Genomic DNA, 57,445 nt, shown 5'->3' on the forward strand with positions numbered 1-57,445 from the left:
CCGTTTCAACGGGCACCGCGCGGCGCGGGTCGGCGTCCCAGGTGTCCCTGGACAGGCAGCCGTGACAGTGCAGCGTGCAGCCCTGCGTCCAGATGCCCGCGCGGGTCCCGGGGCCGAGTGTGGTCACCGGGTAGTGCGCCTTGGCGAGCAGCAGCGTCTCCCCGGTCACTGGAGGTCCAGATGGACGATGCTTCCCTCACGGCGGATGCCGGTGACGGTGACCTTCTCGTCCGAGACGAGCTCCCGGTCGAACAGCGCGCGCGCCAGCGGATTGACGAAATGCGACTCCAGCGCCATCCCGATGCCGCGTCCGCCCTTGTCCAGCTCCTCCGTGCACCACTCGCGCAGCGTCTCCAGCGCGTTCCCCTTCACGGCGAGGACGAGCCGGTGCTCCTCGGTGACCCGGCGGCAGATGTTCGCGAACTGCAGGTCGAATATCTTGTGCGCGGCCTCGGCGGAGATGAAGTCGAACACGACGATGTTGTCGCCGAACCGGTTGAGCAGCTCGGGCCGGTTCAGAACCTCGGTGAAATGGTCGGCGACCGCGCTCTTGATGCGCTGCTCGACCTCGTCGTACGACATTCCCGGTGTGATGTTCTGCACACGGTCGGGCGCCCCGTACGGGGACGCGTCACGAGTGGTCAGGTCGCGGCCCGGGACGTACATCCCGAGGTTCGAGGTGAAGATCAGGATCGCCTCGGAGAAGTGGACGGTGTTGCCGCGCCCGTCGGTGAGCCGGCCGTCCTCCAGGATCTGCAGGAACTTGTCCAGGATGCGCGGGTGCGCCTTCTCGATCTCGTCGAAGAGGATCACCCGGAAGGGGTCCTCGCGGACGGCGTTGGTCAGCTCCCCGCCCGCCTCGTGGCCCACGTACCCGGGCGGCGACCCGATCAGCCGGTCGCCGGACCCCTCGCCGGAGAACTCGCTCATGTCGAAGCGCAGGTAGGCGGACTCGTCCCCGAACACCAGCTCGGTGATCGCCTTCGCCAGCTCGGTCTTGCCGGTGCCGGTCGGGCCGGCGAAGAACAGCACGCCGCGCGGCCGGCTGCCGGACCGGGTCGCCTGCGCGCCCGACAGCCCGAGCACCGCCCGCTTGAGGATGTCGAGGGTCTTGGTGACGGCCTGCGGCTGCCCGATCACCCGCTCCGGGACGCGCTTCTCCCCGTCCAGCACCCGGCGCCGCAGATGACCGCGGCTCCACGGGTTGTCGAGCACGCCGAGCTTGTAGGTGCGGACGGCGTCGGGCAGGTCGGCGAGATCGACGCCCCGCTCCTTCGCCAGCCGGGTCACCTCGATCATCGACTGCAGGGTGAGCCCGTCGGCCTGCTCGGCGAACGCGTCGCACGCCGCCGCCGCGACCTCGTCGGTCTCGACGTCGGTGACCCCGAACGCGCGGGCCAGCAGCCGCGCCGTCTCCTGCCGGTCGCCCAGATGCGGCCGCGGGATCGTGATCTCGCGGACGTTCTCGTTGTCGGTGGTCAGCCACGGGGGCAGGTCGCCCGGCCGCTCCACCAGCCACAGGATCGGGTTGTAGAGCGGCTTCGGCCGCGGCCCCGTCACCCGGACGGGCCGGGCGGTGCGCGACAGCTTCGCGCAGAACCGGAAGAAGTCGCGCTCGGCCGGCTCCAGATCGGTCGGGGTGCGGGCGATCCGCGACGCCGAGTCGATCACGAACGCGGCGCGGATGTCCTCCTTCGGCCGGGCGACCGCGGCCAGGTGCCGGGTCAGCCCCTCCAGCGACGGCTTCTCCTCCGCCTTGATCTTGCCGAGCAGCCGCTCGGCCGCCCGCGTGGACTCCTCGTCCCCGGCGCCCCCGGAAATGATCTGCAGCCCGTCCACCGGGTCGTAGACGGCCATGAAGGACGCGCCGCTGGTGCGCAGCGTCTCCCAGAGCAGCGCGCGCAGCGGCAGCAGCCCCGCGGGCCCGCCGTCCGCCTGCGGGGTCAGGAAGCTGTCGTACAGGTTCCCCGACAGGACGTACTGGGAGTGCACCGAAAGGGTCGCGTCCAGCTCGCGGATGAACGGTGGCCACCCCTGCAGCCGTCCTCCGAGCGTCGGCGAATCAATGGTCATGTGGTGCGCTCCGCTCCGTTCACGTGTGCCCCCCGGCACCTCACTTATGACGCTCGCGGTGGCGCTCGCGTTGGCCGGTCCGTCCCCCAGTCTGCCGTGCCCGTGCCGAAACCGGCAGCTCACGCACCCCGGGCTCCAGCCGCCACGCCACGTCCGAGCGGATCCCGGCGTCCGCGAGCCTGGTCCGCGCGGCCTCGAACGCCTCGCACCACTCCCGCTCCCGCTCGACGTCCACCCGCCGGTCGTCCTCGCTCTCGGCGGGCCGCTCACGCACCATCGACGCCCGGACGTGCGCGTCCTCGACCCGCATCCGCACGCTGTGATCGGGCCAGGCGCCCTTCGTCAGCGTCACGGTGCCGTCCTCGGCGGTCAGCGTCTCGAATCCGGGCCGGACCTCGTACCCCATGTCCTCGAACGCGGCGGTGATCGAGTCGAGGACGTACCGGCGCTCGGCCTCCGCCTGCTCGGCTGCGTCGCGCTCGGCCGCCCGCCGCCGCTCAGCCGCCCGGCGCTCCTCGACGCCGCGGTTGGCGGCCTGGATCCGCAGCCGCACCTCCTGCAGGACGCCTTCGGCCTCCTCCGCGGTTCCGGTCTCGGCGAGCAGCCGTGCCGCCTCCGCCACGGCCCGGCGCTCCTCGTCGGCCGCGTCCGGCAGCAGCCGCGTCATGATCCGTTCCAGGTTCCGCTGGACGTCCTGGGCGGGCGGAGGCGCGCTCCCCGCGGTGCCGGCCTTCAGGCCCTCGGCGGGGACGGCGAAGATCTGCGTGCTGACCTGGGCGGCAAGGTGCTCGGACAGCCGCCGCTCGGCCTCGTCCAGCGCCCGGTCGGTGGCCGCGCACCAGGCGGTCAGCTCCCCGGGGGTCTGCTCGTCCGGCCGCAGCGGCCGTGGCAGCGCCACCTCGGCGCCGATCTTCGCGCGGGTCTCGGCGAGCGCGGCGATGCGCGCGTTGCGCTCCACGACCTCGCGCAGGGCCCGCTCGTGCGACTCGACCTCGGCGAGTGCCGCCGCCCGCGCCTCGGCCCGTCCGGCGGCGAGCGCGGCGAGGGCCTGCGCGCCGCGGCCCGCCACCCCGGCGCCGCGTCCGAGCATCCGGTTCATGCCCAGGGTGAGCACCACCGCCGCGTCCAGCGCGATGTCCGCGTCGATCCCGCTGCTCAAGAAGTGCCTCCGATCGTGCGTGCCTGCCGCCAGCGGTGCAGCCGCACACCCGCCGCGACGGCGTGCGCGGCGGAGGCGGCGATGAGGATGAGAACCCAGAGCAGGCTCGCGAGCGACGTCAGCGCCGCGAGCAGAAGCAGAAGCAGGAGCAGCGGGACGGTCGCGGCGAGGAGCAGGAGCCCGCAGCCGCCGCGGCCGGTCCGCCGAGCGGCGCCGGACATCGTCTGGGACGCCTTGGAAAGCCCGCGGCCACTCGCGCCCAGGGCGCCGGAGAGCATCGACCACGGCCCGTGAGGGAGATAGTCCGTGCCCTGGGTACGCGCCAGCAGCACTTCGCCGCCGCACTGCACCGCCCACGCGAGCACCGACACGACGGCCAGCACGCCGAAGGAGAGACCCGAGGAAGATCTGTGCAGGCCGACGGAGGCGGTCCCGCCATCACCGCCGCCGGACAGGGAGCCGACCACCCAGCTGCCTACGAGCCAGAAGAACAGCAGAGGCAACGTCCACAGGACGGCCTTGGCGGTGGCTGCGCCGCGTCCGGCGAGCCGCCGGCGCTCTTGCTCCGCCCACCGCGTGCGGAGCGCCTCGTCCCGCTGCTCGGCCGCGCGGCGGTCGCGGACCCGGGACTCGCTCTCCACGACGGCTTCGGGCGCGGCGCGCGTCACCGCGAGAAGGCGCAGCGGATCGTCGCCGGCCCCGTCGGCCAGCCAGGTGAACCACGGCACCGGCTCGGTGACCGACTCGCGTGCCCGCGCCGCCCCCTCCGCGATCAGCCGGTGCGTCTCGGCCGGACGCGCCGCCAGCGCGAGCAGCGTCAGCAGCACGGCGGGCGGTTCCTCCGCCTCGGCGCCCGGCAGCCGCCTGGCGGCGCCGGGCGGTGTGGCGTCCTGGGCGCGCAGCCAGCGGACGAGGTCGTCCCACGCCGTCACATGGGCGCGCCACTGGTCGTCGGTGCGGGCCAGGTCCTCGGCGCCGTCGAAACCGGCCAGCACCCGCAGCAGACGGTGCTCCCACAGTGCGCGGCCGATGAGGCGGGCGGTGCGGTGGTCGGGATGGCGGTGATCGGCGGCCAGCGCGGCGAGGCCGGGCAGGTCGCCGGCGGTGACCCGCCGGCCGAGGAAGTGCGGGGGCAGCGCCGGGTCGAGCCACCGGACCAGATGCAGCAGCTTCACGTCGGGGGGCAGCGCCGCCATGAGGTGGCCGTCGACGAGATCGATGCTGCTGTCGTCGGGCACGTCCGCGAGCCATTCGCGCAGGCTCCGCCATGCCTCGCCCGACTCACCACGTCCGAAGAAGTACTGCGCAGCGTGATCCCAGTTCTCGACAAGCGCGCGCGCCAGCTCGTCCCTCTTGGTGAAGCGGCGGCCCTTGAAGGGGAGGCCGCTACCCGCCTCGGCTTGGACGCTCTCCTCCGCGACGGGCGGCGAGCCTCCGTCCAGCCACTCCCGGACCTGCTCGCCCGTCCACCTCTGGCGCGGGTCACGGGTCAGCAGCCCCCGGCACAGCATCCGCAGCCTCGGATCGGAGACGTCGTCCGCGCTGACCGGACGCGTGGCCAGGTGGTCGACCACGACGGTCTCGCTCAACCCCTGGAACGGCGCACGTCCCGTGGCCAGCTCCCGGACGATCATGCCGAGCGACCACCAGTCGCGCGCCGGGGACACTTGCCCGGACAGCGACTCCGGAGCCGCGTACGCCAGCGTCCGCGATGACGACGCGAACACCACGCTCTGGTCGAGGACCTTGCTCAACCCGAAGTCGGCGATCACCAGGCTGACCGGATCGGTGCCCACCACCAGCACGTTCTCGGGCTTGAGATCCCGGTGGACGATGCCCGCCCGGTGCAGCGCCGTCAGCCCCGCCGCCAGCTGCGCCGCGACCTCACCGACAGCATCCGCGGGCAGCGGCATCAGCGCCCGCAGGTTGCCGGCCGGAAGGTACGGGGTGACCTCGTAATCGCGCCCGTCCGCGTGCCCGGTCTCCAGAATCCGCAGGACGTTCGGCGAGTCCAGCGCGGGCAGCTTCGCCCAGACGTCCCGGTCGGCGCGGTAGCCGCGGCGGAAGATCTTCACCACGTACTCGTCGCCGCCGGCGTCCCGCACCAGCAGCAGATCCGACTCGGCACCCTGCACGGGCAGCTCCGCGACCGTCGTGTACCGCTCGCCGAGCACCGCCGGCAGCCGCATCAGCGGATCGCCGGGCCCCTCCTCCCCGTCCCGCCTGGTCTCCGCCGCCGTCCGCGGCCCCGGCACCCGGGCGTCGTCGCGCCGCGTCGCCCCGGCGTCCCGGCGCGTGTCCCGGGACGGCGGCCCGTCGAACTCGCCCACCTAGACCTTGTCCTTGATGACCCGCAGATACTCAGCCTGCTTGAACCGGACCAGCACCGCCTCCATGAGGATCCGGACGAGCAGCATCTGAACCAGCCAGATCAGCGGTGTCGCGGCGATGAGGATGAAGCCCCCCAGCCAGAACCTTGTCGAGACGAGAACCCAGAGCCCAAAGAAAAGGACGACCAGGCACTCCAGGGAGATCAGTATCAGAGACAGGACATAGACCGTCTTCACCAGCTTCGGTGTCACCAGCGCGTTGAAGTCGGTGTCCAGCAGGGAACCGAGCAATCCCTTCTCGGCTTGTTCGGGTGGCGTCCACCCCTGCGGGGCCGGCCCGGGACCGTCCGGAGCGGGCGGGCGAGGTCCGGGGACGTTCGGCGGCGGCCCGTACGGGCCTCCCGCCGGACCGGGCGCCTGCGAGCGCGGTGGGTGACCGGGGTCCGAAGGATTCGTCATCGCCGCCGTCCTCAACGTGAAGCCGCCTACAGGAAGACTCTAGAGCCTGAGACCCACCCCGCACCCGAACCCGCCGCACCCCGACCGCCCCGGCTCCACCGACATCACCCTGCCGATACATGCCTTCGCGGCGCGGACCATGCGGAACGCGCCCCGTTATCGGTTCCCCGGCAATATCGAACTGTCCTGGTCTTCGGCCAAGTGGACGGTGCCCATACCGCTCCACGGTCAGCCGTTGCTGTCCGCCCGTCCATCCACGCCCGATGGCCAGAAGATGCCGTGGGCGCCCGCCCCCGCGCGGGCACGCAGCTCGTCCACCGTGCGGACGCCTACCTCGGGCTCGTCGCGGCCGTTGAAGACGACGAACCACCAGTGGCGTGCGACGGCCTCGATGATGCGGAACGCAAGCTGCTCGCTGCCCTTCGTGCGCGAGATCTCCAGTTCGATCACGGTCATGACCGGGCCGCCGAGCCGGGCCTGGTACACCGCGAGCTCGTCGGGCTCGTTCTCGGTCAGCCCGGTGAGATGGACCCAGACGTGCGCGTAGCCGTCGGAGAGCCGCGCCTCACCCCGCTCGCCCGGCCCCGTCACCCCGCCGAGCGACACCACGAGATCGACGAACCGCTCGCGATCGATCTCCTCGCCGAAAACGAGGAACACAGACTCGGCCATGGTCTCCTTCCATCAGGACACGGACTCGCCGAGGTCCCGCAGTGCCTTTGACCGTGTGCCGGGTCCGGCAGGTAGCCGACCGCGCTTCCTGCGCCTTCTTCTTATTCTCGGTATCGGGTTCCCGGCCGGGCGACCTCCTCGGCGGCCTTGCGCACCCTGGCGGTGTCGCCGCACCCGTCTTCGGTATGGCGGCCCCGCTGAGTGAGAAAGGCGACACGCTTTCCACGGTGCTGTACGTTGCGGAGAGCGCGGCCGGAGCGCCCGCGGGCTTGGCGGTGGCCGCCATCGCAGGCAGAGGCGAAGAGAACAGCGGGTACCGGTGGTGCCGGACTGGATGTTCGCTCTCCCATTCCTGGGGCCCTGGCCGTGTCCTCGTCCCACCCCTATCCTTCCGGCGGGACGTGTACGCGCCGGTACGGCCGTCCGGTCAGGGGGCCGGAAGCCGGAACGGGCGCCGGATCGGGGCGAGGTCGATGATCGCGTTGGTGCTGCTGCCCGTGGGGTTCGTCATCGGGCTGCTCCTGGCGCCGATGGCGGCACCCTACGTGGGCGAGGTTCCGCGCCATCGCCGCATCCTGGTGGGCCTGGTCACCGCGGCCCTCTACGGCGTGCTCGGCTGGTGCGTCGGACTTGAACCCGTCCTGCCGGCCCTGCTCTATCTCGCGGCGGTCGGCACCCTGCTCGGCTTCATCGACATCGGGGTCAAGCGGCTGCCCGACCGGTTCACACTGCCGTCATACGGCATGGCCGCGGCGCTGCTGGGCGCGGCCGCGCCGTTCACGGACGACGGCCCGCAGCGGTTCGTGCACGCGCTGATCGGCATGGCGGTGCTGTTCGTGCTGTATTTCGCGCAGGCGTTCGCCGCCCCGTCCGGGATCGGGATGGGCGATGTCAAGCTGTCCGGTGTCCTCGGCCTCTACCTGGGATGGTTCGGGCAGGACGCCTGGGTGCTGGGCCTCCTTGTGACCTACCTCCTCGGCGGCCTCGTGGCGGTCGGCATCATGGTCGTCCGCCGGTCGCGGAAGGGCGAGTTCCCGTTCGGCCCGTACATGCTCGCCGGGGCGCTCATCTCCGTCCTCGCCGTGGGCTGAGGGCATCACCTGCAGAGCTTCTGGCCTCCCTGCACCCCGCCGCCGATCTTGCTGATGGCGGGCGGTGCGAGCCGGACGCCGTTCGTGCCGATGATGAGCCGCACCCCGTCCTGCGGTGCGTTCGCGTCGGCGGTGAGCAGGGCGTCGGGGACGTCCCGCGCGAGCGCCGAGGCCTGCGGTTCCGCGGACGGAGCGTAGCCGAGGCGGCTCTCCGGTGCCTTGGCGCCCTTCTCCACCTTCTTCGCGACCTTGTATCCACGCTGCCTGAGCTGCCTGACGACACGCTCGATGAGCCTGTCCTTGCCGCCCGCGGCGACGACGGTGACGTGCACCTTGCCGGGGGCGGGCGGCGCAGGCTCCGCCTTGACGGGCTTCGCCGGCTCGGCGGGCAGCGCACTGTCGTGCCGGATCGCCTCGAACAGCGGTTTCGCGAGCTCCTGGTTCCACTGCACGCGGTTCGGGTCCGGCGCGTAACGCTCGACCGGGACGGTCACGAACCGCACCTGCCCCGCGCTCATGCCCTTCAGCCCGTCCGCGAGCTTCTTCATCCCCGCCAGATCGAGATCGTCGTCGGTCGTCATCGACTTGGTCGCGGCCTTGAGGAACTTGTACGTCTTGGCCGGGTCCGTGAGGACCGAACCGCTGGTGGCCTTGTCGGCGACCGAGGCCATGAACTTCTGCTGGCGCTCGATCCGCTCAAGGTCGGACCCGTTGCCGAGCGAGTAGCGGGCCCGCACATAGCCGAGGGCCTGCTCCCCCTTCACGGTCTGCTTTCCGGCCTTCAGGTACAGCTCGGCCCGCGGATCGTTCACGGGCTTGTCCAAGCAGATCTCGACACCTCCCAGGGCGTCGACCATCCGCTTGAACCCGGCGAAGTCGACCTGCACGAAATGGTCGATGTGGACACCGGTGAGCGACTCCAGCGTCTTCCACGTGCAGGTGGGGCCGGCATACGCGAACGCCGCGTTCAGCATCCCGAACTGCGCTGGAACGGTCCCGCCCCGCTCCTTCCGGCACGCGGGAATCTTCACCATCGAGTCGCGCGGGAAGCTGATCCCGACGGCCTGATCCCGGTTCGGCGACAGATGCAGCAGGATCGTGGTGTCCGACCGCGCCCCCGACATCCCGGCCGCCGCCCCGTACCGCGCGTTCTCACCCTCCCGGGTGTCCGACCCGATCACCAGGATGTTGAGCGACTTGTTCAGCTTCTTGGGCCGATCCGTCCCGAGCTTGTCCCTGACGTGCTTCTGCTCGATCCCTCCGACGAGATCGTGGTACAGCCAGGCGGCCCCGCCGCCCCCGAGCAGCAGGACGACGACCGCGCCGACCGCGATCCGCCGCAGGACCTTCCGCCGCCTGGACGGCCTCCCGCCGGCCCCCTTTTCGCCCACCACGATGCCTTCGCCCGGTTCGGACGTGCCCGAAACAGCGCTCTCCAGCCCGTCCCGCCCAGCCGCGCCGCGGTCTGCGTCCGATGCGGCGTCGCCGCCCTGGCCGGACGCGGCCGATGTGCTGCTTTCGGCCGCGTCACGCTCGTCGGGGGCGCGTTGCTCCTCGTCCGACGCGGCGTCCTCGCTCTGATCGGAGGGGGGCGGGGCGGCGGTACCGCGTGCCGTCCGTCCGTCGTCCTGTGCGGCCGGTGTCCGGGAGATGCCGGCGCGCTGCGCGTCCTCTTCGCCTGACGCGGGTCCGGCGGCGTGGGGTGGGCGGGGCTCGCGGCCCTCGGAGGCGGCGGGGGTGATGTGGGCGGCCTCGTCCCCCGCGAGGTCGTCGCGGCCGGGGTCTTTGTCGCTCATCGGTCCCGTTTCGGGCAGGCCCTGTCGGGGGGCGGGTGGTTCGGGCGGCTGATCATTCTATGGAGGCGCGGATCACGTGGGAGCGGGCGTCTCCACCTGTTGGATGCCTGAGATGCCCGTTCTGTTGACACAGGTGCGGAAATCCGGGCCGTTCGGGTGGGTGGTCTTCCGTACGATCGGTGCCGTGAACACGGGGTGGGTGATCGGCGGTCGGTTCACCATGCTCGACCGGATCGGGACCGGGGGGACGAGCCGTGTGCGGCGGGCCTACGACCATGCGGAGGGGCGTTACTGCGCGGCCAAGCTCGTCCGGCGGCAGGGGCCCACGTCGATGCTGCGGGTCGTCCGGGAACGGGCGTTGCGGCTGGCGCACCCGCATGTGCTGACGCCCTACGCGTCGTGCATGGCGGACGACGACGTTCTCCTCGCGATGGACCTGGTGAGCGGTGGTTCGCTGGAGACCCTTCTCGGAGATTACGGCAGGCTTCCGCCCGAGTACGCGGCGGAGGTGCTCGATCAGCTGCTGGCCGCTTTGAGTCACATCCACGGTGCCGGGGTCGTCCACCGGGACGTGAAGCCCGCCAACCTGCTCCTGGAGCCGAGCCCGGTCGGGGCGCCGCACACGCGGCTGGCCGATTTCGGGATCGCGCTGGGGGACGACGGGATGCGCTTCACCACGACCGGGTTCACCGTGGGCACCCCCGGATACCTGGCGCCGGAGGTGCTCGACTGGAACCGTCCGGGCCCGCGCCAGGACCTGTACGCGGCCGGGATGGTCGGCTGGCGGATGCTGACCGGCGCGGGGGACCCCGAGCCGCGCCAGCGGGTCGGGCCCCCGCCCGCCGGCGTGCCGGCCATGCTGTGGTCGGTGGTCGCCCGGCTGTGCGCGACCGACCCGGCGCAGCGTCCCGGCAGTGCCGCCGCGGCCCGCCGTGCACTGGCCGCATGCCGCCTGGAACTGCGCTTCCCCGCCCGGACCCTGGACGGCGAACCCCTCCAGATCTTCGACCACCTGGGCTCGCCGCCCCGCTGACCGCGCAAGGCTGCTCCGGCCCCGGGGCGGAAGGGGGCGGGGGTGCCGTGGGTGGCGCCGATCTGTTCCTCGACCTCGCGGGACGAAGTGCTCTTCGTCTCCGTCGTCCGCTACTTGATCTGGTAGGTGATCTCGACGCGGCGGTTCTTGGCGCGGCCCTCCGGGTCGTCCTTGCCGCCCTGTTCGTTGGGGGCCACGGGCTTCGTCTCGCCGTAGCCCCTGGCCTCGATGCGCACGCTCGACCCCTTGAGGACGTTCTGCAACTCGGCCCTGACCGCTTCGGCGCGTTTCTCCGACAGGTCCAGGTTGTAGCCGGGGTCGCCGACCGAGTCGGAGTGGCCGGATATCTGGACGGTGCCCTTCACGTCACGCAGGCGGGGGGCCAGATCGGAGATACGGCGGCGGGCGGCGCCGGTGAGCGTCGACTTGCCGAAGTCGAACAGGACGTCCGCCGAGATGCGGACGGTGACCTGCCCGCCGCTGGTGTGCTCGTCCTCCAGCGGGACGACCGCCTGGGACAGGTCGATCCCGTGCACGGCGGACCCGGCGTCGATGGACAGGAGGCTCTTGGCGAGGTTGTCGTCCGGCACGTTGGGCTCGGCTCCCGCGACCGCGGGGAGAGCCAGCGTCACGGCCAGGACGCCGATGACGACGGCCGGTCCGCGCATGCGGCTCACCGCTCGACCGGGACGTTGCGGAACGTGGGCCACGACCCGATCTGCACGTCGACGACCTTCACGTTCTCGGGAGGAGCGGCGAACGTGTAGGACAGATGGACGGGCTGATCGTTCGCAACGGTGGTGTAGATCTCGTCGGGCTGCAGTTCCGCGCCGCTGGAATCCTTCACCACGACGTACCGCTTGAGGTTCACCGGGTCGATCAGGGACGTCCCCAGGCGGAGGCCGCCGTTGAGGTTGAAGGGGGTGATGCTGCTGGAAGTGGACTCGGCGCCAGGGACGTGCGGAGTGAGCTGGATGTTGAGCGTGGCGAGCCTGCCGCGCGCCCGGAGCCCCAGGATGGCGATGTCGACCTTGGCGCCCGCGGCGATGGGCGTGTCGAAGGTGCCCTTCGCCACCGGCTTGGACGGGCTGTCGAAGCCCACCCCGCCCGCCGCGCTCACGGCCTCCCCGCCTCCGGACGACGATGCGGTGCCGGAGTCACCGCCGGACGGGGAGCAGCCGGCGAGCCCGCCGGTCAGGAGCAGTGCCGCGGTGATGGCGGCCACGCGTGGGGGGAGCCGCATGGTCGATCCTTCCTGCTATGTCGCATATGCAAACGTCGATGCACATGAAACTATGGCGGAAGACGCCGCCACATCATGTGCGTCCGTGAATCTAGTGTTTGCAAGTGCGAATCGTCAAGAGGAGTCGAAGGTGAGTGTCACCGAGGACACCGTCGCCCGGAACCGCGCGCTGCAGGTCGAGTGGTACGGCGAGCCGCTCGGCGACCGGGTCCGGCCGCTCCTCGACCGGCTCGGTCTGTCGCAGTCCGGCCTCGCCGGCGTGCTCGGGCTTTCCGCGCCGATGCTCTCCCAGTTGATGTCCGGCCAGCGGGCCAAGATCAGCAACCCGGCGGTCCTGCACCGGCTGATGGCGATCGAGGACCTCGTCGCCGACCCCGCCTTCGACGCGCTGACGGCCGCGGAGATCAAGGCGCGCCTGGCGGAGATCGGCGCCGGGCCGGCTGCCACCACGTCCGGGCTGCGCAGGGCCACGTCCGAGCGCATCCCCGCCGGGGAAGACCCCGACGACCACGGGACGCACGCCGGCTCCAGGGAGCCGGCGCGGCTCGTCCAGGCGCTCCTGCGCGAGGTCGCGTCCGCCGCCGAGATCGACGCCGCCGCCGACCTCATCGCCGAGCGCTTCCCCGATCTCGCGGAGGTCCTGCGCGTGTACGGGACGGGACGCACGAGCGAGGCCGAGGCCCACTACGCCCGCACGGTCCTCGGCCGGCTGCTGGGCGACCGCTCGGCCATGCCGTAGCGCACTCGTCTCGATTCCGCTGCGCCATAACGACTGGTTATGGAGCGCGGCCGGTGCGATACCCCCGTGACGGGGCTAAAGTCTGTGGTCAGGCTCACATAAAGGCCTGGCTGTTATGTATGTCACAGCTCCTGCCGGGTGGCGTAGGGTCGCTTCGCTGGAAGCGCACACGAGGCGTCACCGCCCGCATGCGGCACGGCCTCCGGCCGCCGGAAGGCGGCCCCGGCCGGGACGCATGGCCAGCGGCTCAGGCGCGATGGGCCGGTGGCGGGGCGCGACGGCCGCATGGTGCGCGTGGACCGTGGTACGGGGACACGACGACCCGAGCTCAGGAGAGCGATCGATGAGCACTGTGGAGGCGCAGGGCAAAACGCGCGCCCAGATCAAGGAAAGTACGCTCCGCAAGGACAACTGGCGGCTGTATCCCCTCACGACCTTCGTGATCTTCACGGCATGGGTGGTGTACGCGACCATCCGGGCCTTCTGGGGGTCCGCGTTCTACGTGCCGCAGTACCACTACCTGACGCCGTTCTACTCGCCGTGCCTGAACGAGATCTGCAACAACGTGACGGTGGACGGGCACACCGGCGACGCGGCGGAGTTCGGCGCCTTCCTGCCGGCGGGCACCCGCGGCTGGATCCCGTTCGCGGCGATCTCGCTGCCGTTCCTGCTGCTGTTCCGGATGACCTGCTACTACTACCGCAAGGCGTACTACCGGTCGTTCTGGGCGTCGCCCGCGGCGTGCGCCGTCCGGGAGCCGCACGGCAAGTACACCGGGGAGCGCCGCTTCCCGCTGATCGGCCAGAACCTGCACCGCTACTTCTGGATGGCCGCCGTCCTCATCTCCCTCATCAACACCTACGACGCGATCCGCGCGTTCCACGGCAAGGACGGCGGGTTCGGGATCGGGCTCGGCACCATCATCCTGGTGGCGAACGTGATCCTGCTGTGGCTGTACACGCTGTCGTGCCACTCGTGCCGGCACATCATCGGCGGGCGGCTCAAGAACTTCTCCAAGCACCCGTTCCGGTACCGGATGTGGGGCTGGGTGTCCAAGATCAACGAGCGGCACGGCATGTACGCCCTGATCACCCTGGGGTCGCTGGTGGTGGCCGACGCGTACGTCGCGCTGGTGGCCGGCGGCGCCTTCTCCGACCCGCGAATCTTCAACTGAGGCCAAGGAATCATGACTGAGATCGAGAGGTACTCGTACGACGTCGTGGTGATCGGCGCCGGCGGCGCCGGGCTGCGCGCGGCGATCGAGGCGCGCCTCCAGGGCAAGAAGACCGCGATCATCTCCAAGTCGTTGTTCGGCAAGGCCCACACGGTGATGGCCGAGGGCGGTGCCGCCGCCGCGATGGGCAACGTCAACGCCAACGACAACTGGAAGGTCCACTTCCGCGACACCATGCGCGGCGGCAAGTTCATGAACAGCTGGCGGATGGCCGAGCTGCACGCCAAGGAGGCCCCGGACCGCATCTGGGAGCTGGAGATGTGGGGCGCGCTGTTCGACCGCACCAAGGACGGCAAGATCAGCCAGCGCAACTTCGGCGGGCACGAGTACCCCCGGCTCGCGCACGTCGGCGACCGGACGGGCCTGGAGCTGATCCGCACCGCCCAGCAGAAGATCGTCGCCCTCCAGCAGGAGGACCACGCCGAGCACGGTGACTACGAGGCCCGGCTCAAGGTGTGGGCCGAGACTACGGTCACCCGGCTGCTGAAGGACGCCGACGGCAGGGTCTGCGGCGTGTTCGGCTATGTCCGCGAGACCGGCAGGTTCGTGGTGTTCGAGGCGCCCGCGGTGGTGCTGGCGACCGGCGGCATCGGCAAGGCGTTCAAGGTCACGTCCAACTCGTGGGAGTACACGGGGGACGGGCACGCGCTGGCGCTGCTGGCCGGCGGGACGCTGCTGAACATGGAGTTCGTGCAGTTCCACCCGACCGGGATGGTCTGGCCTCCGTCCGTCAAGGGCATCCTCGTGACCGAGTCGGTGCGCGGTGACCGCGGCGTCCTGCGCAACTCCGAGGGCCGCCGGTTCATGTTCGACTACATCCCCGGGGTGTTCAAGGACCAGTACGCGACCACCGAGGAGGAGGGCGACCGCTGGTACGACGACCCGGACAACAACAAGCGCCCCCCCGAGCTGCTGCCCCGCGATGAGGTGGCGCGCGCGATCAACTCCGAGGTCAAGGCGGGACGGGGATCACCGCACGGCGGGGTGTTCCTCACCGTCGTGGACCGGATGCCGGGCGGTGCCGCCGAGATCGTCCGGCGGCTGCCGTCGATGTACCACCAGTTCAAGGAGCTGGCGGACGTCGATATCACCAAGGAGCCGATGGAGGTCGGCCCGACCTGCCACTACGTGATGGGCGGGGTGGAGGTCGACCCCGACACCGGCGCGGCGAAGGTGCCGGGCCTGTTCGCGGCGGGCGAGGTCTCCGGCGGCATGCACGGCTCGAACCGGCTTGGCGGCAACTCGCTGTCGGACCTGCTGGTCTTCGGCCGCCGGGCCGGGCTCGGCGCGGCCGAGTACGTGGACGGCCTGGCCGCGCGGCCCGCCGTCCCGGACGCGGAGGTCGAGGCGGCGACGGCCGAGGCGCTCGCGCCGTTCGAGCGGGAGGGCGGCGAGAACCCGTACGCCGTCCACGCCGAGCTGCAGCAGACGATGAACGACCTGGTCGGCATCATCCGCAAGGAGGAGGAGCTGAAGCAGGCGCTGGAGACGCTCGGCAAGCTCCGTGAGCGGGTCGCGAACGTGAGCGTGGAGCCGGTCGCGGTCAACGAGGGCCGCGGCTACCACCCGGGCTGGCATCTCGCGCTGGACCTGCGCAACATGCTGCTGGTGTCGGAGGCGGTCGCGAAGGCGGCGCTGGAGCGGCAGGAGAGCCGCGGCGGCCACACCCGCGACGACCACCCGCAGATGTCGGCCGAGTGGCGGAAGGTCAACCTGGTCTGCTCGCTGGCCGGTGACCCGGCGTCCCCGCACGTCGAGCTGACCCGGCAGCCGATGACGCCGATGCGGCCCGACCTGCTCGAACTGTTCGACAACGACGAGCTGAAGAAGTACCTGACGGCCGAGGAGCTGCCGGAGGGCAAGGCCGAGGAGTCCGCGCCGGACCCGGCCGCCGCGGGCGCCGACGCGGAGGACGAGGAGGACGACCGATGAGCTACGAGGCCAAGTTCAGGGTCTGGCGCGGCGACGAGGGCTCCGGTGAGCTCACCGACTACACGGTCGAGGTGAACGAGGGCGAGGTCGTCCTCGACATCATCCACCGGCTGCAGGCCACGCAGGCGCCCGACCTCGCCGTCCGGTGGAACTGCAAGGCGGGCAAGTGCGGCTCGTGCTCCGCGGAGATCAACGGCATGCCAAAGCTGTTGTGCATGACCCGCATGTCCACCTTCGCGCTGGACGAGACGATCACGGTCACCCCGATGCGCACCTTCCCGGTCGTCCGCGACCTGGTGACGGACGTGTCGTACAACTACCAGAAGGCACGGGAGATCCCGTCGTTCGACCCGGGCGACGTCAAGCCCGGCGAGCTGCGCATGCAGCAGGTGGACGTCGAGCGCTCGCAGGAGTTCCGCAAGTGCATCGAGTGCTTCCTGTGCCAGAACGTGTGCCACGTCATCCGTGACCACGAGGAGAACAAGGAGCACTACGCCGGCCCGCGTTTCCTGATGCGGATCGGGGAGCTGGAGATGCATCCGGCGGACCAGGCCGACCGGCGCAACATCGCGCAGGACGACCACGGGCTCGGCTTCTGCAACATCACCAAGTGCTGCACGGAGGTCTGCCCCGAGCACATCAAGATCACCGACAATGCCCTGATCCCGATGAAGGAGCGGGTGGTGGGCCGCAAGTACGACCCGGTGGTGTGGCTCGGCAGCAAGCTCGGCATCGTGAAGAAGGGCCAGGACACCCCGTCCGCCTGACGGTTCTCGCGAACGTCCCCCGCCGCCCCGCGCGACGGGGGGCGTTCGCGTTTCCGCCGATCTCCGCTGCGGGACCGGCGCTCTGGCATGCGGCGCTCCCGAAACACGGCGGGCGGCGTGCCCCCGGACCGCCGCCCGCCGTTTCCGCCGTTCCCCGTGGACGCCGTGGACGCTCGGACGACCTTCCGGTCGCGCACGCCGGTGTCCACCCTGACCCACATCCGGCCGCCGGAGTAGGGATTTGTGCACACAACGCGTGACTGACCCGTGATTTCCCGGGAGGCATGCGAGCGCGAATCCCTCTAGCGTGGTGGGCATGAACCCCCTCGAACCGGCCTCGTTCCTTGCCGAGCTGACCCCGGCGGAACGCGAGGATTTGGAAGCACGTGGCCGCGTCCGCGACTTCGCGCGCGGGGACACGCTCTTCACCGAGGGGGAGGATCCCGGCTGGGTCGCCGTTCTGCTGCGCGGCCGGGTGAAGGCGTTCTCCTACCATGAGCAGGGCGGTGAGGCACTGCTGGCGGTGCGCGGGCCGGGGGCGTTATTGGGCGAGGTCGGCGCGATCGACGGGCTGCCGCGGTCGGCGTCGGTCACCGCGCTCGAACCGGTGCGGGTGCTCGCGGTCACCGCGGACGAATTCATGGCGTTCCTGCAGGCTCACGGCCGTGTCTCGATCCTCATCATGCGGATGCTGTGCCAGCGCTGGCGTGACGCCGACCGCAAGCGCGTCGAGTTCGGCATGTTCGACGCGACCGGACGGGTCGCGCAGCGGCTCGTCGAACTGGCCGAGCGTTTCGGGGTGCCGCACCGGACGAGCACGGGCGGTGAGAGCGTCCGTATCACGCTGAACCTGTCGCAGGAGGAGCTGGCGGGATGGGTCGGCGCGTCCCGGGAGGCGGTGAGCAAGGCGCTGCGGACGCTGCGCCGGCACGGCTGGATCGAGACGGGACGCCGGCGCCTGATCGTCCACGACCTCCAGGCCCTTCGCCGCCACGCGCGCTGAGCGGTTCCCGAGGTCCGGGGCGTCCCGGGCCTGCGCGCCGACCCTCCGCGTCCGGGCGGCCGGCCGGCCCGTACTCTGTGCAGGATGCAGCTACAGCAGCTCGCCTACTTCGTCGCGGTCGCGGAGGTGCGTCACTTCACGCAGGCCGCGGAGCTTCTGCGGGTGGCGCAGCCGTCGCTGTCCAAGCAGATCCGCGCGCTGGAGAGCGAGCTGAGCGTCTCACTGTTCCGGCGTGCGCGCGGCAACATCACGCTGACGCCCGCCGGTGAGGCGCTGCTGCCCTTGGCCAAGCGCATCCTGGCCGATGTCGACACCGCCCGCTTGGAAGTGCAAGAGCTGGCCGGTCTCAGGCGCGGACGGGTACGGCTCGGCGCTACACCGTCCCTATGCGCGGGCCTATTGGCGGACGTTCTGCGTCGCTTCCACGACGCCTACCCGGGAATTCAGCTCCTCGTCGAGGAGGGAGGTTCGCGGGACCTCGTCCGGGAGCTGACACGCGGTTCGCTGGACCTGGCCCTGGTCATCCTTCCGCTTCAGGGTGCCCCGCCCCTGGACACGACCCCGATCCTGCGCGAACACCTCGTGGTGGCCTCCCCGGCGGGGGCCGGCACGCCCGTCCAGATGCCGCGCCGTTCGTACCTGCGCATCGAGGATCTGCAGGACCGTCCCCTGGTGATGTTCCGTCCCGGATACGACCTGCGTGAGGCGACCATCAGCGCGTGCCGGGCGGCCGGGTTCGAGCCCAGGTTCGCCGTGGAGGGCGGCGAGATGGACGCCGTGCTCCGCTTCGTCGAGGTCGGCCTGGGGATCGCGGTCGTCCCCAGCATGGTCCTTGCCGGACGTCCCGGCCTGCGCGGGACCCCGCTCGTCCTGGCGGATGAGGAGGCACGCCGCGGCCGCCACGGTCCGGGCCTGCTGCGGACGATCGCGCTCGCCCACCGCAAGGATGTCGAGCTCACCCACGCGGCGCGCGCCTTCCAGGAGACCCTGCAGACGTTCCTTGTGGAGGCCGGCCTGGCCGGAGACCTCCCCGCGGGCGTCGAGAGCCTGGTGGGCGCCTAGATCCGCGGTTGCCCGGCGGCCTCCAGCAGGCGGATCCAGCCGCGGGTCCGGGTCTCCTTGACCGAGACGTCCACCGCCCGGAAGGAGTCCGCGGCGCATCCTCGGCACTGGCGGACGACCTCCTGGTAGAACCAGTCGGACGCGATCAGCGCGAGGACGCCGGGGGAGGCGCGCAGCGCGTCCTTGAGCGGGGCGGCCTCCAGCAGCCGGAACGCCGTGTTGACCGAGCAGCCGGCGACGCCGTGGTCGTCGTAGTGGACCTCACCGGCGTGCATGGCGGCGCGGGCCCTGATGTGCGCGCCCGGTGGCGCCTCCTCGTTGTGCCGTTCCAGCAGGGCCGCGAGCGCGGTGGGGAACGGCCCGGCCAGCCGCTCTTTCGGCACGTCGGGGCCGATGAGGATCAGGGCGCCGTCACCGCGGTCCTCGCAGTAGCACGACTCCGGCGGAATGCCGGACTCGGTGAACGCCTCCCGCAGCGCGCGGTACAGCCCGTCCCGGGTGATGAGCTGGTCCGGGTTCAGCCGGCCCCCGAAGCCCGCGACGTCCACGCAGAGGATCGACCGGTGCACCGCCGGCGGCGAATCCGGCATACCGTGCATCTGCCGATGCAGATGCACCTGCTTCTGCACGTGCATGAGGGGATCGTATTGCAAGATCGCGTCGGTGCGGAGACCTGGCCGCCATGTACGGGAGGCCGATCGGGTCCGGACCGGAAGTGATCGGGTGGTCACATGAGAACGGCCCCGCCCGGTATGCCGGGCGGGGCCGAGATCGAGGGTGGGCTACCGCTTCTTTCCGCCCGCGGTCGCCTTCAGGTAGTCGCCGTTGAGGCGGCCGATGACGTCGAGCGGGATCCCCTTCGGGCAGGCGGCGGTGCACTCACCGGTGTTGGTGCAGCCGCCGAAGCCCTCCTCGTCGTGGGTCTCCAGCATGGACACGACACGGTCCCAGCGTTCCGGCTGCCCCTGCGGCATCAGGCCGAGGTGGGTGACCTTGGCGCCCAGGAACAGGGCCGCGGAGCCGTTCGGGCAGGCCGCGACGCAGGCGCCGCAGCCGATGCACTCGGCGGCCTCGAACGCGCGGTCGGCGTCCGGCTTCGGGACGGGCGTCGAGTGCGCCTCGGGGGCGGTGCCGGTCGGGGCGGTGATGTAGCCGCCGGACTGGATGATCCGGTCGAATGCCGAGCGGTCGACGACCAGGTCCTTCACGACCGGGAACGCCTTGGCCCGCCACGGCTCGACGTCGATGACCTCGCCGTCCCGGAACTTGCGCATATGGAGCTGGCACGTGGTGGTGGCGCGCTCCGGGCCGTGCGGGGTGCCGTTGATGACCAGCGAGCACATGCCGCAGATGCCCTCGCGGCAGTCGTGGTCGAACGCGACCGGCTCCTCGCCGGACGCGATGAGCTTCTCGTTGAGGACGTCCAGCATCTCCAGGAACGATGCGTCGGGGGAGACGTCGTCGAGCTTGTACTCGACCATTCCGCCCTTGTCCTGGGGGCCGCTCTGGCGCCAGACGCGCAGTGTGAGCTTCATGATTACTTGTACGACCTCTGAGTCGGCTTGACGTATTCGAAGTCCAGGGCCTCCTTGTGGAGGACGGGCTGCCCGCCCTCCCCGGCCCATTCCCAGGCGGCGACGTAGCCGAAGTTGTCGTCGTCGCGCTGGGCCTCGCCGTCCTCGTCCTGGCTCTCGGCCCGGAAGTGGCCGCCGCAGGACTCGGTGCGGTGCAGCGCGTCGATGACCATCAGCTCGGCCAGCTCGAAGAAGTCGGCGACGCGGCCGGCCTTCTCCAGCTGCTGGTTCAGCTCCTCGCCCTTGCCGGTCACCTTGACGCGCGTCCAGAACTCCGCGCGCAGCGCCGGGATGAGCTCCAGCGCCTTGCGCAGCCCCTCCTCGGTGCGCTCCATGCCGCAGTACTCCCACATGATGTGGCCGAGTTCGCGGTGGAAGGAGTCGACGGAACGGTCCCCGTCGATCGACAGCAGCCTGTCGATCTGGGTCTTCACCCTGTCTTCGGCCTCGGTGATCGCCGTGTCGGCGACCGGGGGGAGGCTGTTGCGGGCGATGTAGTCGCCGATCGTGTTCGGCAGGACGAAGTAGCCGTCCGCGAGGCCCTGCATCAGCGCGGACGCGCCGAGCCGGTTCGCGCCGTGGTCGGAGAAGTTCGCCTCACCGATCACGAACAGGCCCGGGATGGTGGACTCCAGGTCGTAGTCCACCCACAGGCCGCCCATCGTGTAGTGGACGGCGGGGTAGATGCGCATCGGCGTGTCGTAGGGGTTCTCGCCGGTGATGCGCTCGTACATCTCGAAGAGGTTGCCGTACTTGGCCTCGACCTTGTCCCGGCCGAGCCGCGCGATGGCGTCCGCGAAGTCGAGGTAGACGCCGAGGCCGCCGGGGCCGACGCCGCGTCCCTCGTCGCAGACGTTCTTCGCCGCGCGGGAGGCGATGTCGCGCGGGACGAGGTTGCCGAAGGACGGGTAGATGCGCTCCAGGTAGTAGTCGCGCTCGTCCTCGGGGATGTCGTAGGGCTTGCGGGTGTCACCGGCCTTCTTCGGCACCCACACCCGGCCGTCGTTGCGCAGCGACTCCGACATCAGCGTCAGCTTCGACTGGTGGTCGCCGCTGACCGGGATGCACGTCGGGTGGATCTGCGTGTAGCACGGGTTGGCGAACAGGGCGCCGTGCCGGTGGGCGCGCCAGGACGCGGTGACGTTCGAGCCCATCGCGTTCGTGGACAGGAAGTACACGTTGCCGTAGCCGCCGGACGCCAGCACGACCGCGTCCGCCGTGTAGTGCTTGATCTCGCCGGTGATGAGGTTCCGGACGACGACGCCGCGCGCCCGCCCGTCCTCCATGATCAGGTCGAGCATCTCGTGCCGCGGGTGCAGTTCCACGTTCCCGGCGTCGACCTGCCGCATCAGCGCCTGGTAGGCGCCGAGCAGGAGCTGCTGGCCCGTCTGCCCGCGGGCGTAGAAGGTGCGGGAGACCTGCGTCCCGCCGAACGAGCGGTTGTCGAGCAGGCCGCCGTACTCGCGGGCGAACGGGACGCCCTGCGCGACGCACTGGTCGATGATCTGCCGGGAGATGTCGGCGAGCCGGTGCACGTTCGACTCGCGGGACCGGAAGTCGCCGCCCTTGACCGTCTCGTAGAACAGCCGGTACACGCTGTCGCCGTCGTTGCGGTAGTTCTTGGCGGCGTTGATGCCGCCCTGCGCGGCGATCGAGTGCGCGCGGCGCGGGGAGTCCTGGAAGCAGAACTGGATGACGTGGTAGCCGGCCTCGCCGAGGGTGGCGCCGGCGGAGCCGCCGGCGAGCCCCGTCCCGATGATGATGATCTTCTTCTTGCGCTTGTTGGCCGGGTTGACCTGCTTGGCCTCGAACTTGCGGGTCGTCCAGCGGTCCTCGATGGGGCCCTTGGGCGCCTTGGTGTCGGCGATCGGCTCGCCGGACTTGTAGAAGCTGTCGGTCATGGTGGTCAGCTCACCCATCCGAACGTGATGGAGACGGGGATGGCGACGAAGCCGAGCGTGATCAGCGCGGCGAGGGTCGCGGCGAGGCCCCGCAGGGCGTTGTGGGTGCGCGGGCCGCGCAGCCCGAGCGTCTGGAACGCGCTCCAGATGCCGTGGTTGAGGTGCAGGCCGACGAGGAGGACGGCGACGATGTACCAGATGGTGATGTACCAGCGGGACGGGTCGAAGTCGGCGACGAGCCGCTCGTAGGGGGTGGCGTCGGAACCCTTGGGGTTCACGACGAAGAACGTGAGGTCCAGCAGGTGCCAGATGATGTAGACCGCGATGATGACGCCGCCGTACCGCATCGTGTGGGTGGCATAGCCCTGCGCGTGTGACTTCTTCTTGGACTGGTACTTGACCGGGCGCGCGGCGGAGGCGCGGCGGGCGAGCGACACCGCCGACCACATGTGCAGCACGACCGAGACGGCGAGCACGGCCTCAAGGAGCGTCAGGACGGTCCGGTGCGGTACCGCGGGCTCACCGATCGTGCGCAGCCAGTGCGCGTAGTGGTTGAACTCGTCCGCGCCGAGGAAGATCTTCAGGTTCCCGAGCATGTGCGTGATCAGGAACAGCACGAGGACGCCGCCGGTCACCGCCATGACGGCCTTCTTGCCGACGGTTGACCGGTAGATCGCAGGTATCGCTATAGCCACGGCCTGCACGCTATGTCCGGATCGGAGAATAGTTCCAAGTCATCAGCGCACTGGTGGCGATAGCCGCAGGCTATGAATGCACGCAGAACGGCTGTTGTGGCCGTTTTGTAACGTTCCGTCGGGTGAGTGACCTCACAGAGTGTTCGGGAACTCTCCGGGAGAGTGATCGAGAAAACGTTGACGAAAGTCAGGAAGTTGTGGTCAGTGCCTCACGGGCACCACGCCGTGCTGCCGTGACAGCAGCAGGACGGCCAGGTCATCGGTCAGGGCGTCCCCGTTGAGACGTTCCACATCGGTCACCAGCCGGTCGATGAGGCCGCGTCCGGTGGCGCCCGTGTCGTGCGCCTTCCGAGCCAGATCGACGAGCCCGTCGGTGCCGAGCCGGTCGGAGCCCGCGCCGACCTTCCCCTCGATCAGGCCGTCGGTGTAGAGCATCAGCCCCCAGGACTCGCCGAGGTCGATCTCGGTGGTCGGCCACTCGGCGCCGGGCACCAGGCCGAGCGCCGGGCCGTGCGCGTACTCGGGCAGCGCCGCGACCTCGCCCTCCTGCCCGGGGGTGCCGCGGAACAGCAGCGGCGCGGGATGCCCGGCGAGATGCATCCGGGCGGTCCGGCGGGACGGCGCGATCGTGATCATGCAGAGCGTGGTGAAGATCTCCTCGCTGCGCCGCTCGTGCCCGAGGACGGTGTCGAGGGTGCCGAGCAGCTGCTCGCCGGTGTGCCCGGCGAGCACGAGCGTCCGCCACGCCATCCGGAGCTGGACGCCGAGGGCCGCCTCGTCCGGGCCGTGCCCGCACACGTCCCCGATCATCAGGTGGACGGCGCCGCCCTTGGTCTGCACGGTGTCGTAGAAGTCGCCGCCGAGCAGCGCGCGCCGCCGGCCGGGCCGGTAGCGGGTGTGGTGCCGCAGCGACGGGTCGTCGATCAGCGGGACGGGCAGCAGCCCGCGCTCCAGCCGGGCGTTCTCGCGCCCGAGGATGCGCGCCTCGACGAGCCGCCGCTCGGTCTCCTCCGAGCGCTTGCGCTCGATGGCGTAGCGGATGGCGCGGGCCAGCAGCGGCCCGTCGACCTCCTGCTTGACCAGGTAGTCCTCGGCGCCGGCGGCGACCGCCTGAACGCCGAGGTAGGCGTCGTCCAGGCCGGTCAGGACGACGACGGCGGCGGGCCCGGACAGCGCGAGTACCTGGCGGAGCCCCTCCAGCCGGTCGATGCCGGGGGTGGAGAGGTCCACGATGATGCACTGGGTGCGGCGCGTCAGGGTCCGCCGGGCGGCGACGAGGTCGCCCGCGACGGTGATCCCGACGTCCAGGCCGCTTTCGGCGAGCATCTTCTCGACCATGAGGACGTCGGAGGGGTCGTCGTCGATGAGGAGCAGATCGATCCTGTCCTCGGTCCCCGGCGTGAAATGGTGCGTCTGATGGCTGATCGTGCTCACAGGGCTTCCGGAAGTCGGGCTGACGGCACTGGCAACGGCGGTAGCACACCACTTGTTCCCGCGGCTGCGGGAAGGTGCGAGCGGCTGCGCCGGGGCAGCGGCATCGGCCTAGCCGCCAGGGTCCCGGCTCAAGGAGCGGGGGAAGCGTCGCTCCGTACGTTCCAGACCTTAGCGTGTCGTCCCATCTCGGCGCATCCCCGGCGCGCGCCCTGATCGCGTTTTCCGGTCTGCCCGAAACGCGTCCGAGCTGGTGAAAAACCAGTCGAGAACCGAGCGTCTCGCTGCATAACCTTTCGTCCCGTGAAGTCGTTGCCGGAGAAAGATCCTGGCAGACCCGACCACGCTGTTCGAGGGGGGAGGTCCCCCCGCGGCTCCCGGCGCGACTCCGGCGCCGATCGCCGAGCTCCCGCCCGCTACCTGCTGTGGCTGCTGCGCCTCCAGTGGCGCAGCATCACCGCCGGCGCGCTCTTCGGCGTGGTCTGGATGCTCAGCCAGGCACTGATGCCCGCCGCGATCGGCCGCGCCATCGGCGACGGCGTCGCGGCGCGGGACGAGCGCGCCCTCGTGACCTGGTCCGCCGTCCTGTTCGGCCTCGGCGTCGTCCAGGCCGCCACCGGCGCCGTCCGGCACCGGTTCGCCGTGTACAACTGGCTCGCGGCGGCCTACCGGACGGTCCAGCTCGTCACCCGGCAGGCCACCCGGCTCGGCGCGACGCTGCCGAAACGGCTGAGCGCGGGCGAGGTGGTCAGCATCGGCCTGTCGGACGTGTCGCACATCGGCGACTCGCTGGACATCGTGTCGCGTGCGTCGGGCGCCGTCGTCGCGATCGTCGTCGTGGCCGCGATGCTGCTGAGCACGTCGCCGCCGCTCGGCCTGATCGTGCTGGTCGGCGTCCCGCTGATCCTGGCGATCGCGGCGCCGCTGCTGCGCCCCTACCGCGACCGCGAGCTGGCGCACCGCGAGCTGGTCGGCGAGCTGAACACCCACGCCACCGACCTCGTCGCGGGCCTGCGGGTACTGCGCGGCATCGGCGGCGAGCGGCTGTTCTCCGGCCGCTACCGCGCCGAGTCGCGGCGGGTGCGCGCCGCCGGGGTGGCGGCCGCGCGGGCCGAGACCCGGATGAACGGCGCCGAGGTGCTGCTGCCCGGCCTGCTGATCGCGCTGGTGACCTGGGCCGGTGCCCGGTTCGCGGTCAGGGGGGAGATCGGCGTCGGTGAGCTGGTCGCGTTCTACGGCTACGCGGTGTTCCTGATCGTGCCGCTGAAGACGCTCGGCGAGGCCGCCGGGAAGATCACCAAGGGGATGGTCGCGGCGGGCCGGGTGACCGCGCTGCTGCGGCTCGACCCCGAGCTGCCGGGCACCGGGACGGCCCGTCCCGCGGCGGACTCCGAGCTGGTCGACATCGCATCCGGGCTGGTCGTGCGGCCGGGCCGGGTGACCGCGCTCGCGGCGGCCGACCCGCGCGACGCGCAGGTGATCGCCGACCGGCTCGGCCGGTACACCGGCGGCGAGGTCGACTTCGGCGGCGTCCCGCTGTACGAGGTCGCGGACGTCCGGAAACGGATTCTGGTCGCCGTCAACGAGGACCGCCTGTTCTCGGGGCCGCTGCACGAATCCCTGGCACCGGACGGCGACGAAGCGGCGCTGAGGGCCGCGATCCATGCCGCCTGTGCCGAGGACGTCGTCGCCTCGGTCGGACTGGACGCGCATGTAGCCGAGGCCGGACGAGAGTTCTCCGGCGGCCAGCAACAGCGCCTTCGCCTTGCACGGGCGCTCGTATACGACCCCGACGTCCTCATCCTGGTGGAGCCGACCAGCGCGGTGGACGCGCACACCGAGGCACGTATCGCCGCCAGGCTCGGCCAAGCGCGCGTGGGCCGCACCACCGTGGTCTGCACAACGAGCCCGCTGATGCTGGACCGCGCCGACCACGTGGCCTTCGTCCAGGACGGACAGGTCATCGCAGAAGGAACCCACCGCGACCTCCTGGAGACCGAGCCGCGCTACGCGGCCACCGTCACCAGAGGAGAGGCCGCAGAAAGGGCGGGCATGTGAGCGCCGAGACCCTCCCGGTCGCCGGCCCCGCGCAGGTGCGGGCGTACGCGCGGCGGCTCGTGCTGCGGCACCCCCGCGCCCTCGCCGGGGTGCTGGCCCTGCACGCGCTGGCCGCCGTGACCGGCCTGGTGACGCCGCGGCTGCTCGGCGCCCTCGTCGAGGACGTCCGCGACGGCCGCGCCGACATCGACACCACCGGCCTCGCCATCGCCGCGTTCGTCATCGCCCAGGGCGTGCTGATCCGGTACGCCTACCTCGCGTCCGCGAAGCTGGGCGAGCGGGTCCTGGCCGAGCTGCGCGAGGAGTTCGTCGACCGGGTGCTGGCGCTGCCGCTGTCCACGGTCGAGCGCGCGGGCACCGGCGACCTCGTCAGCCGCGCGTCCCGCGACGTGGACACGCTGGGCACCTCCGTCCGGTACGCGATGCCGGAGACCCTCGTCGCGAGCGTCGTCGGCGGGCTCACGGTCGGCGCGCTGCTGCTCAACGGGCCGCTCGTCGCGCTGCCCGCGCTGGTCGCCGTCCCGATGCTGGTGGCGGTGATGCGCTGGTACCTGCCCCGCGCGCGCGGCGGCTACCTGGGCGAGCACGCGGCGTGGGCGCGCATCGCCGACGGGCTGACCGAGACCGTCCAGGGCGCCCGGACCGCCGAGGCGCTCGGCCTCGCCGACCGCCGGCACCGGCGCGGCGACGCCGACATCGCGGCCTCCTACAAGGTGGAGCGGTACACGCTGCGGCTGCGCACGGTCCTGTTCCCCGTGGCCGAGATGGGTTTCGTGCTGCCCGTCGTGTCGACGCTGCTGGTCGGCGGGCTCCTCTACATCAACGGCATGGCGACGCTCGCGCAGGTGACCGCCGCGACCCTGTACGTGCAGCAGCTCATCGAGCCGGTCGACACGCTCCTGTCGTGGCTGGACGAGCTGCAGCTCGGCGGCGCGTCGCTGGCCCGGCTGCTCGGCGTCGGCGACGTCCCGCCCGACCGGACGCCGAACGGCGGCCGCCCGGCCGGGGAACGGCTCACGGCGCGGGACGTCCGCTACTCCTACCGTCCCGGGCGGGACGTCCTGCACGGCGTGGACCTCGACCTGCGCCCCGGCGAACGCCTCGCGATGGTCGGCCCGAGCGGCGCGGGCAAGTCGACGCTCGGCCGCCTGCTCGCCGGCGTCGACGGCCCCCGCTCCGGCGCGGTCACCGTCGGCGGCGTCCCGCTGGTCGAGCTGCCCCTGGACGACCTGCGCCGCGAGGTCGCGCTGGTCACCCAGGAGCAGCACGTGTTCCGCGGCTCGCTCCGCGAGAACCTCGTGATGGCCCGCCAGGACGCGTCCGACGGCGAGATCCGCCGGGTCCTCACGGCCGTCGACTGGGACGGGCCGGACCTGGACACCGTCGTCGGCTCCGGCGGCGCGACGCTGTCGCCCGCCCAGGCGCAGCAGCTCGCGCTGGCCCGGCTCGTCCTCGCCGACCCGCACACGCTCGTCCTTGACGAGGCGACGTCGCTGCTCGACCCGCGCGCCGCGCGCCGCCTCGAACGCTCGCTCGCCGCCGTCCTCGACGGCCGGACCGTCGTGGCGATCGCGCACCGCCTCCACACCGCCCACGACGCCGACCGTGTGGCGGTGGTGGAGGACGGCCGCATCACCGAACTAGGCACCCACGACGAGCTGATGGCCGCTAACGGCCCTTACGCCGCCCTCTGGGCGTCCTGGCACGGCGGTCACCCGGACAGGGCGGACTTCAGGTAGTCGACCTGGATGTGGAGGAGGTTCTCCGCGACGACCTCCTGTGGGGTCATGTGGGTGACGCCCGAGAGGGGCAGGACGGTGTGCGGGCGGCCGGCGGCCAGCAGCGCCGACGACAGCCGCAGGGTGTGGGCGGCCACCACGTTGTCGTCCGCCAGCCCGTGGATGATCATGAGGGGCCGCTTCAGCTCGCCGGCCATCCCGGTGAGGGAGTTGGCGGCGTAGCTCTCCGGCTCCTCGTCGGGGTGGCCCAGGTAGCGCTCGGTGTAGTGGGTGTCGTACAGGTGCCAGTCGGTGACGGGGGCGCCGGCGATGCCCACATGGAACACATCCGGGCGCTGCAGGACGGCGAGGGCCGAGAGCCAGCCGCCGAACGACCAGCCGCGGATGCCGACGCGGTCGAGGTCGAGCGCGTCCGGATGCCGGCGCGCCGCCTCGACCAGCGCGGTGATCTGGTCTTCCAGCACGGGGCCGACGAAGTCGCCGCGGACGGCGCGGTCCCAGGCCGGGCCGCGCCCCGGGGTGCCGCGGCCGTCCGCGATCACGACGGCGAACCCCTGGTCGGCGAGCCACTGCGGCTCGCAGTACATGCGGTGGACGGCGAGGACGCGCTGGGCGTGCGGCCCGCCATAGGGGTCCATGAGGACGGGCAGGCGCCCCTGGCCGGGCTCCCACCCGGTGGGCAGCACCACGGCGGTGCGGATCTCGCGGTCCCCGCAGCGCAGCAGTTCCACCCGCGGGGTGATCACCGGGGTCTCGGCGAACGACGCGACCGGGTGCACGGCGGACGGCGTGCGCACCTCGGTCTCCGTGCCGGGACGGTCGAGCCGCGCGCCCGTCACCACGGTCACCCCGCCGGAGCGCAGGCCGCCGAAGACGCCCTGCCCCTCGGTCAGCCGCGTCACCTCGCCCGCCTCGTAGGAGTACAGGTGCACCTCGGTCGGCTCCTCCGAGGCGGTGAACAGGATCGACTCGCCGTCCGCTCCGAGCACCGACCGGACCTGCAGGCCGCCCGGCGTGACGGGCTTGCCCGCGACGGTGAGCCGGCGGGTGTCGGTGTCGGGGTCCTCGGAGGTCCAGATGAGGTCTCCGGCGTTCGTCCGGGCGGGCAGGCCGGGGACGATGTCCGTCCACACGGGGTCGTGCTCGGTGTGGACGAGCGACGTCTCGCCGTTGGACGGGTCGACGCTGAGCACCCGCTGCGAGCGCTGGTCGCGCGGCTGGACGACGATCAGCAGGCCGTGCCGGTCCCAGCCGGCCGTGACGAAGTAGGGGAACATGCCGCGGTCCCAGCCGATGCCGACGCGCCGGCCGTCCACCTTGAGCAGCACCAGCGACACCAGCGCGTTCGGCGTGCCGGCGGCCGGGTAGGCGATCTCGGCGGGGGGACGCTCGGGGTTCGCGGGATCGGCGATGTGCCAGCGGTGTACCGGCGTCTCGTCCACCCGGGCGACGAGCAGCGTTCCGCCGTCGGGTGACCACCAGTGGCCGCGCAGCCGGCCCATCTCCTCCGCCGCGACGAATTCGGCGAGGCCGTAGGAGATCTGGTCGGACTCCGGCTGGACGAGCGCGCGGTCATCGGTGCCGTCCATCTCGATGAGGCGTAGCGTCCGGCCCGATACGTAGGCGATCCGCTTGCCGGCCGGATCGGGACGCGGGTCGAACACGGGTGTCTGCGCGGGTAGTTCGCGGACGAGTGCGGTGTTGAGGTCGGCGACGTAGAGGCGCCCGGCGAGGGTGAAGACGGCCTGCTCCATGGCCTGGTCGGTGGCGTACCCGACGATGCCGCCCGCCTGCTCGCGGGCCCGCTCGCGCCGGGCGCGCTCTTCGGCGGGCAGGTCCTCCTCGCCCGGGACGTCCAGCGTCGCCGGGTCGGCGACGCACCGCTCCTCGCCGGTCGCGGTGTCCAGCGTCCACAGGCAGGTCACAGGGTCGTCGCCCGCCCTGGTACGCAGGAAGACGACGCGCGACTCGTCCGGCGCGATCTGGAATGCACGGGGTACCCCGAGGGTGAACCGTCGGGTGCGGGCGCTCTGCCGCGGATAGCTGATGCTCATGACAACCGAGTCTGCCAGGATGACGGGGAAGTACGGCCCGCGGCGCTCTCCCGCCCCTTATGATCACGGGTCGTCGCGTGGTGGCCGGGAATGTCCCGTGCCCGGGTCCGCGCTCGCGTAAGCTCAAAGCTTCCCCAACACTTTTCCTGTCGCGGGCTGAGGAGTGGTCAATGCCGGAGCTGCAGTCGGGAGATCCCCGGCGGCTTGGCTCGTACGAGATCGTCGAACGACTCGGTGAGGGCGGCCAGGGCGTCGTCTACGCCGGCGTGGACGCCTCTGGGAACCGGGCCGCGATCAAGCTGCTCCGCGCCGACCTGGCCGGGGACACGATGGCGCGCACCCGGTTCGTCCGGGAGGCGCAGGCCGCCAAGCAGGTGGCGCGGTTCTGCACCGCGCAGGTCCTGGAGGCCGACGTCGCGGGCGACCAGCCGTACATCGCCAGCGAGTACGTGCCGGGCCCGTCGCTGTACAAGCAGGTCACCGAGAGCGGCCCGATCGGCGGGGCGGCGCTCGACCGGCTCGCGATCGGCACCGCGACCGCGCTCGTCGCGATCCACCAGGCCGGGATCGTGCACCGCGACTTCAAGCCGCACAACGTCATCATGGCGCCGGACGGGCCGCGGGTCATCGACTTCGGTATCGCGCGGGCCCTTGACACCGGGCAGACGAACGCGACCAAGGCGATCGGCACGCCGTCCTACATGGCGCCCGAGCAGGTGGCGGGGGCGACCCTCACCGAGGCCGTGGACGTGTGGGCGTGGGCCACCACGATGGTGTTCGCCGCGACCGGCCGCCCGCCGTTCGGCGACGACACCGTCGTCGCGGTGATCAACCGGGTGATGCACGAGCCGCCGGCCCTGGACGGCGTCCCCGCCGACCTGCACCGGCTGGTCGCCGCGTGCCTGGTCAAGGAGCCGGAGCGGCGGCCGACCGCGCAGCAGCTCATGATGGCGCTGATCGGCAGCGGGCCGGGCGGGGCCGGGCAGACCCGGATGGAGGACTCGGCGCAGGCCGACACCATGCTCGCGGAGGGCTCGACGCTCGCCGCCGGCGGCCTCGCCGCGGCCGGGATGATGGCGGGCGCGACCCAGCCCGGCGCCCCCGGTGGTCCCGGCGGCGGGACGCGCCGTGTCTCGCCGGCCGACTACACCGGGACGCTGCCGCCCGCGCCTCCTCCGTACGGCGCCGACCGGGGCCGCCGCGACGGCTGGGAGCCCGAGCACAAGTCCAGGTGGCCGATCCTCGCGGCCGTCGCGGCGATCGCCGCCCTGGCGCTGGTCGTCGGCCTGTTCATGGCGACCCGGAACGACGACCCGCCGGCCGGGCCCGCCACGCCGGCGGTCTCCGACTCCGGCACGGTGTCGGAGACCCCGACGACCGAGGAGCCCGACGAGCCGGCGCCGACCCCCACCCGGACGCGCCGGTACACCACGCCGGCGACGCGGGAGCCGACCACCACGCCGCCGACCTCGCGGGAGCCGACCACCACGCCGCCGACCAGCAGCGCACCGACGACCACGCCGCCGTCCACCGGCACCGGAGGCGGTGACGGCGGTGGCGGCACCGGCGGTGGCGGTACCGGGGGCGGTACCGGCGGTGGCACCGGTGGTGGTACCGGAGGCGGTACTGGCGGCGGTACCGGCGGCGGGACCGGCTGAAGCCCGCCCGCCGGGCTTGCGGGGCGCGTGGGGCAGGGCGGCCATCACCGCGGTGCCGTGCCCTGAGTAGGCTCGTTGACTATGAAGGAGCCGCGGATCCTGTTCGTCCACGCCCATCCGGACGACGAGTCCATCGGGACCGGGGCGACCATGGCCAAGTACGCCGCCGAGGGCGCCCACGTCTGTCTCGTCACCTGCACGCTGGGCGAGGAGGGCGAGGTCATCCCCGAGGAACTGCGCCACCTGGCGTCCGACAAGGAGGACCGCCTCGGCGAGTACCGGATCGGGGAGCTCGCGGCGGCCTGCGAGGCGCTCGGCGTGCGCGACCACCGCTTCCTCGGCGGCGTGGGACGCTGGCGCGACTCCGGCATGATGGGCGCCCCCACCAACGACGACCCGCGCTGCTTCTGGCGGGCGGACGTCGACACGGCCGCGCGGGATCTCGTCGCGGTGATCCGGGAGGTCCGGCCGCAGGTGATCGTCACCTACGACGAGCGCGGCAACTACGGCCATCCCGACCACATCCAGGCGCACCGGGTGGCGCGGCGGGCGTTCGAGCTGGCCGCCGACCCGTCCTACGAGGACGGCGCGCCGCCGTGGCGGGCCGCCAAGTTCTACGCCTACGCCACGCCCCGGACCGTCCTCGCGCGGGCGATCGCGGTGATGCGCGAGGCGAAGCTGCCGTTCGCCCGCGTCGCCGGGCTGGACGAACTGGGCTCCGGCGTCCCGGACGGGCAGGTCACCACGGTCGTCGACGCCCGCGCCCAGCTGCCCGCCAAGCTCGCGGCCCTGCGCGCGCACCGTACCCAGATCGTCGTCGCGCCCGAGCGGGTCGGCCCGTTCTTCGCGCTGTCGAACAACCTGGGGCAGCAGGCGTTCGGCACCGAGTACTTCATCCTGCAGGCCGGTGAGCCGGGCCCGATCGGCGCCGGGCGCCGCGAACGCGACCTGTTCGCCGGTCTCACGGACTGATCAACAAAGGGGACGCCCGTGCCCCGGTACCCTGACGTCCGTGCATAAGGACGACGACGAGGCGCGGGTCAGCCTCGCCAAGGACGGCCGCCCGGCGGGCGGCGACGGCGGCGGGTCCGGCCTGGACCGGGCGGACGGCGAGCGGCCGCTGGACGCGTTCGTGTCCGGCGCCGCCTACGCGGCCCTCGGCCTGCTCGGCGGGGTGTTCGGCCTGGTCGGCTCGTTCGCCCAGGACTGGACGGTCGGCTCCGTCCCGGTCGCGGCGATCGTCCTGGTCGCGCTGGTCTTCCTGATGGCCCGCCTGTCCGGTCTCGGCATGGGCGGCCGGCTCGGTGCGACGGTCCCGGCGGTGACGTGGGGAATCGTGGTGTTCGTGATGTCGATGCGCCGCGGTGAGGGCGATCTCGTCGTCCCCGCGACCACGGCCGGCTACCTGTTCATCATCGGCGGCATGCTCGCCGCGGTGGCCGGGATCATGATGGTGCCGCCGGCCCGCCCGCCGGGCGAGTGGCTGCTCGGGAAGGCGGCGCGTACCCGCAGGTAGCGGCACCGGCCCGGGGGAGCCCCCGGGCCGGCGGCCAGGTCAGGGCGCCACCGGTGCGGGTTCGGGCTCGACGCTGAGCGCGGTGTTCGCCCGGTGGCCCTTGAGGGTCAGGCAGGCGACGGCGCCGAGGAGGATGACGCCGATCGGCAGCCACATCGTCGGCTTCATCGCGTGCACGAAGCCGTGCGAGAACACCTGCCCGGCCAGTTCGTTGACGCGGTGCGCGATGGCGGGCGGGACACCGGGCGGAAGCTGCTGCCTCGCGCCGCTCTGGCCCGCGCCGACCTCCAGGCCGCCCTTGGCCGCGTCCGCGAACCCCTGGACGAAGCCGGGACGCATGTCCGCCGGGAGCGCGGTGGAGCGGGCCGTCGCCTCGTCCCGCAGCGCGGACGCGAGCCGGTTCTGCAGCGTGGCGCCGACCGCCGCGCTGCCGAGCACCGACCCGACCTGCCGGATCATGTTGTTGACGCCGGACGCGGCGCCCGCGAGCCGCGGCGGAACATTCCGGGTCGCCTCGGTGGCCATCGGCGCGAACACCCCGCCGATGCCGAGGCCGGCCACGACGAGCGGGCCGATGAACGCGGTCCAGTCCGTCCCGACCTCGGCGATGGCGACGATCCACCCCATGCCGGCGGCGTAGAGGACGAGGCCGGTCATCAGGATGAACTTGCCGCCGATGCGGTCGGACAGCCGTCCCGCGACGGGCGCGAGGAACATCGACACGACCGAGGACGGCGCCATGACGAGGCCCGCCTTGAGGGCGCTGAAGCCCAGCACCGACTGCAGGTAGATCGTCATCGGCAGGAACATGCCGATCATGCCGACCGAGACGGCCGCGCCGACGAAGTTCAGGACGGTGAAGTTGCGGTCCTTGAACAGCGAGAACGGGACGAGCGGCTCACCGTCCTGGCGGGTGCGCTGCTGGAGGACGAAGACCACGAACAGTGCGAGCCCGGCGGCGATCAGCCCCCAGATCCCCTCGTTCCACTCGTACTTCTGGCCCTCGGTGAGCGCGAACGTGACGCAGAACAGGGCGGCGGACGCCAGCAGGACGCCGGCGACGTCGAACCGGTGCCGGACGGTGCGGGTGTGGCCGGGCAGGATCGGCACGGCCATGGCCAGCACCAGGATGCCGATCGGCAGGTTCACGAAGAAGATCCACCGCCAGCTGAGGCTGGTGACGAGCAGCCCGCCGATCGTCGGGCCGGCGATGGTGGACACCCCGGCGACCGCGCCCCACACGCCGAGCGCGGCACCGCGCCGCTCCGCCGGGAACACGCTGATGATCATCGACATGGTCTGCGGCATCAGCAGTGCCGCGCCGAGCCCCTGCACCGCGCGGGCGGCGATCAGCTGCGTCGGGTCCTGGGCGATGCCGCACACCAGGCTGGACAGCGTGAACAGTGCCACCCCGGTGATGAACAGGTTCTTCTTGCCCCACAGGTCACCGAGCCGGCCGGCGGTGATGAGCAGGACGGCCAGCACCAGGATGTAGGCGTTGACGACCCACAGCACCTGGTCGAGCGAGGCGTCCAGTTTGTCGATCATGCTCGGGATCGCGATGTTCACGATCGTGAGGTCGAGCAGGGTCATGAAGAATCCGAGGGAGAGCGTGAGCAGGATCGCCCAGGGATTGCCGCGCCATTTGCTCATGTTGCCCCCTTGTCGTCATGGCGTGGTGGCCGCGGTCGCGGATGGCAGAGGAACTGCACCTCGTCGTCCTTCCAGGTGAGGCGGCCGGAGTCGAGGTCGTCGGTCAGGCCCCGGACGAAGTCCAGTTCGCCGCGCACCCGCGCGATCAGCCATTCCTGGTCGATCAGCTTGTAGCGTTTGAGGCCCTGCTTGCGGAGTGCGTCGTGCGCGGTCTGGTGCGCGGCGAGCGCGGACTCCAGCACGACCGTGCGGTAGCGCAGCAGCCGGGCGACCTCGCCCTCGGGGAGCAGGTTGATGAACGCCAGCCCGGTGCCGAACAGCGGGAACTCTTCGGTGGGGTTGCGCAGCAGTTCGGCGAGCCGGAGCTGCGCGGCGTCCCGTCCGGCGCTGGTCACCGCGTAGATGGTGCGCTCGGGCCGGCGGCCCTCGCGGCTCGTCTCCAGCGGTTCGATCAGCCCGCACGCGGCGAGCCGCTCCACCGAGTGGTACAGCGACCCGTGCGTGATCTTGACGGCCTGGTCGTAGGCGCAGTCGCGGATGCGCTGCTGCATCTCGTACGGGTGCATGGGGCGGTCGCACAGCATCCGCAGCACGGTCAGCGCGAGCGGTGTGATGGGTCGGGACATGACGGCGGCCTATGGTCGATTCTGGTTAGTCCACTTAGACTAATCCATGTGGACGGCTGCTGTCATCTTTCTTCATGTCCGGCATTTCCGTGCAGGTGGGACGGGGTCAGCGCACGGCGTCCACCGAGTTGGCGGCGCCGTTGCGGGCCACGTAGTCGCCCACCCGGTCCTGCCGGACGGTGGTGAACAGCGTCCGCATTCCATCCTCGTCCAGGAGTACGACACTCTGGCGGTCCCGCTCGGCCGTCCCCGCGACGGGGACGGTCAGGTACTCCGTCAGGGACGTCTTGAGCAGCCGGCGCGCCAGCCTGCGCAGCGTCCCGGCGGTCACCGAGTCGTCCACGGTCACCGAACCGGTCACGGCCCGGACGAACCGGTCGATCCTGATCGGATTGCGGGTGTCCATCGCCTTGTCCGCGAGCGCGTGCAGGAACGCCTGCTGCCGCTTGATCCGGTCGAGGTCGCCGCTCGGCAGGTTCCACCGCTGCCGGACGAAATCGAGGGCCTCGGCGCCGTTCAGATGCCGGCGCCCCGCCTCCCACGTGCGGTTGTGCATCGGGTCGTGGGTCCGCTTGGTGATGGTGACGTCCACGCCGCCGAGCGTGTCCGTCATCTTCACGAACCCGCCGAAGTCGAGCGCGGCGTAGTGGTCGACGCGGACGTGCGTGAGCTGCTCCACGGTACGGATCAGCAGCGGCGGCCCGCCGTAGGCGAACGCCGCGTTGATCTTCGTGGTGCCGTGCCCGGGGACGGGCACCCAGCCGTCCCGCGGGATCGAGATCAACGAGACCCGGTCGCCGCGCCCGGACAGGTGCACCAGCATGATCGTGTCGGCCCGGGCGCCCATCGAGGGGATGTCGGCGCGCCGGTCGGAGCCGATCAGCAGCCAGTTCTCACCGCGTCCGGTGGAGGACGGCCGGCCCGGCGCGGTGGGCAGCGCTCCGGCGACCCGCCTGACCTCCCCGTTGTACGCGCGCTGGAGCAGGTAGAACCCGCTCGCGAGCAGCACCAGGAGGCCCAGTGCCAGCCCGCCGCACCCGATGGCCACCCGGCGTCGGCCCTTGTTCCGCAGCATGCCCGCCACACTGCCCCCGCGGGCACGCCGCGCCACCGCGCCGTGCGGGCCCCGGCCAAGTCTTTGATGATCCTCGGGGCTGCGGTGAAGGAGGAAACGCCGCCGGGCGCCGTTGACCGGCGACGTTTCGGTTCAGGGGGCCGGAGTGATGCGGTGGGTTCAGCCCTTGAGGGCGATCTCCAGCTGGTCGAGGGCCCAGTCCAGGTCGTCCTGCTCGATGACGAGCGGGGGCGCGAGGCGGAGGGTGGTCTCGTGGGTCTCCTTGGCGAGGACGCCGAGGCCCATGAGGCGCTCGCTGACCGGGCGGGCCCTGCCGTGCAGTTCGACGCCCGCCCACAGGCCGCGCCCGCGCACCTCGCGGACGAGGTCGCCGGGGAGGTGACCGAGCCGCTCGTGCAGGTGGGCGCCGAGCGTCCGGGAGCGCTCCTGGAACTCGCCGGTCTTCAGCATCGCGATGACCTCGCGGCCGATCGCGCAGGCGAGCGGGTTGCCGCCGAACGTCGAGCCGTGCTGGCCCGGCTTGAACACGCCGAGGACGTCGCGGTCGGCGACGACGGCGGAGACCGGCATGATGCCGCCGCCGAGGGCCTTGCCGAGGATGTAGATGTCGGGGACGACGCCCTCGTGCTCGACGGCGAACGTCGTGCCGGTGCGGCCGAGGCCCGACTGGATCTCGTCCGCGATCATCAGCGCGCCGCGGGCGGTGCACAGCTCCCGCACCGCGCGCAGGAACCCGCTCGGCGGGACGTTCACGCCGGCCTCGCCCTGGATCGGCTCGATCAGCACGCCGACGGTGGCGTCGTCCATCGCGGCCTTGAGCGCCTCGGCGTCCCCGTACGGGACGGTCCGGAAGCCCGGCGTGTAGGGGCCGTAGGAGTCGTGGGCGTCCGGGTCGGTGGAGAAGCTGATGATCGTGGTGGTGCGGCCGTGGAAGTTGCCCTCGAACGTGATGATGTTCGCCTGCCCGGCCGGGACGCCCTTGACCTCGTAGCCCCACTTGCGGGCGGTCTTCAGCGCGGTCTCGACGGCCTCGGCGCCGCTGTTCATCGGCAGCACCATGTCCTTGCCGCACAGCTCGGCCAGCTCGGACACGAACGGGCCGAACTGGTCGTGGTCGAAGGCCCGGCTGACCAGCGTGACGCGGTCGAGCTGCCGCTTGACGGCCGCGGTGAGGCGCGGGTTGCGGTGCCCGAAGTTGACCGCGGAGTAGGCGGCCAGCATGTCGAGGTAGCGGCGGCCCTCGACGTCGGTCAGCCACACCCCGTCCGCCTCGGCGACCACGATGGGAAGGGGGTGGTAGTTGTGCGCGCTGTGCTCCTCGGACATGGCTCGCAGCTGGTCGGTCGGCGTCACGACGCTCCTTCGCGGCTCGGCCCGGCCGGAGGGGCCGGGGGCATGGCTGGGGCACCGGGGTGGGGCCCCGGTGCCGGGAGAGGAGGCCGGGCGGGTCAGGTGGCCGCCGGTCCGCCTCCCAGCGTATGTTCGGAATTGACCGGCGACCAATGACGAAAACCGACTTAGAGGGTGCTGTTCGTTGCGTCTTGACGAGCTCGACCGTCACATCGTTGCGCGCCTCCTGGAGGACGGCCGCGCTTCGTACGCGCAGATCGGGGCGAAGGTCGGGCTGTCGGCCCCGGCGGTGAAACGGCGGGTCGACCGGCTGCGGTCGGACGGCGTCATCACCGGCTTCGCGGCGGTCGTCGACCCGGCGGCGCTCGGCTGGACGACCGAGGCGTTCATCGAGATCTTCTGCACGGGTGCGACGTCCCCGGAGGAGATCTACTCGAGTGTCCGCGGCCATCCGGAGGTCGTCGCGGCGTACACGATCAGCGGCGACGCGAGCGCGCTGGTCCATGTGCGGGCCCGTGACATCCAGCACCTGGAGCAGGCCCTCGAACGGCTGCGCCGGGAGAACAACATCACCGCGACGAAGACGGCGATCGTGCTGTCCCGGCTGATCGGGCGTCCGACCGACGCGCCTTCGGGCCAACCTGTTACCGATCGGTAGGCTCCCGTCCATGGACTTCGCGACCGCTGACCTCATCGACGACTTCGGGGACGAACTGCGCAGCTGCGAGACGCAGTTCCGCCGGTACGGGGCGCGGGCGTCGTTCGCCGGCCCGGTCTCGACCGTGCGCTGCCACCGTGACAACGGCCTGGTGAAAAAGCTGCTCAACACGCCCGGCGCGGGCCGGGTGCTGGTCGTGGACGGCGCCGGTTCGCTGGCGTCCGCGCTGCTGGGCGACATGATCGCGGCGGCGGCGGTGGCGAACGGCTGGGCCGGCGTCGTGATCAACGGTGCGGTCCGGGACGTGGCGGCGCTGCGCGGGCTGGACCTCGGTGTGCGGGCGCTCGGCGCCAACCCGCGCAAGAGCGCCAAGGACGGCGCCGGCGAGGTGGACGTCCCGGTGTCGTTCGGCGGCGTGGAGTTCCGCCCCGGCGACTGGCTCTACAGCGACGAGGACGGCATCGTCGTCGCCGGGCGCGAGTTGCCGCTGTGACCTGCGCGCGCCGCGCGAGATGCCAGGACATTCAGCGCAAGATCGGCTAAGTCGGCCCTAGCCGGGAGCAATCTCCTGTTCTTACCTACTTCTCAGCAACCCACCGGAGAGGTAGGGGAGACATGCGCGCCAAGAAGACGCTGCTGGTTCCCGCGGCGGCAATGGGGCTCATCGTGGGACTCGGGGCCGTGCCGGCCGCCGCACAGCCGAGACCGCCGATCCCGAAACCGACCGCGAACCCCTGGCAGATGCGGCACTGGCCGCAGACCCAGCCGTGGCAGCGCGGGCAGCCGTCCGCCCGCGCGTTCGCGGCGGGCGCCCCGCGCCCCATCGACCCGCAGAACTACGAGCTTCCCGACACGATGACGTGGGGCGACTACAAGAACGTCCCGGGAACGTCGTGGGCCGACCCGTACCGCAAGGGGTCGGTGAAGAACTTCAACGGCGCCGTCGTGCTGGTGGACTACCCGAACCAGCCGTTCGAGGTGACGCAGCCGAAGAACTCGTCGATCTTCGGCAACCCGACCGTGGCCGGCGACGTGCCGCGCGAGCGGGTCGCGAAGTTCTACCAGGACTTCCTCAACCGGCCGCAGAAGCTGAACCACGGCCACACGCTGCACGAGTACTGGATGGAGGATTCCGGCGGCCGGTACGGGGTGGACCTCACCGCGTTCGGCGCGTACCGGATGCCCGGCAAGGACCACGAGTACGGCCTCGGCTGGCCACAGGACGGGGCGGGCTGCCCCGCGGGCGACACCTGCGGCCGCGACCTGCGCAAGGACGCGCGGGCCGCGTGGGTCGCCGACGTCGGCGAGGCGACGGCCAAGAAGTTCGACTTCGTGTTCTTCCTCAGCGCCGGGCAGGACGAGTCGTCCACCTGGCAGGAGTTCGGCGAGATGAAGTTCGACACGAAGGAGAAGGTGCCGAGCGCGTGGGGGCCCGGTGACCCGAACCTGCCGAACTGGGTGAAGACCCGCTACGTCGAGTGGACGTCCTGGCAGGCGGGGTCCACGATCTGGCCGAACGCCGAGCCCGGCAGCTCCACCCAGGCGGAAAGCTCCGGCATGGCGGTCTTCGCCCACGAGTTCAGCCACATCCTGGGCATCGGTGACAACTACAACAACCCGTACGGCGTCCCGCCGCGCCGCGCCTACAGCGGCCCGTGGGACATGCTCAGCCGCGGCTCGTTCAACGGGCCCGGCGGCCCGCACACCCGGTGGACGATCCCCGCGACGAGCGGCGCGTCCATGGGCGCGCAGCACATGCTCCGCAACAAGATGAAGCTCGGCATGGTGGACCCGGCCAAGGTGCTGCAGCTCAGCCGGGACGCGCTCGCCTCGTCCGGCATGGTCGTCGCCAAGGTCACGGCCCGTTCCACGGAGCCGGGCAAGGGCGGCCTCGCGGGCATCAACCTGAAGCTGGGCCAGGGCGGCGACAAGAGCCCGGCCTGCGACACCGGCACCGACCCGCTCTGCGACGGCGGCGGCTACGACAACTACACCATCGAGGTCGTCGACCGGATGGGCACGGACTCCTTCACGCCCGACTCCGGTGTCCTGCTGGCGAAGACCAAGGACCGTGACCGGTCCCCGTTCATCTGGGTGAAGGACGCCAACCCCCAGGACATCAACAAGGTCGACTTCGTCCTGCCGGACGGCACCCCGAAGAAGATGACGATCGGCGACTACCGGCAGCTGTCAGACGCCCTGTACCACGCGGGTACGAACTCCGGCAGCGAATACGAGTATGTGGACGAGGCCAACCGGCTGCACTTCTACGTCCTGAACCTGAAGCGGGACCGGAGGGGCGTCCTGTCGTACACGGTCGCGATCAGCTCGCTGGACGGCGCCGGGCCGCAGCGGCGCGGCGTGCGGATCGACCCGGGGTACGCGAGCCCGACCGGCTCCGGCTGGATGAAGTGCACGATGACGCTCCGCAACACGGGAGGCGGCGGCAGCGGCCACCACGGCTCCGACGTGTTCCGCCTGCGGGCCGAGGCGTCCGGCGACGGCTGGACGACGTGGCTGCCGAACGAGCTGGCGACCGCGCGGGCGGGGGGCCGCACCGGCGTCGAGGTCTGGGCGAAGCCCGCGCCGGGCGCGTCCCGGCACGCGCGGCTGCGGCTGACGGGGACCTCGGAGAGCGACCCGTCGAAGTCCGGCTCCGGGACGTGCCGCCTGCGCTGACCCCGTAGCCGGAACGACCCGCGAACGCACCTCCCGCTCCCGACCACCCCGGGCAAGGGCCGGCGCAAACCAGCGCCGGCCCTTCGCCCTGCCCCTCCTGTAATGATCAGTGCAAAATGGCGCTCAAAAGAGGGCGGCGCGGGGCGCCCCAGGTCAGAGTGCGTTCAGGGCCGTGTCGGCGATGCTCTGGAGCGTCGCCCGGTCTGCGCCGCCGCGTGCGGCGACCTGGATGCCGCTGACCGTGGAGATCACGAAATGCGCCAGCGCGCCCGCCTCCCTGCTCCCGTCGATCTCGCCGGCGCGCATCCCGTCCTCGATGGCGGCTCTCAGCACGTCGAACCGCCGCCGCCTGTGCTGTTCGAGCCGTGCCGCGATATCGGGATCGTGCTGCCCGAACTCCACCGTCGCGTTCACGACCAGGCATCCGGAGGGATCTTCCTCGTCCGGGGCGGCCGCCCATTCCAGGACGGTGCGCAGCCGCTCCCGCACCGGCTTCGCACCGTCCTCCAGCAACGCGGCGAGCCGGGCCGCCCTGTAGTCCATGTAGTGCGTCAACGCCTTGACGAACAGATCCCGCTTGCTGGCGAAGGTGTTGTAGATGCTGCTGCGCCCGAGCCCGGTCGCCTCGCACAGCCCCTGCGTCGAGGTCGCCTCATAGCCGTCCGCCCAGAACGCCCGCATGGCCGCCTCGACCGCCCGCCTCTCCTCGAACTTCCTGGGCCGCCCCATACCCGCACCGTAACACGTTATGGACCGGTCGATCCAAATTTCGTCCGGCTCTTGGACCCGCCGTATCCGTGCCCGCCCTCAGACGTCGGGTGACGCGTGCGCCACCTGAATGTCCCGCTGCCGCCCCGATCGGACGAGCACGCCGCGTCCCGGCGGGACAAACCCGGTGGGGAGCTCGGCGCCGTACAACTCCGCCTCCCGGCTCTGGCCGGTTCCCAGCAGCACGGCAGGGGCGCCGATCGTGTGCAGGGCGCGGACCAGCGGGTCATGCGGCATGCCGGCGGAGGTCGCCAACCGTGCCACCACGACATGCACGCGGCCGCCGCGGACGGAGAGCAGATCCGTCAGGACTGTCTGGAGAGAGAAGCTGTCAGGGGCCAAATCAATCACGACGAGGTAGACCTCACCGTCCGGCGGCCGCTCGGCAATTCCGGCCACGAGCAGGAAGAACTCCTCGGGCGAGCCGGTGTACCCGACCCCGGGCTCCACCGGCTCGGAGAGGCCGAATTCGTGGGCGATCGACCGGAGGAGTCCGTGTGGATCGAGGACGTGGATCTGCGCTCCACGGCCGCCGGCCCGCGCCGCGATCCCCTTGAGGAGCAGGTGCAGCAGGTTCGCCCGGCCAGATGCGAGCGGTCCCGCGACCAGCAGATGCGGGTCCGCGTCGAAGTCCACGAACACCGGCTCCAGCGTCTCGCTCTGGGTTCCGATCGGAATGCGGCCATCGGCCACCGGGGGCAGGGCGCTCATGCGAACCCTGTCGGGCAGCTCGGGCGGATCATCGATCCAGTCGACCACCGCGAACCGCTCGTCGAACCGGGGGACGGCCACCCGGAGGGCATCCGCCTGTGCGGAATCTCCGCACAATATGACCAACGGGTCGTCGGGGTGTTCGCCTGTCGCCGCGACCAGTGCCCGCACTGCCTCGGGACGGAGGTAACCGGAAGCGTCCGCCTCGCCCGCGTGATGGAGCAGGATCACTCCGCCCCGGAAGGTCCGGAAGAGCTCAGAGAGTGACTCGGTCGTGTCGCGCAGATACCCGCCTATCGCGGACCAGGAGATCTTGCTCACGTCACCATGCGAGAGGATGCCCAGGCGGGAGAGGAGCCGCCCGTATACCGCCGCCACCGCAGCCGGCACCTCCACGTCCGGGCCCTGCCGTCCGGTGAGTATCAGATGGCGAGGCAGACGGCCGGCCATCAGGGCATCGGCGTCCCGCATGAGGAGTTCCCGGAACATCGGCTGGATCGATTGGGCATCGGCGGTGCCGAGTGCCTCCACGACTTCCGAAAGGAAGCGGAGGCGAGGTTCTTCCGCGGATTCGGGAGGCCGGTTGTGCACGCGGTCGAGGAAGGTGTGCAGAGCGCCCGTGGAGGGGGCCGGCGCCACGGTGAAGCGGCGCGGGGGGCCGCCGCCGGCGAGGAGGTAGGCCGTGCGGTCGCCGGGGAAGGGGAGGCTCGCCCGGCCGAGGACGCGCTGGAGTTCGGCGGGGGGCAGGGGGCTCGCGGCGATCCGCCAGCCGAGGAGGGGGAGGAAGCGGTCCCAGATCGTGGTGTGCTCGACGGTGGTCGAGGTGAGCAGGAGTTGCACGCCGAGGGCCCTGCCTCGTTGCGCCAGAGAGAGAAGCGCCTCCCCGACCCCGTGTCTGCCGGGAGGGAGTGGCAGCGACACGTCGGCCACGATGAGCAGGCGCGGCGGTGCTTCGGGCGCCGGCGGGGGCGGGGCCGGGGACGACCGGTCGCCCGGCCGGTAGTCGGCGAAGAAGTCTCCCCAGGCCCGGTCGACCGAGCCCGGGTCTTCGCGGTACCGCTCGTACAACTCGTCGACGAGCCATTGGTTGGTGCCGAAATCGGGGGCTCTTGGAAGGTCGCGCGGTGCTGCGGCGGCGCGGGTGTCCAGTTCGTCTGACAGGAAGTCGAGGAACTGATGCAGTTTCCGAGGCCGCGCGAGCAGCATGTGCTCGGAATAGCGGACGTGGGGGAGATCGAGGGGCTCGCCGAGAGGATGGTCGCTCAGGCCGGCGAAGGCGAAGGTGAGGGTCGCGGGGGAATGGCCGGCGGCCAGGGCGAGGGTGATGGCGCGGACGACGCGGTGCCGGGCCTCCGGGGCGCCGACGATCAGCCCGTGCGGAATGCCCGACGAGAAGTCGAGGGGGGAGAGGGTGAGGACGCCGCCGTCGGCGGCATGACCGATGGCGGGGTTCCGCGGCTCGGACGCGGGAAGCGCCCACGTCTCATGGAACATCCCGCTGGGCTCGGCGCCATTGAGCTTGAGGACGTCGAACTCCGGCACGGCCGGGGACGCGGAAGCACCGGGCGCGGGCACGGGGTCTTCCTCGGGCCAGGGGAGTTTCCAGGCGCTGGGGCCGCGCCGGCGCATCCGCTCGATGAGGGGATCGGTGACGTCGAGCGGTACCCGTGCGGGCTCGAAGTGGGGATGGGCCCGGTCCGCGAAGATGTGCAGGAAGGCGCCGTCATCACCCCTCGAACCGGTGTTCCAGCCGATGTGACCGAGGAGGGGGCCGGGCGGGGGCGAACCGTCCGGTGTGCAGAAGAGGAATCTGATGCCCAGCGGTCCTCCCGTCTCGCACAACCAGACGAGGGGGTCCAGCAGGTCGGGGCGTGCGTCCAGGAGCGGGCCGGTGTTGTCGAGGACGACGACCAGGGCGGGCAGGGGCTCGTGGGGCGCGCCGCCGGCGACCGCCCTCCGGTACTCGTCCCACGTGGCGAGGTCGGTGTCGTCCAGGACGGTGTCGCGGCGGATCCGCTCGTCTTCCAGCGCCGCTATCAGGTAGCTGAGCTGCGGCGAATCCGCTGACCCGGCGTGGACGGCCGCGGCGACATGAGGGAGGTTGCCCAGGCCGACGAAGGACGCGCCGCGGGAGAAGTCCGCGAAGACGAAATTGACGGTGCCGGGCGAGTGGGTCAGGGCGAGGCCGAAGACCGTCGTGCGCAGCAGCGCGTCGCGGGCGGCTCTCGGGCCGACGATCAGCCCGTGCGGGAGGGCCGCCTCGCCGTCGAGGACGTTCAGCGTCACGGGGTCACCGTGGTCCACGCCCAGCACCGTCGCGCGCGGGGGGCCGTCCCAGCCGCTGAGAGGGTCGTCGGCGGGGACGCCCAGGAGCCGCAGCAGGTCGGGACCCGTGCCCGGGGCGGGGGCGAGGTGGGCGCGGGTCCGCGGGGTGAGGAGGGCGAAGTGGTCGGTGTCGGCGGTCAGCGTCACCGGGCCGCCGTCGGCGGGCAGCAGCGCGCGGAAGGTCTCGGCGGCGGTGCCGGCGCGGCGTTCGATCTCGGCGGAGACCGCCTTGAGGACGTGCCGGGTGTGCTGCGCCTCGGGGCGCGGGAGGGTGTCGAGCAGGGCCTCGCGGGCGCCGGGGACGAACTCGTAGCGGACGTCGTCGATCGGCCGGAGCAGGCCGCTCAGCAGGACCTCGGCGAGCCGGCCCGGTCCCGAGCCGCCGAGGATGCGGTGCTGGATGAGGCGCATCACCGGCAGGGACGGGACGGAGACGGCGACGTGCGCGGCGAGTTCGGCGGCGCCCGGGGAGGCGGTGGTGAGGAAGCGGCGGACGCGTTCGGCGATCGGCAGTTCGCGCTCGCGGTGCAGCGGCGCGGGCCCGGCCGGGCGCGGCGGCAGTGCGGTGATCGCGGCGGGCTGCGGGTCCGCGCCGGAGACCAGGCGGGCCCAGGCGGCGAACCAGCGCGGCGCCACCTCCAGGACGGGGACGGGCACGCCGGGCGGCACGGCCCCGTCGTGCGGGGTGAAGCGCAGGCCGGTGTTCGGGGCGCCGGGGCGGGGGAGGACGGCGAGGCCCGGGGCGGCGGGGGCGGCGGTGCGGCGCCAGAGGCGTTCGGCGAGCGGCTGGAGGATCGCGACCGGCCCGGCCTGGGCCCAGCGGCGGACGGCGCCGGCGGCACGTCCGTCCCACCAGTGCGGGCCGGAGCAGTCGCTCAGGACGAGAACGGCATGGCGGCCGGACGCGTCCAGCAGCGTCCCCGGGGCTCGGCCCGGCGCGTCGGGGGCCGAGGCTATACGGCCGCCGGTGTCGAGGTAGGTGAGGTGGACGTCCCGGAAGGCGCCCTGGCGGGCGAGCGTCTCGGCCAGTTCGCGGGCGAGGGGGCGCCAGAGCCGCATCGTGGGCCCGGTGTCCACGACCAGGCTGAGGGTGAGCCACCGTTCGGGCGCCGGGACGAGGACGGGCGTCCACAGGCGGGTGTCGGCGATGCGCGCGGCCGTCGCCTCCTCGTCCAGCTCGCGGCGGTGCCGGGAGGGGACGCGGCGTTTCAGCGGACGCAGCGCCCGCTGCACGCCCAGCGCGTCCGCCAGCATCGGGGCCGTCGGGACGAGCACCTGCGCCGCCTCCCCGGCCGGTTCGGCACCGGGAGCGGGACGCGGATGCAGACCGGCCGGCGGCTCCGGCTCCGGCGCCGCCCGAGCCGGAGCCGGCGGGAGCGCGGGCTCCGGGGGCGTCGCGCAGGCCCCGGACGGTTCCGGCGGGGCGGAGGCGGAACGTTCCCCGGGAGCGGGGGAGATGTGGCAGGCCAGCCACAGCATCTCGCTCAGCTCGCGGGCGTCCGGCGGCGGGCCGATGGCCGACAGGGCCTCCCGCAGCCGGTCAATCGTCATCGATCGGCCCGGTCAGGTAGGGCATGATGCGGTCGGCCAGCGCGCGGCGGTCCGCGGCGGCGGCGTGGCGGCACAGGTAGACGGCGTTGAGCAGCTGGTCGGTCGCCAATGTGCCGGACGTGGAGCGTTCGAGGAAGCGGCGGACCAGGTCGTCGCTCTGCTCGGCGAGCGGCCCCAGATGCTCGCGCACGATCGCCGACAGTTCGGCCGCGCCGGAAGGCTGGCGCAGTTCCACGGTGACGCATCGGCGGAGGAACGCGGGCGGGAACTCGCGCTCGCCGTTGCTGGTCATCACGACGAACGGAAAGGCGTTGCAGCGGACCGTCCCGGCGGTGACCGTGACGCGGGCACCCGGCCCGTCGGCGGTCATGACCTCGGCGGACGGGTCGGCCCGCCGGGTCAGCTCCGGTATCTCGTACTCGCCCTTCTCGAAGATGGTGAGAAGGTCGTTGGGCAGATCGATGTCGCTTTTGTCGATCTCGTCCACCAGCAGGACGCGAGGACGCGCATAGGGGAGCAGCGCGGTCCCCAGAGGCCCGAGGCGGATGTAGCGGCCGATGTTCTCGTCTGCGGGCGCGTCGGCCCGTCCGGCCGCGTACAGGCGGGTCAAGGGGTCGTATTGGTACAGCCCGTCCCGCAGCGTGGTCCGGCTGGTGATGGGCCAATGCAGGACGGGCCCGAGACCGAGTTCGTGAGCCACCGCATAGGCCAGCGTCGACTTCCCGGTGCCGGGCGGCCCCGTCACCAGCAACGGACGACGCAGATACAAGGCGGCGTTGGCCTGCTGCACGGCATCGTCCGACGGCCGGTATGTGGTCGCCTGATGCTCGTTCCCGGAACCGCCGGGCGGAGACGGCAGAACGGGCCCGCCGTCGAACGCGCGCCAGGGCGGCGGGTCGGGCAGCCGGCCGAGCGGGTCGGCGCCGTCCTCGGGACCATTCCGGCTCCCGGTGTAGATCAGCCAGTCGGGCACCTATACCTCCATGGCGAGAGGGGGATCGGGAAGCCGGGACGGGTCGTCCCACAGCAGCGTCAGGTCACGTCCGCAATGCGGCTCGTCCTTGGGGGCGATGAGCGCGGCCTTGCGCAGGGCGAGCGCCACCTGCGGCAGGTCGCCCGGGTGCCGGTCGCCGACCGCGGCGGTCAGCTCGTCCAGAACGCGGTGGCCGCGGCAGTCGCCGTGGGACGGCGCGTCGCAGGGGGTGCGCGTCCAGAGCATGACGGGGATGCCGTTGTTGAGCGCAGCCGTCAGCCAGCTCCTGACCGGACGCGACCCGTACACGAGCACGCAGAAGTCGACGTTGGCCTCAAGCCAGTCCTGGAAGTCGCGGCCCTTGCGGGGCGCGTCGCAGGCGATGGGGCGCGGGTCGCTGCGGCCGCGCTCGTGCAGCAGCCGCCAGCGGTGGTGGGCCTGGTCCCGCCGGATCGAGTCGGGCCGCATCCGCTCCACGTCCCGCACCACCACCGGATACCGGCGCATCGGGATCTTGTTGCGGGGGTCGAGGTACCACTGCTCGAACGGCTTGCCGAGCCAGCTCTCCGGCACCGCGAACTCGATCATCCAGTCCCGGCCGAACAGCGCGGGCGCGAGCGCGGCGACGCCCGCCTCGACGACCGGCCGGACCCGCCGCTCCGGGACGCGCTCGGTCCGCCGGGACGGGCCTTCGGCACCGTCGATCCAGGTGTGCACGGTCACGTCGAAGGCGTTGTCGAACGTCACCCGCTCCAGCCGGACGATCACCGACGCGGGGCCGGACCGCGCGGGGGCGGGCGCCGCGCCGGGCAGATGCCGCGCCGACCAGGCGGTGAGCCGCCCGCGCGCCGCCTCCGGCAGCTGCGGGCCGAGCGCCGCGAGGTAGCGGACGAGCCGGTCCCGCGGCCAGCCCTCGGCGACGTACCGCACCGACGCCCACGCGGACCGGAACCCGCCGAATGCCGGGCGGCCGGTGATCCGTTCGAGGCCGGCGCCGAGCGGGTCGGTGAAGCGCACGCCGCGCAGCAGTTCGCGCAGCTCCCGCCGCGCGTCCGGGGTGAGCCACCGGAGCGGCAGCAGGTCGTCCAGCTCCTCCCAGTACGTCCGGATGTGCGGGAGCGGGAGCATCCAGCCGAGGTTCGCGCGGTCGCCGTATCGGAGCTCGGCGTTCGTGACCATGCCGATGACCTCGCCCGTGACCGCGTCGTACACGGCGGACCCGCTGTAGCCCTCCTCCAGCCACTCGTCCGGCCCCGTCTTCAGCTCCCACCATTCGCGCCGCATCCCGCGGTGCGGGGACGTCGTCACGGTCGCGTGCCGTTCGTTCTGGTCGGGGCGCCGGGGGAACCCGCAGACGGCGAACGTCCGCCCGCCGAGGGCGTGCTCGTGGAGGTCGTCCGGGGCGGCGAACCGGGCGGGCCGGTAGGGGACGGGCCGGCGCAGTTCGAGGACGGCGACATCACCGGGGTCGCCCGCGCGCCGCCAGTCGCCGCAGCGCACGACCCTGGCGGGCAGGTCCTCCAGCAGGCCCGGGAAGCCGACGCGTGCCTCGTCCATGCCCTGGACGGTGTGGGCGCAGGTCAGCAGCCGTGTCTCGGTGATCAGGAACGCCGCGCCGAGCTTGCCGCCGGAGGGAGGGCCGACCCAGGCGCGCCACTGCCAGTCGTCCACGATCCCGGCTACGCCTCCTCCGCGGCCCCGGCCCCGGGGGCCGGCCGGCCCCACGTCATCTTGACCTTGAGGTGCCCCTCCACGGACGTCTTGGCGATGACGGCCCCGGCCGCCGCGTTGAGCTTGACGCCGAACTCCAGCTCGACCGTGTCGGGGTCGAGACCGCCGCCGCGCAGCGCCGCGAGCGCCGACTGGGCCGCCTCCCGGACGTTCTCGAACGCGTCCTCGAACTTGCCCGCCGCCTCGTGGAAGATGTCCCCGGTGCGGGACACCGACTGGAATCCCGGTTCTCGATCGTCGCTCTCCACGACGATGAACCCGTCCTCGGTCCGCCAGCGCACCAGTTCGTTCACGATCGCCCCCTCACCCGGGCAAATCTACCAAGATCATCCTTATCGGATGCTTCGCCGGGAACCCCACGGCCACAGGAGGACACGATGATCACAGTCGAGCAGGTGCGGGCCCTCGCGCTGACGCTGCCCCGCACATCGGAACATCTCATCCGGGACCGGGTGAAGTTCCGCGTCGGCTCGATCGTCTACGTCGCCTTCTCACGGGACGAGACCGTGATGGGCTTCGCCTTCCCCAAGGAGGAGCGGGCCGCGCTGGTGGCCGCCGAACCGGAGAAATTCCACCTGCCCAGCGAATCGGACATGCGCTTCAACTGGGTCCACGCCTGGACGGAGGCGCTGGACGAAGCCGAAATGGAAGAACTGGTCATCGACGCCTGGCGCATGGTCGTCCCGAAGAAGGTCGCCGCCGCCCGCCTCGGCGACGCCTAGTGCGGCGGGGGCATCGGGTGGAGGGCGTTGGCGGCGGTGCAGCCGGCCTCGCCCGGCATCCGCTGCATCGGGGACGGTGACCACACGCTCGTCCGGCCCGGTGCGACGCTGGCGAGGACGCAGTCGAACGCGTCCGACAGGTACGGCTTCACCCTCAGCACCAGGCCGACCGCGGCGCCCTCGGTCGCGAACTCACGCCGGATCGCCGGGTCGAGACGCAGCGACGCGACCGCGGCGCGGACCTTCGCCTCGTCCGCGCTGCCCCCGGCCGGGACGCGCGGCAGCGCCTTCTCCAGCTTCTCGACCGGGATGTCCGGCGTCTTCGGCCACGGTTCGAACGTCAGCGGTGCGCCGGGCGGGCACGCCACCTGACGGGTGCCGTACCGCCGGAACTCGCCCGCCGTGGAGAACCGCATCCGGAAGCAGTGCCGCACGGTGACGGACCCGGCGGGGAACGGCCCGTCCTGCGGTGCCGTGCCCGGCACCCGGATGACGAGGGTCACCCCGGCCCCGGCGGTCGAGGCGCCCGACACGCCCATGACCTCGACGCCGTCGAGATCCGCCGCCCGGTGCGCCAGATCCCGGGCGGATTGGACCCGGGAGGTGTAGATCTTGTCGCCGGCCAGGTCGGCGGCCTTGCGCGCGTCCGTGGCGGCCCGTTCCCCGGACGTCCCGGCATCCCCGGAGTAGGGGACCTCGCCGCAGGCGCCCAGCAGAACGGGCAGGAGGAGAAGCACGGCACGACGCATGGGATCATGATCGCCGCGATCGGGACCCGGCGGAATCCGTACATGTACTCATTCGGCGTTGAGTGCGGTCTCGGCGGGCCGCATCTCGGGCTCCGCCTCCTCGGCCGGTTCCGGCTCCGGTTCGGTGACCGGAGGGCGACGGCCCCAGGCCATCGCGGCGGCGAAGCACGCGAACGGCAGGGCGGGCAGCAAGTACCGGTAGTCGAAATCGACGGTGACCGGGGGAATGGCCAAAAGCGCGACCCCGGACGTCCAGAAGAGTGCGGTCCGCGCGCGCGCCCGCCGCCACACGATCCCGGCCGCGCCGGCGAGCAGCACGATCCCGAGGACCGTGCCGGGCATCCTCACACGCTCCTGATAGGTGCGCATCACCTCGGCGTAGGGTTCCACGATGTGGGTGCGTCCGGTGCCGTGCGAATACTCGTACACGACCGTCCGCCGGTCACCGCCGCCGAGCACGCGGAGGCCGGGCTTGAACGCGGTGGGCCTCGTCGGGAAGTGGTACCTGGCCTCGGTGCCGACCGTCGGGTACCGCGACCGGTGCCATGAGAACGTCCGGACGAAGAAGTCGTACGACACGACCCGCAGGTAGTCGAGCGGCTGATTCCGGATCGCCCAGAGCGCGAACCGCTGCGCCCGCTCGTTGGTCTCCTCGTCGAACGCCTTCCCGTCGACCCACCCGGTCGGCGAGTCGTCCGCCCAGATCTGGTGGGACGAGGCGGGCCGCTTCCCCTTCGCGCCGTGCGGGCACAGGCTCGCCAGGTCGGGGGGCGGCGGGTGCGCGCCGCAGTCGGCGAACGCGGCCGTCCGCCCCCACAGGAAGATGCCGTCCACCCCGGTCATCGCGAACCGGCCGTGCTCCCGCTCGAACCATGTCGCGTACGCGCCGACCGGCAGCACGAACGCCGCCGCGAGCGCCACGTACGCCGGCCATCTCGTCCGCCGCACCAGCAGGTACAGGACGACGATCAGGAGCAGCGGCAGGCCGACCGTCCGCGTGACGGCCGCCACGCCCAGCAGCGCCCCCACCACGGCCGCCCGCCGCCACCCGGTCGCCCCCGGCTTCGCCAGCACCAGCAGCGCCCCGACCAGCAGGACGGTGAACACGGTGTCGGACAGCAGCAGATGCTCAAGCTCGATCTGGTAGGAGTCCAGCAGGATCGGCGCGACCGCCAGCGCCGCCCACGTCCGCCGCACCTCGAAGTCGCGGACGAGCATCCGGTACGCGAGCACCGCCAGCCCGACGATCGCCGCATGCTGCAGCGCCGTCACCAGCGCCAGGCTGTGGAACGGCTTCAGCGTCCACAGGAACAGCCCGTAACCGGACGGCCGGAGCGGATGCGGGAACGGGTCGTCCGCGATCCGCAGGAAGTCGTAGCTGTCGTTGAACCACAGCACGCCCCGGAACCCCAGCATGGTGACCACCCGCAGCACGATGCCCGCGAGCAGCACCACCGTGAACAGCAGGTTGCCCCCGACCGCGGCGGGCACGGCACCGGTCTTCGGGCGGCGAGCGGCGATGGAGGAGAGCAGCACCGGGAACCTAACTGTGGACGTGCGGCGAACGGAATCTCGCGCCGAACGGATATCGGCCGTGTCACGCCGGGGGCGGGCCTCCTGGCGGCGTCACCGCGTCCGCCCACGTATGAGCCGAGATCATACCAGCGCCCCCACCAGCCCCTCAGCCGTCCAACACCTCGATCACCGGCAACGTCCCGTCGATGGTGGCCCCCGCCGACTCGGGGGGGATCGCCTCGTCCCCCCGTAGTGTGGTGGTGATCTTCATCGGCACGCGCGGGGTCACCAGGTACTTGCCCGGAGGCAGCAGCCGGTGGCCTGGAAGGACGATCTTGATCGTCGTCGTCCATCGGCTCATGGTGGCGCATTCCGCTTGGACGAACGGCTGGTGCTGGTCGGTCGTCTCACTCCTGACGGGCAGGATCTTGGCATTTGCCGTCTTCTGCGGAATTTCGTTTTTCTTCGCCGGGGGGATGCGGTAGAACGCCAATACCTCGGTGCTCTTGGCGTCGAGTTGATCCTTGTCGAGCCCGATGCCCCACTGGTACCAATGGGTCTTGGGCGGCTTCGCCCCTCGTCCAAGGCATTGACGTTCACCACTCGGCGTGTAGTAGAGACTCCCGGGAGTGCGTGCCCGGAACTGCTCCACGATGCGCACTTCCGTCCCGGTCTTCGCCCTGGCGGGAGCGACCGAGTACTTGAGGTCGATGTACGGCGTCTCGGCGGCGGGCAGGTGAGCTTGACCCAGGAGAACACCCGGCTTCGTGAAGTAGGCGTGCACACCGGCGTGGCTTGTCCCGCCCACGCTCGGACCGGGCCAGAAGTACCAGGCCGCGATCACCGCGCCGACTCCCACGGCGCCGATGCCCGTGGCGCCTTTCGTCCCGCCGACCTTGCTCAGGAAGCCCTTGGAGGCGGACGTCCCGGCCTTCGCCATCGTGTCGACCGACGTGGCGCCCTGGGCAAGCCCGGCCGACACATGACCCGCCGTCGTAGCGGCCATCGCGCCCGTGGCGGACGCACCGGGCGTCAGAAGGGCGCCGCTGAGCAGCGCGAGCGGGACCGCCGCCACCACGGCCGCGGCGACCACGCCGAGCGCGAGGAGCCCGCGCCTTTCCCAGTCGGGCCCGTAAGCCTGGACGGCGGCGGTCTCCAGTTCGCCCACGAACTCGTAGGCGTTCCAGACCCGCTCGCCAGGACTCTTCGTCAGGCCCCGCCGGACGAGCGGGCGCAGCGGCTCCGGCACCCTGTCGAACGATGCGAAGCCTTCCTCGTGCGAGGTCTTCAACTCGGTGAGCGTCGTTCCCCCGAAGGGCTTCTCGCCGGTGACGCATTCGACGAAGACGCACGTGGCCGCGTAAAGGTCGGTCGCGGGTGTGGCGGGTTCACCGGCCCACTGCTCCGGTGCCATGTAGGCGGGCGTCCCGGCGTGACCGCCCTGCCCGGTGAGGACGGCGACACCGAAGTCGATGAGCTTGCTCTGCCCGTCGTCCTGGACGAGCACGTTCGCGGGCTTGTAATCGCGATGGACGACTCCGGCCGCGTGCGCCGCGGCCAGCCCGAGGAGCGAGCCCTTCAGCGTCGCCAGCGCGGCCTCGGGTGCCAACGGCCCTTCGCGTTCGTCCAGTACCTTGCGGAGCGGACGTCCGGGGACCGCCTCCAGGATGATCGCCGCACCCCACGGTGACTCCAGATAGTCCAGTAGCCGCGCGACATGCGGGTTGTCGACCCGCTTGAGCATCTGCGCCTCAGCACGGAAGACGCTCCAGGCTGCGGTGTCGCCGAGCAGGCCGGGAGCCAGGTACTTGATCGCGACCGGCCCGCCGCCGGACTCGTGCCGCGCGAGGACGACCTCGCCTTGAGCACCCGATCCCAGCTCCGCCAGTTCGATGAAGCCCGGAAGCCGATGTTCGCTCGGGGTCACTGGCCCGTATTGGTCTGGATCTCGCTCACGACGAGCGGCGTGGGCGCCGATGACACCGGGTTCCGCCCGAGGCTGCCGCCGGGTGAGTCGCATTCGGCGCCCTCACACGTCCACGTGACGTCCCACCAGATGGTCGCCGTGATCTTGTAGGAACCGCCCGGCTGCGAGGCCGACGACAGCTTGTAGGCGTAATGGCAGGTCTTGCCGTCCTTGCTTCCGGCGCCGTCGCAGACCAAGTCCTTCGTCTCCCCCAGATCCCACGTCACGGAGCTGGGTTTCGCGGTCAACTGCACCTTCTGCGCACCGAAGGTGATCGGCTGGGTCTGCACGTCCTTGAAGCCTTCGACCCACAGGGAGGTCCGCAAACGCACGTACGTCTTGTTCTTGGGGGCCGTATGCACGATGACCGTGGGGAACCTGGCGGACGCCCGTGCTGTGGCGACCAGATCCGCTGTGGCGGGCGGCGCCGGCGCGGGAGCGGCCACGCCGGGAACCTGGACGACGCCCGGCGCCTCATCGGGAGTCAGACCCTCCGGCGGTGGAGGAGCCACGGGGCCGCTGTCGCCGCCGCCACCGGTTCCACCTCCGCCTCCCCCTCCTCCGCTTCCGGGGGTGTGGCTGGTCCCGTTGCAGTTCGCGACCACGTTGTTCGGCAGACTGCACGGAGCGGCCTGAGCCGGGGCACTGACGAGCAGGGGCATGGTCAGGGCCGTCGCCGTGAGCGCGGCGGTGGCCGCCCGGCGCCCGGCGGGGGTATGGGGAGACATCTGGTGTCCTTCCCTGCGGACCGTCAGCATTGGCGGTCCCGGACATTGGCGGCGACCTTCCAGGTGCCGGAGTCGTACTGGACGGTGGCCCGGTACACATAGGCCCCGCCGGGGGGATTCCCCGTCCGCGCGCCGGTCTTGGCGGAGTAGCGGTAGGCGGCGAGGGTGCGGACGCAGTCGATGACGTAGACCTTGGTGCTGTCCTTGGAGCGCGCGTAGACGCGGGGGTTGAACGTGTTGGTGAAGCGCCAGATCACGCCCTTGGCCTTGGTCGCCTCCACGTCGTTGGTGACCTCGGTGAGGAGGGGGTCCATGGCGACGGCGGCGAGGCCGGTGGGGTCGTTGGTCTCGTATGCCTTCTTGTAGGCGTCCTGGTAGGCGCGGTAGCGCTGGAGGACCGTCTGGTAGAGCTGCGCCGTGGGGACGGCCGAGGGTGTGTCGGCGGCGGGTGCGGTGGTGGCGGCGCCGTCGTCCAGGGTGCCGTTCGGGGCGAGTTCTCCGCCGGAGGACGAGTGGGCCGAGCCGCATCCGGCGGCGGCGCCCACGGCCAGCAGGACGGGCAGCCAGACGGCGCGGCGGAACCCGAGCGGGGAGGAACGTACCAACCGGGCGCGCATCGTCTTCCCTGAGAGGCAGCCGACAACGGGGGTGGAATACGCGCGAAAGCTTACAGAGATGGGTGTGGTGAGAAAAGAGATTCGTTGCGAACGACTTGACCTCGACCATGCTTGAGGTAACAGGGTGGGGGGTGATTGCCGCTGATGGGAGGGGTCGCATGCGCGCTGTGTGGTTGAGGGAGTTCGGCGGGCCGGGGGCGTTGGTCCCGGGGGAGGCGCCTGATCCGGTTCCGGCGGAGGGGCAGGCGCTCATCGGGGTCGAGTTCGTCAACATCACGTTCGTGGAGACGCAGATGCGGTCGGGCCGTGGCCCGGCTCCGGTGCGGTTGGAGCCGCCGGTCATCCCCGGCAACGGTGTCGGCGGCGTGGTGACGGCGGTCGGCGGGGGCGTGGACGAGGCGCTCGTCGGACGGCGGGTCGTGAGCGGCACCGGCGGTACCGGCGCTTACGCGGAGCAGGTGGCCGTGGACGCGGCGGGCCTGTTCGAGGTGCCGGAGGGGCTGGCGCTCGATGACGCGGTGGCGCTGCTGGCGGACGGCCGGACCGCGATGATGATGCTGCGGGCGGCGGACCCGCGTCCGGGCGAGCGGGTACTGGTGGAGGCGGCGGCCGGCGGGGTCGGGACGCTGCTCGTCCAGTTGGTGAAGGCGCGGGGCGCGACGGTCGTCGCGGCGGCCGGGGGCGCGCACAAGACCGAGATCGCGATGCGCCTGGGCGCGGACGAGTCCGCCGACTACCGCGAGCCCGGCTGGGCGGACAAGGCCGGTGACGTGGACGTCGTCTTCGACGGCATCGGCGGTGATGTGGCGCGGGAGGCGTTCGGCCTTCTGCGCGGCGGCGGACGCATGGTCAGCTTCGGCCTGGCGTCCGGGCGGTGGGCGGACATCACCGAGGACGAGGCGGCCGGACGCGGCGTGACGCTCCTCCAGCCCCAGGCCACGCCCGCACAGCTTCGGGAGTACACGGTGAGCGCGCTCGAAGAGGCCGCCCATGGGCGGCTGATGCCGGTGATCGGCCAGCGGTTCCCGCTCGGCGGCGCCGCCGACGCGCACGCCGCGATCGAGTCGCGCTCCACCGTCGGCAAGACGCTCCTGGAGGTCCGCCGTGCCTAACCGACCCTCTGCAAGAACGATGTCAGGGAGCGTTCGTAGGCGGCCGGGTCGACGTTCCACGATTCGGTGTGGTCGCCCGGCGTGGTGATGTGCGTGACCATGCCGGGCGGCGCGGTCCTGGCGAAGGTGTAGGCGGGGCCGTTGTCGACGGTCGCGTCGTCCTTGGCAGTGAAGAGAAGGACGGGCGTGCGCAGGCGAGGCGCGTACCGGCGCTGGTCGTAGTCGGTCAGGTCGATCCCGATGCGCTGCTCCAGGATGCGCTTGGCCACGTCGGTGACGAAGCCGGGCAGGTTGCGGGCGTCGCCCTGCTTGTCCAGGGTGGCGCTCCAGTCCAGGACGGGGGAGTCGAGGACGACCCCGCGAACGAACGACGGGTCCTTGCGCAGGGCCGTCATCACCATCGCGCCGCCCATCGACCATCCGTACAGGACGACACCGGTCGCGCCGTGTGCGCGCGCGTAGCCCATCGCGGAGACGACGTCGTTCCATTCCGTGTCGCCGAGATGGTTCTTGCGGTCGCCGGACGAAGGCGCGCCCACGTCGTTCCGGTACGCGATCGACATCATCGGCAGCCCCAGCTTGTGCACGGGCCGCATGGCGCGGAACGTCTCCGCCTTGTCCGCGTTCCGTCCATGGACGGCGATGACCCATGTGCCCTTGGGCGAGGCGCCCGGCACCCACCACGCCGGCATCGGCCCCACCTTGGACGGATAAGTG

48 protein-coding genes (2 of these 48 cut by a window edge) are annotated in these 57,445 nt (G+C 71.7%); 18 read left to right on the forward strand and 30 right to left on the reverse strand.

The window, feature by feature from the left end:
* The 6 genes from ACQP1N_RS07995 to ACQP1N_RS08020 form a co-directional block, all read right to left on the reverse strand.
* Positions 1-169, reverse strand: partial view of a 4Fe-4S single cluster domain-containing protein gene (locus tag ACQP1N_RS07995; protein ID WP_084263256.1) — the start only. The gene continues 551 nt to the left of window position 1, outside the view; the window shows 169 of its 720 coding nt (coding positions 1-169); the start codon lies at positions 167-169; its stop codon lies beyond the left edge, outside the window.
* Entirely contained in the window at positions 166-2,073 is a 1,908-nt protein-coding gene (locus ACQP1N_RS08000) for an AAA family ATPase (RefSeq protein WP_067803380.1), read from the reverse strand. The genes ACQP1N_RS07995 and ACQP1N_RS08000 overlap by 4 nt, the downstream gene beginning before the upstream one ends.
* Positions 2,074-2,113: 40 nt before the next feature.
* On the reverse strand, positions 2,114-3,232 hold the full coding sequence (locus ACQP1N_RS08005) for a response regulator receiver protein (RefSeq protein WP_433230092.1): 1,119 nt from the start codon (positions 3,230-3,232) through the stop codon (positions 2,114-2,116).
* Positions 3,229-5,562 carry a protein kinase domain-containing protein gene (locus tag ACQP1N_RS08010; RefSeq protein ID WP_433230095.1) on the reverse strand — a complete coding sequence of 778 codons (2,334 nt, stop codon included), beginning with the start codon at positions 5,560-5,562 and terminating at the stop codon, positions 3,229-3,231. Before ACQP1N_RS08010 ends, ACQP1N_RS08005 begins: the two co-directional genes overlap by 4 nt.
* The gene (locus ACQP1N_RS08015; RefSeq protein ID WP_433230098.1) at positions 5,563-6,021 is read right to left on the reverse strand and encodes a DUF4282 domain-containing protein; all 459 of its coding nucleotides are present in this window, start codon (positions 6,019-6,021) and stop codon (positions 5,563-5,565) included.
* Between the two features lie 228 nt (positions 6,022-6,249).
* Positions 6,250-6,693 (reverse strand): hypothetical protein, encoded by a 444-nt coding sequence (locus ACQP1N_RS08020; RefSeq protein ID WP_433230101.1) that lies wholly within the window; start codon positions 6,691-6,693, stop codon positions 6,250-6,252.
* A 473-nt stretch (positions 6,694-7,166) separates the two neighbouring features.
* Here ACQP1N_RS08020 and ACQP1N_RS08025 point away from each other — a divergent pair, with 473 nt between their 5' ends.
* On the forward strand, positions 7,167-7,784 hold the full coding sequence (locus ACQP1N_RS08025; RefSeq protein WP_433230103.1) for a prepilin peptidase: 618 nt from the start codon (positions 7,167-7,169) through the stop codon (positions 7,782-7,784).
* A 5-nt stretch (positions 7,785-7,789) separates the two neighbouring features.
* Here ACQP1N_RS08025 and ACQP1N_RS08030 read toward each other — a convergent pair whose 3' ends face one another.
* A complete protein-coding gene (locus tag ACQP1N_RS08030) occupies positions 7,790-9,580 on the reverse strand; it encodes an LCP family protein (protein ID WP_433230105.1) in 1,791 nt (596 codons plus the stop codon).
* A 184-nt stretch (positions 9,581-9,764) separates the two neighbouring features.
* On the opposite strand from ACQP1N_RS08030, the gene ACQP1N_RS08035 reads away from it, so the two are divergent.
* Positions 9,765-10,613: a serine/threonine-protein kinase gene (locus ACQP1N_RS08035; RefSeq protein WP_433230108.1), complete on the forward strand. Its 849-nt coding sequence runs from the start codon at positions 9,765-9,767 to the stop codon at positions 10,611-10,613.
* Positions 10,614-10,723: 110 nt separating this feature from the next.
* Here the strand turns inward: ACQP1N_RS08035 and ACQP1N_RS08040 are convergent, their stop codons facing one another.
* Together ACQP1N_RS08040 and ACQP1N_RS08045 are read right to left on the reverse strand one after the other, a co-directional pair.
* On the reverse strand, positions 10,724-11,281 hold the full coding sequence (locus ACQP1N_RS08040; protein ID WP_433230111.1) for an OmpA family protein: 558 nt from the start codon (positions 11,279-11,281) through the stop codon (positions 10,724-10,726).
* 5 nt (positions 11,282-11,286) lie between these two features.
* A complete protein-coding gene (locus ACQP1N_RS08045; RefSeq protein ID WP_131732630.1) occupies positions 11,287-11,856 on the reverse strand; it encodes a hypothetical protein in 570 nt (189 codons plus the stop codon).
* A gap of 130 nt (positions 11,857-11,986) precedes the next feature.
* On the opposite strand from ACQP1N_RS08045, the gene ACQP1N_RS08050 reads away from it, so the two are divergent.
* From ACQP1N_RS08050 to ACQP1N_RS08075, 6 genes are all read left to right on the forward strand, one after another.
* Positions 11,987-12,595, forward strand: a complete 609-nt coding sequence (locus ACQP1N_RS08050) for a hypothetical protein (protein WP_433230113.1) — start codon at positions 11,987-11,989, stop codon at positions 12,593-12,595.
* Between the two features lie 343 nt (positions 12,596-12,938).
* Complete coding sequence (locus ACQP1N_RS08055) at positions 12,939-13,769, forward strand: hypothetical protein (RefSeq protein ID WP_067803345.1); 831 nt, start codon at positions 12,939-12,941, stop codon at positions 13,767-13,769.
* A 12-nt stretch (positions 13,770-13,781) separates the two neighbouring features.
* Entirely contained in the window at positions 13,782-15,761 is a 1,980-nt protein-coding gene (locus ACQP1N_RS08060; protein ID WP_433230116.1) for a fumarate reductase/succinate dehydrogenase flavoprotein subunit, read from the forward strand.
* On the forward strand, positions 15,758-16,528 hold the full coding sequence (locus ACQP1N_RS08065) for a succinate dehydrogenase/fumarate reductase iron-sulfur subunit (protein ID WP_433230118.1): 771 nt from the start codon (positions 15,758-15,760) through the stop codon (positions 16,526-16,528). The genes ACQP1N_RS08060 and ACQP1N_RS08065 overlap by 4 nt, the downstream gene beginning before the upstream one ends.
* A 316-nt stretch (positions 16,529-16,844) precedes the next feature.
* Positions 16,845-17,531 carry a Crp/Fnr family transcriptional regulator gene (locus ACQP1N_RS08070; protein WP_433230121.1) on the forward strand — a complete coding sequence of 229 codons (687 nt, stop codon included), beginning with the start codon at positions 16,845-16,847 and terminating at the stop codon, positions 17,529-17,531.
* Positions 17,532-17,615: 84 nt separating this feature from the next.
* Positions 17,616-18,593, forward strand: coding sequence for a LysR family transcriptional regulator (locus ACQP1N_RS08075; protein ID WP_067794992.1), 978 nt, complete (start codon positions 17,616-17,618; stop codon positions 18,591-18,593).
* Here ACQP1N_RS08075 and ACQP1N_RS08080 read toward each other — a convergent pair.
* From ACQP1N_RS08080 to ACQP1N_RS08100, 5 genes are all read right to left on the reverse strand, one after another.
* Positions 18,590-19,228, reverse strand: coding sequence for a hypothetical protein (locus ACQP1N_RS08080; RefSeq protein ID WP_433230125.1), 639 nt, complete (start codon positions 19,226-19,228; stop codon positions 18,590-18,592). The genes ACQP1N_RS08075 and ACQP1N_RS08080 overlap by 4 nt on opposite strands.
* 147 nt (positions 19,229-19,375) lie before the next feature.
* Entirely contained in the window at positions 19,376-20,128 is a 753-nt protein-coding gene (locus ACQP1N_RS08085) for a succinate dehydrogenase/fumarate reductase iron-sulfur subunit (protein WP_067794988.1), read from the reverse strand.
* Positions 20,129-20,130: 2 nt separating this feature from the next.
* Positions 20,131-22,068 carry a fumarate reductase/succinate dehydrogenase flavoprotein subunit gene (locus tag ACQP1N_RS08090; RefSeq protein WP_433232614.1) on the reverse strand — a complete coding sequence of 646 codons (1,938 nt, stop codon included), beginning with the start codon at positions 22,066-22,068 and terminating at the stop codon, positions 20,131-20,133.
* A 5-nt stretch (positions 22,069-22,073) separates the two neighbouring features.
* Positions 22,074-22,763 (reverse strand): succinate dehydrogenase cytochrome b subunit, encoded by a 690-nt coding sequence (locus ACQP1N_RS08095; RefSeq protein WP_084262657.1) that lies wholly within the window; start codon positions 22,761-22,763, stop codon positions 22,074-22,076.
* A 201-nt stretch (positions 22,764-22,964) separates the two neighbouring features.
* Positions 22,965-24,197 carry a PP2C family protein-serine/threonine phosphatase gene (locus tag ACQP1N_RS08100; protein WP_433230129.1) on the reverse strand — a complete coding sequence of 411 codons (1,233 nt, stop codon included), beginning with the start codon at positions 24,195-24,197 and terminating at the stop codon, positions 22,965-22,967.
* Between the two features lie 300 nt (positions 24,198-24,497).
* Between ACQP1N_RS08100 and ACQP1N_RS08105 the strand changes: the two genes are divergently transcribed.
* Both ACQP1N_RS08105 and ACQP1N_RS08110 read left to right on the forward strand, forming a co-directional pair.
* Complete coding sequence (locus tag ACQP1N_RS08105; protein ID WP_084262648.1) at positions 24,498-26,252, forward strand: ABC transporter transmembrane domain-containing protein; 1,755 nt, start codon at positions 24,498-24,500, stop codon at positions 26,250-26,252.
* On the forward strand, positions 26,249-27,991 hold the full coding sequence (locus ACQP1N_RS08110) for an ABC transporter ATP-binding protein (protein ID WP_067794982.1): 1,743 nt from the start codon (positions 26,249-26,251) through the stop codon (positions 27,989-27,991). The genes ACQP1N_RS08105 and ACQP1N_RS08110 overlap by 4 nt, the downstream gene beginning before the upstream one ends.
* Here the strand turns inward: ACQP1N_RS08110 and ACQP1N_RS08115 are convergent.
* Complete coding sequence (locus ACQP1N_RS08115) at positions 27,964-30,045, reverse strand: prolyl oligopeptidase family serine peptidase (RefSeq protein WP_433230131.1); 2,082 nt, start codon at positions 30,043-30,045, stop codon at positions 27,964-27,966. The genes ACQP1N_RS08110 and ACQP1N_RS08115 overlap by 28 nt on opposite strands.
* Positions 30,046-30,215: 170 nt before the next feature.
* Here ACQP1N_RS08115 and ACQP1N_RS08120 point away from each other — a divergent pair, with 170 nt between their 5' ends.
* From ACQP1N_RS08120 to ACQP1N_RS08130, 3 genes are all read left to right on the forward strand, one after another.
* On the forward strand, positions 30,216-31,703 hold the full coding sequence (locus tag ACQP1N_RS08120; RefSeq protein ID WP_084262646.1) for a serine/threonine-protein kinase: 1,488 nt from the start codon (positions 30,216-30,218) through the stop codon (positions 31,701-31,703).
* 81 nt (positions 31,704-31,784) lie between these two features.
* The gene (gene mshB / locus ACQP1N_RS08125) at positions 31,785-32,675 is read left to right on the forward strand and encodes an N-acetyl-1-D-myo-inositol-2-amino-2-deoxy-alpha-D-glucopyranoside deacetylase (protein ID WP_067794976.1); all 891 of its coding nucleotides are present in this window, start codon (positions 31,785-31,787) and stop codon (positions 32,673-32,675) included.
* A gap of 40 nt (positions 32,676-32,715) precedes the next feature.
* Positions 32,716-33,219, forward strand: coding sequence for a DUF6113 family protein (locus ACQP1N_RS08130; RefSeq protein WP_433230135.1), 504 nt, complete (start codon positions 32,716-32,718; stop codon positions 33,217-33,219).
* Positions 33,220-33,258: 39 nt separating this feature from the next.
* Here ACQP1N_RS08130 and ACQP1N_RS08135 read toward each other — a convergent pair whose 3' ends face one another.
* The 4 genes from ACQP1N_RS08135 to rocD form a co-directional block, all read right to left on the reverse strand.
* Positions 33,259-34,872 carry a DHA2 family efflux MFS transporter permease subunit gene (locus ACQP1N_RS08135; protein WP_067794970.1) on the reverse strand — a complete coding sequence of 538 codons (1,614 nt, stop codon included), beginning with the start codon at positions 34,870-34,872 and terminating at the stop codon, positions 33,259-33,261.
* Positions 34,869-35,498, reverse strand: coding sequence for a PadR family transcriptional regulator (locus tag ACQP1N_RS08140; protein ID WP_067794967.1), 630 nt, complete (start codon positions 35,496-35,498; stop codon positions 34,869-34,871). Before ACQP1N_RS08140 ends, ACQP1N_RS08135 begins: the two co-directional genes overlap by 4 nt.
* A gap of 106 nt (positions 35,499-35,604) precedes the next feature.
* The gene (locus tag ACQP1N_RS08145; RefSeq protein ID WP_433230140.1) at positions 35,605-36,573 is read right to left on the reverse strand and encodes an LCP family protein; all 969 of its coding nucleotides are present in this window, start codon (positions 36,571-36,573) and stop codon (positions 35,605-35,607) included.
* A gap of 159 nt (positions 36,574-36,732) precedes the next feature.
* The gene (rocD, locus tag ACQP1N_RS08150; protein ID WP_165488382.1) at positions 36,733-37,899 is read right to left on the reverse strand and encodes an ornithine--oxo-acid transaminase; all 1,167 of its coding nucleotides are present in this window, start codon (positions 37,897-37,899) and stop codon (positions 36,733-36,735) included.
* 208 nt (positions 37,900-38,107) lie between these two features.
* Here rocD and ACQP1N_RS08155 point away from each other — a divergent pair, with 208 nt between their 5' ends.
* The 3 genes from ACQP1N_RS08155 (at position 38,108) to ACQP1N_RS08165 (ending at position 41,260) form a co-directional block, all read left to right on the forward strand.
* Positions 38,108-38,581: an Lrp/AsnC family transcriptional regulator gene (locus ACQP1N_RS08155; RefSeq protein ID WP_067794958.1), complete on the forward strand. Its 474-nt coding sequence runs from the start codon at positions 38,108-38,110 to the stop codon at positions 38,579-38,581.
* Between the two features lie 10 nt (positions 38,582-38,591).
* Positions 38,592-39,074, forward strand: a complete 483-nt coding sequence (rraA, locus tag ACQP1N_RS08160; RefSeq protein WP_067794955.1) for a ribonuclease E activity regulator RraA — start codon at positions 38,592-38,594, stop codon at positions 39,072-39,074.
* Positions 39,075-39,196: 122 nt separating this feature from the next.
* On the forward strand, positions 39,197-41,260 hold the full coding sequence (locus tag ACQP1N_RS08165; protein ID WP_242608809.1) for a M6 family metalloprotease domain-containing protein: 2,064 nt from the start codon (positions 39,197-39,199) through the stop codon (positions 41,258-41,260).
* Between the two features lie 153 nt (positions 41,261-41,413).
* Here ACQP1N_RS08165 and ACQP1N_RS08170 read toward each other — a convergent pair whose 3' ends face one another.
* From ACQP1N_RS08170 to ACQP1N_RS08190, 5 genes are all read right to left on the reverse strand, one after another.
* On the reverse strand, positions 41,414-41,989 hold the full coding sequence (locus ACQP1N_RS08170) for a TetR/AcrR family transcriptional regulator (protein WP_433230145.1): 576 nt from the start codon (positions 41,987-41,989) through the stop codon (positions 41,414-41,416).
* Positions 41,990-42,067: 78 nt separating this feature from the next.
* Positions 42,068-46,615 carry an SAV_2336 N-terminal domain-related protein gene (locus ACQP1N_RS08175; protein WP_433230147.1) on the reverse strand — a complete coding sequence of 1,516 codons (4,548 nt, stop codon included), beginning with the start codon at positions 46,613-46,615 and terminating at the stop codon, positions 42,068-42,070.
* Positions 46,605-47,588 (reverse strand): AAA family ATPase, encoded by a 984-nt coding sequence (locus tag ACQP1N_RS08180; protein ID WP_067794948.1) that lies wholly within the window; start codon positions 47,586-47,588, stop codon positions 46,605-46,607. Before ACQP1N_RS08180 ends, ACQP1N_RS08175 begins: the two co-directional genes overlap by 11 nt.
* A complete protein-coding gene (locus ACQP1N_RS08185) occupies positions 47,589-49,259 on the reverse strand; it encodes a trypsin-like peptidase domain-containing protein (protein WP_433230150.1) in 1,671 nt (556 codons plus the stop codon).
* An 8-nt stretch (positions 49,260-49,267) separates the two neighbouring features.
* Complete coding sequence (locus tag ACQP1N_RS08190; RefSeq protein ID WP_067794942.1) at positions 49,268-49,612, reverse strand: CU044_2847 family protein; 345 nt, start codon at positions 49,610-49,612, stop codon at positions 49,268-49,270.
* Positions 49,613-49,696: 84 nt separating this feature from the next.
* Here ACQP1N_RS08190 and ACQP1N_RS08195 point away from each other — a divergent pair, with 84 nt between their 5' ends.
* Entirely contained in the window at positions 49,697-50,041 is a 345-nt protein-coding gene (locus tag ACQP1N_RS08195) for an MmcQ/YjbR family DNA-binding protein (protein WP_067794939.1), read from the forward strand.
* Here ACQP1N_RS08195 and ACQP1N_RS08200 read toward each other — a convergent pair.
* The 5 genes from ACQP1N_RS08200 to ACQP1N_RS08220 all read right to left on the reverse strand — a co-directional run bounded on the left by ACQP1N_RS08200 (position 50,038) and on the right by ACQP1N_RS08220 (position 55,616).
* On the reverse strand, positions 50,038-50,790 hold the full coding sequence (locus ACQP1N_RS08200) for a hypothetical protein (RefSeq protein ID WP_084262644.1): 753 nt from the start codon (positions 50,788-50,790) through the stop codon (positions 50,038-50,040). The genes ACQP1N_RS08195 and ACQP1N_RS08200 overlap by 4 nt on opposite strands.
* Before the next feature lie 48 nt (positions 50,791-50,838).
* Positions 50,839-52,326: a hypothetical protein gene (locus tag ACQP1N_RS08205; RefSeq protein ID WP_067794929.1), complete on the reverse strand. Its 1,488-nt coding sequence runs from the start codon at positions 52,324-52,326 to the stop codon at positions 50,839-50,841.
* 145 nt (positions 52,327-52,471) lie between these two features.
* On the reverse strand, positions 52,472-54,232 hold the full coding sequence (locus ACQP1N_RS08210) for a serine/threonine-protein kinase (RefSeq protein ID WP_433230155.1): 1,761 nt from the start codon (positions 54,230-54,232) through the stop codon (positions 52,472-52,474).
* Positions 54,229-54,717, reverse strand: a complete 489-nt coding sequence (locus tag ACQP1N_RS08215; RefSeq protein WP_433230157.1) for a hypothetical protein — start codon at positions 54,715-54,717, stop codon at positions 54,229-54,231. Before ACQP1N_RS08215 ends, ACQP1N_RS08210 begins: the two co-directional genes overlap by 4 nt.
* A 305-nt stretch (positions 54,718-55,022) precedes the next feature.
* On the reverse strand, positions 55,023-55,616 hold the full coding sequence (locus ACQP1N_RS08220; protein WP_067794919.1) for a hypothetical protein: 594 nt from the start codon (positions 55,614-55,616) through the stop codon (positions 55,023-55,025).
* Between the two features lie 158 nt (positions 55,617-55,774).
* Here ACQP1N_RS08220 and ACQP1N_RS08225 point away from each other — a divergent pair, with 158 nt between their 5' ends.
* On the forward strand, positions 55,775-56,728 hold the full coding sequence (locus ACQP1N_RS08225; protein ID WP_067794917.1) for a zinc-binding dehydrogenase: 954 nt from the start codon (positions 55,775-55,777) through the stop codon (positions 56,726-56,728).
* Here ACQP1N_RS08225 and ACQP1N_RS08230 read toward each other — a convergent pair.
* Positions 56,725-57,445: the 3' portion of an alpha/beta hydrolase family protein gene (locus ACQP1N_RS08230; protein WP_433230161.1), read on the reverse strand. The gene runs 407 nt beyond the window's last position; 721 of the gene's 1,128 nt are visible here — the last part of the coding sequence; its start codon lies off the right edge, out of view; the stop codon is at positions 56,725-56,727. The two genes, ACQP1N_RS08225 and ACQP1N_RS08230, sit on opposite strands and share 4 nt — an antisense overlap.

It is taken from the genome of Actinomadura formosensis, assembly GCF_050948385.1.
Lineage (GTDB): Bacteria > Actinomycetota > Actinomycetes > Streptosporangiales > Streptosporangiaceae > Spirillospora > Spirillospora formosensis.

What these genes read in the sequence shown, in the direction of transcription:
- ACQP1N_RS08115 (WP_433230131.1), bottom strand. Translation starts at nt 30,045, where the DNA reads ATGAGCATCAGCTATCCGCGGCAGAGCGCCCGCACCCGACGGTTCACC.
- ACQP1N_RS08075 (WP_067794992.1), top strand. Translation starts at nt 17,616, where the DNA reads ATGCAGCTACAGCAGCTCGCCTACTTCGTCGCGGTCGCGGAGGTGCGT.
- ACQP1N_RS08220 (WP_067794919.1), bottom strand. Translation starts at nt 55,616, where the DNA reads ATGCGCGCCCGGTTGGTACGTTCCTCCCCGCTCGGGTTCCGCCGCGCC.
- ACQP1N_RS08135 (WP_067794970.1), bottom strand. Translation starts at nt 34,872, where the DNA reads ATGAGCAAATGGCGCGGCAATCCCTGGGCGATCCTGCTCACGCTCTCC.
- ACQP1N_RS08120 (WP_084262646.1), top strand. Translation starts at nt 30,216, where the DNA reads ATGCCGGAGCTGCAGTCGGGAGATCCCCGGCGGCTTGGCTCGTACGAG.
- ACQP1N_RS08165 (WP_242608809.1), top strand. Translation starts at nt 39,197, where the DNA reads ATGCGCGCCAAGAAGACGCTGCTGGTTCCCGCGGCGGCAATGGGGCTC.
- ACQP1N_RS08000 (WP_067803380.1), bottom strand. Translation starts at nt 2,073, where the DNA reads ATGACCATTGATTCGCCGACGCTCGGAGGACGGCTGCAGGGGTGGCCA.
- ACQP1N_RS08045 (WP_131732630.1), bottom strand. Translation starts at nt 11,856, where the DNA reads ATGCGGCTCCCCCCACGCGTGGCCGCCATCACCGCGGCACTGCTCCTG.
- ACQP1N_RS08060 (WP_433230116.1), top strand. Translation starts at nt 13,782, where the DNA reads ATGACTGAGATCGAGAGGTACTCGTACGACGTCGTGGTGATCGGCGCC.
- ACQP1N_RS08015 (WP_433230098.1), bottom strand. Translation starts at nt 6,021, where the DNA reads ATGACGAATCCTTCGGACCCCGGTCACCCACCGCGCTCGCAGGCGCCC.
- ACQP1N_RS08145 (WP_433230140.1), bottom strand. Translation starts at nt 36,573, where the DNA reads ATGCTGCGGAACAAGGGCCGACGCCGGGTGGCCATCGGGTGCGGCGGG.
- ACQP1N_RS08025 (WP_433230103.1), top strand. Translation starts at nt 7,167, where the DNA reads ATGATCGCGTTGGTGCTGCTGCCCGTGGGGTTCGTCATCGGGCTGCTC.
- ACQP1N_RS08065 (WP_433230118.1), top strand. Translation starts at nt 15,758, where the DNA reads ATGAGCTACGAGGCCAAGTTCAGGGTCTGGCGCGGCGACGAGGGCTCC.
- ACQP1N_RS08020 (WP_433230101.1), bottom strand. Translation starts at nt 6,693, where the DNA reads ATGGCCGAGTCTGTGTTCCTCGTTTTCGGCGAGGAGATCGATCGCGAG.
- ACQP1N_RS08200 (WP_084262644.1), bottom strand. Translation starts at nt 50,790, where the DNA reads ATGCGTCGTGCCGTGCTTCTCCTCCTGCCCGTTCTGCTGGGCGCCTGC.
- ACQP1N_RS08080 (WP_433230125.1), bottom strand. Translation starts at nt 19,228, where the DNA reads ATGCACGTGCAGAAGCAGGTGCATCTGCATCGGCAGATGCACGGTATG.
- ACQP1N_RS08090 (WP_433232614.1), bottom strand. Translation starts at nt 22,068, where the DNA reads ATGACCGACAGCTTCTACAAGTCCGGCGAGCCGATCGCCGACACCAAG.
- ACQP1N_RS08175 (WP_433230147.1), bottom strand. Translation starts at nt 46,615, where the DNA reads ATGACGATTGACCGGCTGCGGGAGGCCCTGTCGGCCATCGGCCCGCCG.
- ACQP1N_RS08040 (WP_433230111.1), bottom strand. Translation starts at nt 11,281, where the DNA reads ATGCGCGGACCGGCCGTCGTCATCGGCGTCCTGGCCGTGACGCTGGCT.
- ACQP1N_RS08070 (WP_433230121.1), top strand. Translation starts at nt 16,845, where the DNA reads ATGAACCCCCTCGAACCGGCCTCGTTCCTTGCCGAGCTGACCCCGGCG.
- ACQP1N_RS08225 (WP_067794917.1), top strand. Translation starts at nt 55,775, where the DNA reads ATGCGCGCTGTGTGGTTGAGGGAGTTCGGCGGGCCGGGGGCGTTGGTC.
- ACQP1N_RS08140 (WP_067794967.1), bottom strand. Translation starts at nt 35,498, where the DNA reads ATGTCCCGACCCATCACACCGCTCGCGCTGACCGTGCTGCGGATGCTG.
- ACQP1N_RS08030 (WP_433230105.1), bottom strand. Translation starts at nt 9,580, where the DNA reads ATGAGCGACAAAGACCCCGGCCGCGACGACCTCGCGGGGGACGAGGCC.
- ACQP1N_RS08085 (WP_067794988.1), bottom strand. Translation starts at nt 20,128, where the DNA reads ATGAAGCTCACACTGCGCGTCTGGCGCCAGAGCGGCCCCCAGGACAAG.
- rocD (WP_165488382.1), bottom strand. Translation starts at nt 37,899, where the DNA reads ATGTCCGAGGAGCACAGCGCGCACAACTACCACCCCCTTCCCATCGTG.
- ACQP1N_RS08170 (WP_433230145.1), bottom strand. Translation starts at nt 41,989, where the DNA reads ATGGGGCGGCCCAGGAAGTTCGAGGAGAGGCGGGCGGTCGAGGCGGCC.
- rraA (WP_067794955.1), top strand. Translation starts at nt 38,592, where the DNA reads ATGGACTTCGCGACCGCTGACCTCATCGACGACTTCGGGGACGAACTG.
- ACQP1N_RS08055 (WP_067803345.1), top strand. Translation starts at nt 12,939, where the DNA reads ATGAGCACTGTGGAGGCGCAGGGCAAAACGCGCGCCCAGATCAAGGAA.
- mshB (WP_067794976.1), top strand. Translation starts at nt 31,785, where the DNA reads ATGAAGGAGCCGCGGATCCTGTTCGTCCACGCCCATCCGGACGACGAG.
- ACQP1N_RS08195 (WP_067794939.1), top strand. Translation starts at nt 49,697, where the DNA reads ATGATCACAGTCGAGCAGGTGCGGGCCCTCGCGCTGACGCTGCCCCGC.